52 protein-coding genes and 1 tRNA gene are annotated in these 56,986 nt (G+C 62.5%); 34 read left to right on the top strand and 19 right to left on the bottom strand.

The window, feature by feature from the left end:
- Positions 1-156: 156 nt before the first annotated feature.
- A tRNA-Ile gene (locus tag QTL95_RS22725) sits at positions 157-232 on the bottom strand.
- 152 nt (positions 233-384) lie between these two features.
- Here QTL95_RS22725 and QTL95_RS22720 point away from each other — a divergent pair.
- Together QTL95_RS22720 and QTL95_RS22715 are read left to right on the top strand one after the other, a co-directional pair.
- Positions 385-1,128 carry an SIMPL domain-containing protein gene (locus QTL95_RS22720; RefSeq protein WP_442981335.1) on the top strand — a complete coding sequence of 248 codons (744 nt, stop codon included), beginning with the start codon at positions 385-387 and terminating at the stop codon, positions 1,126-1,128.
- 249 nt (positions 1,129-1,377) lie between these two features.
- On the top strand, positions 1,378-1,761 hold the full coding sequence (locus QTL95_RS22715; protein WP_289722155.1) for a hypothetical protein: 384 nt from the start codon (positions 1,378-1,380) through the stop codon (positions 1,759-1,761).
- 69 nt (positions 1,762-1,830) lie between these two features.
- On the opposite strand, the gene QTL95_RS22710 is transcribed toward QTL95_RS22715, so the two are convergent.
- Positions 1,831-2,547, bottom strand: coding sequence for a GntR family transcriptional regulator (locus QTL95_RS22710; protein ID WP_289722154.1), 717 nt, complete (start codon positions 2,545-2,547; stop codon positions 1,831-1,833).
- A 271-nt stretch (positions 2,548-2,818) separates the two neighbouring features.
- On the opposite strand from QTL95_RS22710, the gene QTL95_RS22705 reads away from it, so the two are divergent.
- The 7 genes from QTL95_RS22705 (at position 2,819) to QTL95_RS22675 (ending at position 9,149) form a co-directional block, all read left to right on the top strand.
- Positions 2,819-3,901 carry an ABC transporter ATP-binding protein gene (locus QTL95_RS22705; protein ID WP_289722153.1) on the top strand — a complete coding sequence of 361 codons (1,083 nt, stop codon included), beginning with the start codon at positions 2,819-2,821 and terminating at the stop codon, positions 3,899-3,901.
- Positions 3,902-3,932: 31 nt separating this feature from the next.
- Positions 3,933-5,231, top strand: coding sequence for an ABC transporter substrate-binding protein (locus QTL95_RS22700; RefSeq protein WP_289722152.1), 1,299 nt, complete (start codon positions 3,933-3,935; stop codon positions 5,229-5,231).
- Positions 5,232-5,473: 242 nt separating this feature from the next.
- Positions 5,474-6,388 carry an ABC transporter permease gene (locus QTL95_RS22695; protein WP_289722151.1) on the top strand — a complete coding sequence of 305 codons (915 nt, stop codon included), beginning with the start codon at positions 5,474-5,476 and terminating at the stop codon, positions 6,386-6,388.
- A gap of 1 nt (position 6,389) precedes the next feature.
- Positions 6,390-7,211, top strand: a complete 822-nt coding sequence (locus QTL95_RS22690) for an ABC transporter permease (protein ID WP_289722150.1) — start codon at positions 6,390-6,392, stop codon at positions 7,209-7,211.
- A gap of 4 nt (positions 7,212-7,215) precedes the next feature.
- On the top strand, positions 7,216-7,956 hold the full coding sequence (locus tag QTL95_RS22685; RefSeq protein ID WP_289722445.1) for an aspartate/glutamate racemase family protein: 741 nt from the start codon (positions 7,216-7,218) through the stop codon (positions 7,954-7,956).
- 3 nt (positions 7,957-7,959) lie between these two features.
- A complete protein-coding gene (locus QTL95_RS22680; protein ID WP_289722149.1) occupies positions 7,960-8,571 on the top strand; it encodes a flavin reductase family protein in 612 nt (203 codons plus the stop codon).
- Between the two features lie 86 nt (positions 8,572-8,657).
- The gene (locus tag QTL95_RS22675; protein ID WP_289722148.1) at positions 8,658-9,149 is read left to right on the top strand and encodes a heme-degrading domain-containing protein; all 492 of its coding nucleotides are present in this window, start codon (positions 8,658-8,660) and stop codon (positions 9,147-9,149) included.
- 44 nt (positions 9,150-9,193) lie between these two features.
- Here the strand turns inward: QTL95_RS22675 and QTL95_RS22670 are convergent, their stop codons facing one another.
- Positions 9,194-9,463 carry an antibiotic biosynthesis monooxygenase gene (locus tag QTL95_RS22670; RefSeq protein ID WP_289722147.1) on the bottom strand — a complete coding sequence of 90 codons (270 nt, stop codon included), beginning with the start codon at positions 9,461-9,463 and terminating at the stop codon, positions 9,194-9,196.
- 174 nt (positions 9,464-9,637) lie between these two features.
- Here QTL95_RS22670 and QTL95_RS22665 point away from each other — a divergent pair, with 174 nt between their 5' ends.
- Positions 9,638-10,228, top strand: a complete 591-nt coding sequence (locus QTL95_RS22665; RefSeq protein ID WP_289722146.1) for a hypothetical protein — start codon at positions 9,638-9,640, stop codon at positions 10,226-10,228.
- Between the two features lie 108 nt (positions 10,229-10,336).
- The gene (locus QTL95_RS22660; protein ID WP_289722145.1) at positions 10,337-11,767 is read left to right on the top strand and encodes a diguanylate cyclase domain-containing protein; all 1,431 of its coding nucleotides are present in this window, start codon (positions 10,337-10,339) and stop codon (positions 11,765-11,767) included.
- A 45-nt stretch (positions 11,768-11,812) separates the two neighbouring features.
- Here the strand turns inward: QTL95_RS22660 and QTL95_RS22655 are convergent, their stop codons facing one another.
- Positions 11,813-13,072 (bottom strand): AGE family epimerase/isomerase, encoded by a 1,260-nt coding sequence (locus QTL95_RS22655; RefSeq protein WP_289722144.1) that lies wholly within the window; start codon positions 13,070-13,072, stop codon positions 11,813-11,815.
- 172 nt (positions 13,073-13,244) lie between these two features.
- On the opposite strand from QTL95_RS22655, the gene metH reads away from it, so the two are divergent.
- Positions 13,245-17,018 carry a methionine synthase gene (metH, locus tag QTL95_RS22650; protein WP_289722143.1) on the top strand — a complete coding sequence of 1,258 codons (3,774 nt, stop codon included), beginning with the start codon at positions 13,245-13,247 and terminating at the stop codon, positions 17,016-17,018.
- Between the two features lie 105 nt (positions 17,019-17,123).
- Here metH and QTL95_RS22645 read toward each other — a convergent pair whose 3' ends face one another.
- Genes QTL95_RS22645 through QTL95_RS22635 form a run of 3 tightly spaced genes read right to left on the bottom strand, consistent with a single transcriptional unit; the run spans position 17,124 to position 19,690 of the window.
- Positions 17,124-17,996, bottom strand: a complete 873-nt coding sequence (locus tag QTL95_RS22645; RefSeq protein WP_289722142.1) for a hypothetical protein — start codon at positions 17,994-17,996, stop codon at positions 17,124-17,126.
- Positions 17,997-18,044: 48 nt separating this feature from the next.
- A complete protein-coding gene (locus QTL95_RS22640; RefSeq protein ID WP_037178918.1) occupies positions 18,045-18,809 on the bottom strand; it encodes a GntR family transcriptional regulator in 765 nt (254 codons plus the stop codon).
- The gene (locus QTL95_RS22635; RefSeq protein WP_289722141.1) at positions 18,806-19,690 is read right to left on the bottom strand and encodes a BadF/BadG/BcrA/BcrD ATPase family protein; all 885 of its coding nucleotides are present in this window, start codon (positions 19,688-19,690) and stop codon (positions 18,806-18,808) included. Before QTL95_RS22635 ends, QTL95_RS22640 begins: the two co-directional genes overlap by 4 nt.
- A gap of 375 nt (positions 19,691-20,065) precedes the next feature.
- On the opposite strand from QTL95_RS22635, the gene QTL95_RS22630 reads away from it, so the two are divergent.
- The 5 genes from QTL95_RS22630 to QTL95_RS22610 all read left to right on the top strand — a co-directional run bounded on the left by QTL95_RS22630 (position 20,066) and on the right by QTL95_RS22610 (position 25,456).
- Positions 20,066-21,325, top strand: coding sequence for an ABC transporter substrate-binding protein (locus QTL95_RS22630; protein ID WP_289722140.1), 1,260 nt, complete (start codon positions 20,066-20,068; stop codon positions 21,323-21,325).
- Between the two features lie 237 nt (positions 21,326-21,562).
- Positions 21,563-22,510 carry a carbohydrate ABC transporter permease gene (locus QTL95_RS22625; RefSeq protein WP_289722139.1) on the top strand — a complete coding sequence of 316 codons (948 nt, stop codon included), beginning with the start codon at positions 21,563-21,565 and terminating at the stop codon, positions 22,508-22,510.
- Positions 22,511-22,520: 10 nt separating this feature from the next.
- Positions 22,521-23,363 (top strand): carbohydrate ABC transporter permease, encoded by an 843-nt coding sequence (locus QTL95_RS22620; RefSeq protein WP_289722138.1) that lies wholly within the window; start codon positions 22,521-22,523, stop codon positions 23,361-23,363.
- Positions 23,360-24,442, top strand: coding sequence for a Gfo/Idh/MocA family protein (locus QTL95_RS22615; protein WP_289722137.1), 1,083 nt, complete (start codon positions 23,360-23,362; stop codon positions 24,440-24,442). Before QTL95_RS22620 ends, QTL95_RS22615 begins: the two co-directional genes overlap by 4 nt.
- Before the next feature lie 12 nt (positions 24,443-24,454).
- Positions 24,455-25,456 carry an ABC transporter ATP-binding protein gene (locus tag QTL95_RS22610; protein WP_289722136.1) on the top strand — a complete coding sequence of 334 codons (1,002 nt, stop codon included), beginning with the start codon at positions 24,455-24,457 and terminating at the stop codon, positions 25,454-25,456.
- Between the two features lie 61 nt (positions 25,457-25,517).
- Here the strand turns inward: QTL95_RS22610 and QTL95_RS22605 are convergent, their stop codons facing one another.
- The 6 genes from QTL95_RS22605 to QTL95_RS22580 form a co-directional block, all read right to left on the bottom strand.
- Entirely contained in the window at positions 25,518-26,861 is a 1,344-nt protein-coding gene (locus QTL95_RS22605) for an MFS transporter (RefSeq protein WP_289722135.1), read from the bottom strand.
- Between the two features lie 181 nt (positions 26,862-27,042).
- Positions 27,043-28,104 carry an ABC transporter ATP-binding protein gene (locus tag QTL95_RS22600; RefSeq protein WP_289722134.1) on the bottom strand — a complete coding sequence of 354 codons (1,062 nt, stop codon included), beginning with the start codon at positions 28,102-28,104 and terminating at the stop codon, positions 27,043-27,045.
- Between the two features lie 11 nt (positions 28,105-28,115).
- Positions 28,116-28,904: an ABC transporter permease gene (locus QTL95_RS22595; protein WP_289722133.1), complete on the bottom strand. Its 789-nt coding sequence runs from the start codon at positions 28,902-28,904 to the stop codon at positions 28,116-28,118.
- A complete protein-coding gene (locus QTL95_RS22590) occupies positions 28,901-29,797 on the bottom strand; it encodes an ABC transporter permease (protein ID WP_289722132.1) in 897 nt (298 codons plus the stop codon). The genes QTL95_RS22595 and QTL95_RS22590 overlap by 4 nt, the downstream gene beginning before the upstream one ends.
- 78 nt (positions 29,798-29,875) lie before the next feature.
- Positions 29,876-30,979, bottom strand: a complete 1,104-nt coding sequence (locus QTL95_RS22585; RefSeq protein ID WP_289722131.1) for an ABC transporter substrate-binding protein — start codon at positions 30,977-30,979, stop codon at positions 29,876-29,878.
- Positions 30,980-31,155: 176 nt separating this feature from the next.
- Positions 31,156-32,028, bottom strand: a complete 873-nt coding sequence (locus QTL95_RS22580; protein ID WP_289722130.1) for a MurR/RpiR family transcriptional regulator — start codon at positions 32,026-32,028, stop codon at positions 31,156-31,158.
- 176 nt (positions 32,029-32,204) lie between these two features.
- Between QTL95_RS22580 and QTL95_RS22575 the strand changes: the two genes are divergently transcribed.
- The 8 genes from QTL95_RS22575 (at position 32,205) to QTL95_RS22540 (ending at position 40,570) form a co-directional block, all read left to right on the top strand.
- Positions 32,205-32,978, top strand: coding sequence for an N-formylglutamate amidohydrolase (locus QTL95_RS22575; protein ID WP_289722129.1), 774 nt, complete (start codon positions 32,205-32,207; stop codon positions 32,976-32,978).
- A gap of 128 nt (positions 32,979-33,106) precedes the next feature.
- Positions 33,107-34,654, top strand: coding sequence for an amino acid permease (locus QTL95_RS22570; protein ID WP_289722128.1), 1,548 nt, complete (start codon positions 33,107-33,109; stop codon positions 34,652-34,654).
- A gap of 151 nt (positions 34,655-34,805) precedes the next feature.
- The gene (locus QTL95_RS22565; RefSeq protein WP_289722127.1) at positions 34,806-36,173 is read left to right on the top strand and encodes a glutamine synthetase family protein; all 1,368 of its coding nucleotides are present in this window, start codon (positions 34,806-34,808) and stop codon (positions 36,171-36,173) included.
- Positions 36,174-36,252: 79 nt separating this feature from the next.
- A complete protein-coding gene (locus QTL95_RS22560; RefSeq protein ID WP_289722126.1) occupies positions 36,253-36,663 on the top strand; it encodes a helix-turn-helix domain-containing protein in 411 nt (136 codons plus the stop codon).
- A complete protein-coding gene (locus QTL95_RS22555) occupies positions 36,653-37,072 on the top strand; it encodes a type II toxin-antitoxin system VapC family toxin (protein WP_289722125.1) in 420 nt (139 codons plus the stop codon). The genes QTL95_RS22560 and QTL95_RS22555 overlap by 11 nt, the downstream gene beginning before the upstream one ends.
- Positions 37,073-37,088: 16 nt before the next feature.
- Entirely contained in the window at positions 37,089-38,474 is a 1,386-nt protein-coding gene (locus tag QTL95_RS22550) for an aldehyde dehydrogenase family protein (protein ID WP_289722124.1), read from the top strand.
- A complete protein-coding gene (locus tag QTL95_RS22545; RefSeq protein ID WP_289722123.1) occupies positions 38,471-39,622 on the top strand; it encodes an iron-containing alcohol dehydrogenase in 1,152 nt (383 codons plus the stop codon). Before QTL95_RS22550 ends, QTL95_RS22545 begins: the two co-directional genes overlap by 4 nt.
- A 234-nt stretch (positions 39,623-39,856) precedes the next feature.
- Positions 39,857-40,570, top strand: coding sequence for a ParA family protein (locus QTL95_RS22540; protein ID WP_289722122.1), 714 nt, complete (start codon positions 39,857-39,859; stop codon positions 40,568-40,570).
- A gap of 74 nt (positions 40,571-40,644) precedes the next feature.
- On the opposite strand, the gene QTL95_RS22535 is transcribed toward QTL95_RS22540, so the two are convergent.
- Complete coding sequence (locus QTL95_RS22535; RefSeq protein ID WP_289722121.1) at positions 40,645-40,869, bottom strand: DUF6719 family protein; 225 nt, start codon at positions 40,867-40,869, stop codon at positions 40,645-40,647.
- 233 nt (positions 40,870-41,102) lie between these two features.
- Between QTL95_RS22535 and QTL95_RS22530 the strand changes: the two genes are divergently transcribed.
- On the top strand, positions 41,103-42,206 hold the full coding sequence (locus QTL95_RS22530) for a helix-turn-helix transcriptional regulator (RefSeq protein WP_289722120.1): 1,104 nt from the start codon (positions 41,103-41,105) through the stop codon (positions 42,204-42,206).
- Between the two features lies 1 nt (position 42,207).
- On the opposite strand, the gene QTL95_RS22525 is transcribed toward QTL95_RS22530, so the two are convergent.
- Positions 42,208-43,581 carry a L,D-transpeptidase gene (locus QTL95_RS22525; protein WP_442981334.1) on the bottom strand — a complete coding sequence of 458 codons (1,374 nt, stop codon included), beginning with the start codon at positions 43,579-43,581 and terminating at the stop codon, positions 42,208-42,210.
- A 253-nt stretch (positions 43,582-43,834) separates the two neighbouring features.
- Between QTL95_RS22525 and QTL95_RS22520 the strand changes: the two genes are divergently transcribed.
- The 3 genes from QTL95_RS22520 (at position 43,835) to QTL95_RS22510 (ending at position 45,514) form a co-directional block, all read left to right on the top strand.
- Entirely contained in the window at positions 43,835-44,674 is an 840-nt protein-coding gene (locus tag QTL95_RS22520) for a DUF4432 family protein (protein WP_289722443.1), read from the top strand.
- 84 nt (positions 44,675-44,758) lie between these two features.
- A complete protein-coding gene (locus tag QTL95_RS22515; protein ID WP_289722119.1) occupies positions 44,759-45,097 on the top strand; it encodes a TIGR01244 family sulfur transferase in 339 nt (112 codons plus the stop codon).
- 75 nt (positions 45,098-45,172) lie between these two features.
- Positions 45,173-45,514, top strand: a complete 342-nt coding sequence (locus QTL95_RS22510; RefSeq protein ID WP_112427250.1) for a RidA family protein — start codon at positions 45,173-45,175, stop codon at positions 45,512-45,514.
- A gap of 45 nt (positions 45,515-45,559) precedes the next feature.
- On the opposite strand, the gene QTL95_RS22505 is transcribed toward QTL95_RS22510, so the two are convergent.
- From QTL95_RS22505 to QTL95_RS22490, 4 genes are read right to left on the bottom strand one after another with little or no spacing between them, the layout of a single operon-like run.
- A complete protein-coding gene (locus QTL95_RS22505) occupies positions 45,560-47,218 on the bottom strand; it encodes a thiamine pyrophosphate-binding protein (protein WP_289722118.1) in 1,659 nt (552 codons plus the stop codon).
- Complete coding sequence (locus tag QTL95_RS22500; RefSeq protein ID WP_289722117.1) at positions 47,215-48,411, bottom strand: CaiB/BaiF CoA transferase family protein; 1,197 nt, start codon at positions 48,409-48,411, stop codon at positions 47,215-47,217. Before QTL95_RS22500 ends, QTL95_RS22505 begins: the two co-directional genes overlap by 4 nt.
- A gap of 18 nt (positions 48,412-48,429) precedes the next feature.
- A complete protein-coding gene (locus QTL95_RS22495; protein ID WP_289722116.1) occupies positions 48,430-49,389 on the bottom strand; it encodes a DMT family transporter in 960 nt (319 codons plus the stop codon).
- A gap of 15 nt (positions 49,390-49,404) precedes the next feature.
- Entirely contained in the window at positions 49,405-50,334 is a 930-nt protein-coding gene (locus QTL95_RS22490) for an alpha/beta hydrolase (protein ID WP_289722115.1), read from the bottom strand.
- Between the two features lie 155 nt (positions 50,335-50,489).
- Between QTL95_RS22490 and QTL95_RS22485 the strand changes: the two genes are divergently transcribed.
- The 5 genes from QTL95_RS22485 to metF all read left to right on the top strand — a co-directional run bounded on the left by QTL95_RS22485 (position 50,490) and on the right by metF (position 56,967).
- Entirely contained in the window at positions 50,490-51,224 is a 735-nt protein-coding gene (locus QTL95_RS22485) for a ribonuclease T2 family protein (RefSeq protein WP_442981333.1), read from the top strand.
- A 72-nt stretch (positions 51,225-51,296) separates the two neighbouring features.
- The gene (locus QTL95_RS22480; protein WP_289722114.1) at positions 51,297-53,093 is read left to right on the top strand and encodes a hypothetical protein; all 1,797 of its coding nucleotides are present in this window, start codon (positions 51,297-51,299) and stop codon (positions 53,091-53,093) included.
- 134 nt (positions 53,094-53,227) lie between these two features.
- Positions 53,228-54,877 (top strand): energy-dependent translational throttle protein EttA, encoded by a 1,650-nt coding sequence (gene ettA / locus QTL95_RS22475; RefSeq protein WP_113198340.1) that lies wholly within the window; start codon positions 53,228-53,230, stop codon positions 54,875-54,877.
- A gap of 169 nt (positions 54,878-55,046) precedes the next feature.
- Positions 55,047-56,066: an ArsR/SmtB family transcription factor gene (locus QTL95_RS22470; protein WP_289722113.1), complete on the top strand. Its 1,020-nt coding sequence runs from the start codon at positions 55,047-55,049 to the stop codon at positions 56,064-56,066.
- A 1-nt stretch (position 56,067) separates the two neighbouring features.
- Positions 56,068-56,967: a methylenetetrahydrofolate reductase [NAD(P)H] gene (metF, locus tag QTL95_RS22465; protein ID WP_289722112.1), complete on the top strand. Its 900-nt coding sequence runs from the start codon at positions 56,068-56,070 to the stop codon at positions 56,965-56,967.
- Positions 56,968-56,986 lie beyond the last annotated feature (19 nt).

Here is a 56,986-nt window from a genome sequence, read left to right as displayed (position 1 = left end):
GCGATCGGCCAGCAATCGCGGGGTTACGGATAGCGCCAACGCAGATAGAAAACACCGCATCGCGACTTCACGAGATAGGCCGGATTAAACAAACCAATGTTCCCCTTGGATGTCTCACCAAGAAAAAATAACTAAATCATTGATTTTTAAGCAAAATGGTGGGCCCGGAGGGACTCGAACCCCCAACCAAGCGGTTATGAGCCGCCGGCTCTAACCATTGAGCTACAGGCCCTTTGGCGTCATCATCGCCAAGGTGTCCGGCGCAATGGTTCGCCGGGACGGTTTCGCTCTAACGTAAATCTTCAGCGGGAACAAGTGACTGCCGCAATAGCTTCACAATCGAGCGTCAAGACGGTGATATTGTTCGCAATCAGGGAGTGAAACATGCCTTCGAACACCAGAATGATCGCTTTGGGCCTGATCGCCGGCCTGCCGCTTGCCGGGCTTGGCGTCATGCCGGCTTCTGCCGCCGATGCGTCGCCGCGCGAAGCCGTCATTTCGGTGGCGGGCGAGGGGCGGGCGACGACGACGCCCGATATGGCGGTGCTCGGGCTTTCCGTCGTCAGGCAGGCGAAGACCGCGCGCGAGGCGCTCGACGAGAACAACAAGGCAATGGGCGACGTGCTTGCGGCCTTGAAGAAGGCCGGGATCGCCGAGCGCGACCTGCAGACCTCGGGCTTCTCGGTGCAGCCGCAGTTCAACTATCCGCAGGGCACGGACGGGCAGCCGAAGCCGCCCGAACTGATCGGCTACCAGGTGTCGAACTCGCTGAGCGTCCGGGTGCGCGATCTCTCCAAGCTCGGCGCCGTCATCGACGAGGCCGTGACGCTTGGGGTCAACCAGGGCGGAGACATCCAGTTCACCAACGACAAGCCGGACGCGGCCATGGAAGAGGCGCGCAAGAACGCGGTCGCCGACGCCATCAAGAAGGCGAAGACGCTGGCAGAGGCTGCCGGCGTCAAGGTCGGGCGCGTCATCGAGATCAGCGAGAGTTCGCCGCGGCCGCAGCCGGTGCCGGTCTACCGCGCCGCGATGATGAAGGAAAGCGCCGATTCCTCGGTGCCGATCCAAGGCGGCGAGACCAGCTACAACATCAGCATCAACGTCACATTCGCCATAGCGCAGTAGCATTCAGGCGCGCTGGAACGCTTTTAAAGCACTTGTGAGGCCGTTGGTATCTTGAACGATATCAACGGCTTATCTTTTGCTGGTATGGCGTGTTTACGACCATGGCGGATAAAAGGCTTTATCACGGCCGTATTACACTATAACATCTATCGTGTTAATTCGGTCCGGAACGGGAACCTGAGTTCTGTTTCCCGCGTTGTTGCCGACCGAAGAGGAGGAATGGACTTATCCCTACAAGAGGAGACAGACATGTCGAATGCCTTGCCGCCGCTTCATAACGGACACGCCCCGTTCACCCTGCAAGAACTCTTCCGCGAAGCGCTTTATGCGTTCGAAGAGTGGGATGCGGAACTCACCGTTCCGATCGTGACATTCGAAGGCCGCGTCGTTCCGATCAGTCAGGTCTTCGATGCCATGCGCCTTTGCGACGATATCGTGCCGATGAACATCGTCGGTGCCGTCACCGAACGGCTCACCAAACCCTGGGAGGGCGAGGGGCCGCTCGACCAGATGACCTTCTCCACCGCCGCCCGCGTCATGGGTGTGCTCGTTCGCAAGCGTCTGCTGGCGAATGGAGGAGCCGATATCGCCGCGGTTGCCGCTCAGGCCGACGAAAGCCGTTCGCGCCGCTGATTCCATGGATCGCGGCTTTCCGGTCGCGGTCCATTTCCCGCCGGCAGAATATCTTCGCCCGCGACGCTTCTAGAGGTTGAAGGCTTCCTTCAGCCCGACGCTCTTCTGCTCCCGCAAATCAAGATCCGCCTCGATATGGGCGATGTGATGCAGCATCAGCTGGCATGCTCTCTCGAGATCCCTGCGCTCGATGGCGTCGACGATGTCGCCGTGTTCGGAGTGGCCGCAGCTCGAAACGGTCGATTGGCCGTAGAGCGCGATCACCAGCGAGGAGCGGGCGACCAGCTCATCCATGAAGCGTTGCATGATCGTATTGCCTGACATCGTCGCGAGCGTCAGGTGAAAATCGCCCGAGGCCTTGATCTCGGCGCGTCGCGCGGTCTGGCCGCGCTCACCCATCAGGCGGCCTTCCTCGATCAGAAGCTGCCTCAGGTGCTGGATCTCGGATGGCGTGATCCTTGCCGCCGCCTCGCGCAGGATGCCGGGCTCGATCAGCCGGCGGGCGGCGAAAATCTGGCGGGCTTCGTCGGGCGAGGGGTACGCCACGAAGGCGCCGCGGTTCTTCTCGACGCTGACGAGGCCCTCATAGGCGAGCGCCTGCAGGGCCGAGCGCGCCAGCGTGCGGCTGACATTGAAGAGATTGCCGACATCGCTTTCCGACAACTTGGTGCCGGGCGAGAGCCGCCGTTCGACGATGGCGTCGCGGATGGCGTCGCGGATCTGCTGGCTGCCGGTCTCGGCTGTGTCGTCCGTCGTCGTCTCGACGGCTTTGGCGGCTGATTTCATGGAGATGGAATACCTTGTCGTTGCCGGGATGATATCCGGCTTCGTCTCAAAAGTTAAATGGATTTTGCACGCAAATATGCGGCTAAATTGTATACGATTTTTTGCTCGAATTGCAGACGATAGCCTATTTCCTGTGCAGCCGAATTTCTGTCCAAAATTACGCCTTTCGCTCGGCGACGTCAAATAATCGATATGCTGCAATGGCTTGATGCAGCGCAGCAGAAATTGGCACGGCAGATGCATCGTCTTTCTCGAACAGGGGAAGACACTGATGTCGAAAGCGGCAGAGATCGATATTGCATCCGTTTCCAAGGTGTATGGCGCAACCACCGCCGTGCACGCGATCAGCCTGAAGATACCGGCCGGGTCCTATTGCTGCTTCCTGGGGCCGTCGGGCTGCGGCAAGACCTCGACGCTCAGGATGATCGCCGGGCACGAGAGCATTTCGTCTGGCGATATTCGTCTCGGCAATATCGTCGTCACCGATTTTCCGCCGGCCAAGCGCGGTACGGCGATGATGTTCCAGTCCTACGCGCTCTTCCCGCATCTCGACCTGATCGACAACGTCGCCTTCAGCCTGAAGATGAAGGGCGTGGAGAAGGAGGAGCGGCGGGCCAAGGCGCTGGAGATGCTGAAGCTGATGCAGATGGAGGCCTATGCCAACCGGCGTCCGGCGCAGCTTTCCGGCGGCCAGCAGCAGCGCGTGGCGCTTGCCCGGGCGCTGATCACCGACCCCGAGGCGCTGCTCCTCGACGAGCCGCTGTCGGCACTCGATCCGTTCCTGAAGATCCGCATGCGCGCCGAGCTGAAGAAGCTGCAGAAGACGCTCGGCATCACCTTCGTGCATGTGACGCACAGCCAGGAAGAGGCGATGGCGCTCGCCGATATCATCGTCATCATGAACGACGGCAAGATCGAGCAGGCGGCGACCCCGCGCAAGGTGTTCGAGGAACCGGCCACCGCCTTCGTGGCGCGCTTCATGGGCGATCACAATGTTCTCTCCGGTCGCGTCGCATCGGTCGGCGATGGCGTTCTGACGCTCGAGGCGCCGGGCGGCCAGATGTTCTCGGTGCGGGGCGAGGGCAGGCTTGCCGGCGAGCCCGTCGATATCGGCGTCCGCACGGACCGGGTGCGGCTCGATACGGCCTCCGACAAGACGCTGGGTTTCAACGGCGTCGTCTCCAACATCGAATATCGCGGCGCCTCGGTGAAGATCACCGTGGCGGGCGCGGGCAGTGACGACTTCACCGTCATCGCAAGTGACGGCGATTTCTTCAATAAACCCGTATCGGTCGGCGATGCGGTGTCTCTGAGTTGGGCCCTGGAGGACGCGGTCCTCCTCGGCCGTGCATGAACCTCACCAGCCAAAAAGAAGGGGAACTGACATGACAACTGAAAAGAAGACGACCAAGATGGCAGCGGGGATTTCCCGCCGCAGCCTGCTGAAGACGGGTGCCGCCGCTGCCGGCGCGATCGCCGGCTCGGGCCTTATCACCGGCTTCCCGACCATCTGGGCGCAGTCCAACATCACGCTTCGCCAGTTCGGCACCGGCGTTTCCAACATCAATGCCATTGCCGAGCAGTGCAAGAAGGACCTCGGGATCACGCTGGAGATGACGGCGACCGACAGCGACGCCGCCGCCCAGCGCGCCGTGACGCAGCCTGATAGTTACGATATCGCCGACATCGAATACTGGATCCTGAAGAAGGTCTACCCGACCGGCGTCATCCAGCCGATGGACGTGAAGAAGCTGAAATACTACGACAAGGTCGTTCCGCTCTTCAAGAACGGCAAGCTGAAGCCGGACAGCGTGATTGCGCAGGGTACCGCGCCGCACACCGTCGGCTATGTCGAGAGCGCCGACGCCAAGACCTTCGCCAAGGGCGAGACCGAACTCTTCACCATGATGCCGACGATCTACAATGCCGACACGCTCGGCATCCGTCCCGATCTCGTCGGCCGCGATATCACCACCTGGGCCGATATCATGGATCCGAAGTTCAAGGGCAAGACCTCGATCCTCAACATCCCCTCCATTGGCATCATGGATGCCGCGATGATCATGGAAGCACTCGGCAACATCAAATATGCCGACAAGGGCAACATGACCAAGGAAGAGATCGACAAGACGATCGAGTTCCTGATCAAGGCAAAGCAGGACGGCCAGTTCCGCGCCTTCTGGAAGTCGTTCGACGAGTCGGTCAACCTGATGGCCTCCGGCGAAGTCGTCATCCAGTCCATGTGGTCGCCGGCCGTCGCCGCCGTCCGCTCCAAGGGCATCGCCTGCAAGTATCAGCCGCTCAAGGAAGGCTACCGTTCGTGGGGCGGCGGTCTCGGCCTCGCCTCGCACCTCAAGGGCGCCGAGCTCGACGCGGCCTATGAGTACATCAACTGGTACACATCCGGCTGGGTCGGCGGCTACCTCAACCGCCAGGGCTACTACTCGGCCTGCATGGACACCGCCAAGGGCTTCATGACCGAGGACGAATGGGGCTACTGGATCGAAGGCAAGGCCGCCAAGGGCGATATCCTCTCGCCCGAGGGCAAGGTCATGGAGAAGGCCGGTGCGGTTCGCGACGGCGGCTCGTTCGAAGAGCGCATGGGGCATGTCGCGTGCTGGAACTCCGTCATGGACGAGGACCGCTACATGGTTCGTCGCTGGAACGAGTTCATTGCGGCTTAAGGGCTGTAACCGCTGACGAAGCGAGTGCCGCTTTCCCCTCCCCAAACCCTCCCCACAAGGGGGAGGGAGCGTGGGCGCTGCGGCGAGGAAGCTCTCTCCGTTGGGGAGGTGCGACAGAACAGCTCCTCCGTCTGGTGGGGAGGGCACAACAGAAAAACTCCCTCCCCCTTGTGGGGAGGGTTGGGGAGGGGTCTTCGATCCCTCTCTCATTCCGTTTCAAGGCAAATCCGAGAGGATGGCAGATGGCGACGATCGCTTCAGCAGAGACAAACGAGACGACTGAGCGGGCGCGCAGCCCGGGCTTTCGGCTGGCGCCATGGGCGGCCTCCTATCTGCAGGCAACGCCGCTCATCCTGATCCTCGGCTTCTTCTTCATCCTGCCGATCGCGATGATCGCTGTCGTCAGCTTCTGGGATTACGACTTCGCCGGTCTCTACCCCGATTTCCTGACCATGAACTACACCGAGACGCTCGGCTCGTGGGTGACGTGGAAGACCTATCTGAACACGCTGAAATTCACCGTCATCGTCTGGGCGCTGACCGTCTTCATCGGCTTCTGGGTCGCCTATTTCCTTGCCTTCCATATCCGCCGCACGTCGACGCAGATGATCCTGTTCCTGGTCTGCACCGTGCCGTTCATGACCTCGAACATCATCCGCATGATCTCCTGGATCCCGGTGCTCGGCCGCAACGGTCTCGTCAACTCGGCGCTGATCCAGATGGGGATCATCCCGCAGCCGATCGAATGGCTGCTCTATTCCGATTTCGCCGTGGTGCTCGCCATGGTGCACCTCTACACGCTGTTCATGGTGACGCCGATCTTCAACACGCTGATGCGCATCGACCGCTCGCTGTTCGAGGCGGCGCGCGATGCCGGGGCCAGCGGCTGGCAGATCCTGTGGAACGTCGTCATCCCGCTTGCCAAGCCCGGCATCGCGATCGGCTCGATCTTCGTGGTGACGCTCGTGATGGCCGACTTCTCGACGGTGCAGGTCATGTCCGGCGGGCAGAGCGCCTCGGTGGCGCTGATGATGAAGAACCAGATGTCGCTGCTGCAATATCCGGCCGCCGCCGCCAACGCCGTGGTGCTCTTGATCGTCGTGCTGATGATGGTCGCGGCCATCCTGCGCGTCGTCGATATCCGCAAGGAGCTTTGAGATGAGCCACGAAAAGCGCACGCTCGAATTCTACGTGCTCGCCGCCTTCTTCATCGTCTTCGTGCTGTTCCTCTACGGCCCGCTGTCGGCGATCCTCATCCTGTCCTTCCAGGGACCGGATGGCGGCCTGACATTCCCGCTCAACGGTGTTTCCGTCCACTGGTTCTTCAACCTGTTCGAAAAGCAGGCGGTGGGTGATTTCGGGGCTTCGTTCCGCCGCTCGTTCTCGCTCGGGCTGATGGTGATGGTCGTCACCGTCGTCGTGTCGCTCTTGGCGGGCCTTGCCTTCCGCCGCCGCTTCAAAGGCGCGACGTTGCTCTTCTACGCGACGGTCGCCAGCCTCGTGGTGCCGTCGATCATCATCTCGCTCGGCATCGGCGTGGTGTTCCAGCAGGGAGGGCTGAAGCCGGCCTGGTATTCGTCGGCCTTCGGCGCGCACCTGACATGGACGCTGCCCTTCGGCGTGCTGATCATGTTCGCCGTCTTCAACCGCTTCTCGCCGGCCTATGAGGAGGCAGCGCGCGATCTCGGGGCGACGTCGTGGCAGACCTTCGTGCATGTCGTTCTGCCGATGATCGCGCCCAGCTTGATCGGCGTCGGCCTGTTCGGCTTCACGCTCTCCTATGACGAGTTCGCCCGCACGCTGATGACATCGGGCAGCTACAACACGCTGCCGCTCGAAATCTACGGGATGACGACGAACGTGACGACGCCGGTGCTCTATGCGCTGGGAACGGTGACGACGCTGTTTTCCTTCACCATCATTCTCGTCGCGCTTGGGATCATGATGATGCTGCGTGGACGCCAGGCAAAGACAAGCTGATCTCATGCGCATCCTGATCGTCAATCCGAACACGACCGCCAGCATGACCGAGAAGGCGGCCAATGCCGCCCGCGCGGTTGCCGCCGGCGGGACAGAGATCATCGCCGCCACCTCCAAGATGGGGCCCGTGTCGATCGAGGGGCATTATGACGGGGCGCTCGCCATTCCCGGTCTGCTGACGGAACTGAAGGAGCGGGCAGGGACCTATGACGCCGCCGTGATCGCGTGCTTCGACGATACCGGGCTAGAGGCGGCGCGCAGTTTCGCCGACGTGCCGGTGCTCGGGCTTTGCGAATCCGCCGTCGCGACCGCCGGCTTTTTGGCGCAGCGCTTCACCGTGGTGACGACGCTGGAGCGCTCGCGGGTGCTGATCGACAATCTGGTGCGGCGCTACGGCATGGGCGCGCGCGCCAGAGTCCGGGCATCGGACATACCGGTGCTGGAGCTCGAGGATGAAGCGTCGGGCGCGATCGGCAAGCTCCGGGCGGAGATCGAGCGGGCGCTGTCGGAAGATGGTGCAGAGGCGATCGTGCTCGGCTGCGCCGGGATGACCGATCTGGCGCGCGAACTGCAGGAGATCTACGGCGTGCCTGTGGTCGACGGCGTGGCGGCCGCCGTCAAGCAGGCCGAGGCGCTGGTGTCGCTCGGCTTGTCGACCAGCAAGCGCGGCTCCTATGCGGCACCGCTGGCGAAGCCTTTCCTCGGTGAGATGAGCCGGTTTTCCCCGATGCAGGCGGCAGGCTGATCCATGTCCATTTCCTTCGATTTCGAGGCGCTGTCGGAACGCGAGCGTTACAAGCTGATGATCGGCACCGTTGTTCCCAGGCCGATCGCGCTGGTAACGACCGTGGACGAGAACGGCCGCGTCAATGCGGCGCCGTTTTCCTTCTTCAACTGCCTGTCGGCCGATCCACCGATCCTGGCGCTCGGGGTCGAGAACAATCCCGACATGTCCTTCAAGGATACCGGCCACAACATCCGCATGACGGAGGTGTTCACCGTCAATATCGTCTCCTTCGCGATCGCCGAGGCCATGCATGTCTGCGGCTCGAAATATCCGCGCGGCGTCGACGAACTGAAGCATGCCGGGCTGACGGCGATGCCGGGGACCAAGGTGGCCTCGCCCTACATTGCCGAAGCACCGGCGGCGTTCGAATGCCGCAGGCATGTGACGCTGGAACTCGGCAAGTCCAGGCAGATCATCATGGGCGAGATCGTCTATGCGCATTACCGCGACGGCGTCGTCGATCCCGAGCGGCTGCGCGTCGATCCTGAGCAGCTCGATGCCATCGCGCGGCTCGGCGGCGACACCTGCAGCACCATTCGCGACCGCTTCGAGATGCTGACGCCCAAGCTCTGAGTGCTGCCGTATCACCACGATTTCGCTTTACTTTTTCGCCCTGCTGGCGATGCTCACGAAAAAGCATTCGAGGAGAGGAAACGGACATGACCATGCCTGACGACGATCTTGCACGCATCGCCGAGCAGGAGAGGGTGCTCAGCTTCGACAGCTTCGATCTGACGACGGCGTGGCAGCTTGGCAAGCTGCTGCAGGAGCTTGGCACGGAGCGCGGGCTCGGCATCGCCATCGACGTCACGCTGCATTCCATGCCGGTCTTCTACGTGGCTCTTCCCGGCGTCACGCCCGACAATGTCCAGTGGGTGCGCCGCAAGCGCAATCTGGTGCTGCGCTATTTCCGCAGCAGCTATGCCATCGGCCTCGATCTGAAGGCCAAGGGCAAGACTGTGGCGGACAATGGTCTTGATGATGCCGATTATGCACCGCACGGCGGCAGCTTCCCCATCAACGTCAAGGGTACGGGCTGCATCGGCTCGGTGACGGTCTCCGGCCTGCCGCAGCGCGACGATCACAATCTCGTCGTCGAGGCGCTGGCGCTGATGCTGGCCAAGGATCTGGACGCTCTGCGTCTGGCGTAGGCGCTGCATGAAAGAGTGCCGGCCCATGCCGATTGGGGAGAGCTCTAAGTCCTCTCGACGACCCATACGGTTGGGGCGCCGACAATGCCGCCGGTGCGCATCGCCGAGCGCAGTTCCTCGAGCTGCATGAAGGTCTTCGCGGCTTCCGGTGTCGCGAATTCATGGGTAACGGTGATATCGTTGGGATTGTCGGCGGATTGAAAGACCGCCTCGGCGATCACGCCGTTTGCCGCCTGAACCGACCGGAAGGCATCATATACCTTGCGCCAAGCCGCATAGTCCGAAACCTCATGCCGTACGAACACTGTCGTCATGTTCCGCTCCTGCGTTGCATTCACACGTTTCGTTGGGAAGCCCAGGCGGCACGGTAGCACCGATGAGGGTTTCGCGCGCGGGGAAATGCATCGTGCCGGCCGAGCGGCCTTGCGCGTCGCGCGCCGTTGAAATTCCATGTATGATGGCGTTCTCTCGATCAGGGAATGGGATCGATGACGCGTCGTTGCAGAAAGGTGGGGCGCATTCTTGCGGCGTTGCTTTCCGTGGCGCTGATCAGCGCCGGGCGGGCTGATGACGGGCGTTGGTACGCGGGAGGCTATTCCTTCTCCGACGAGTTGGGTGGTTTCCGCATCCTGTCGATCTCCGGTTCCGGCACGCGGGATGATCCGATCGAAATCCGCGAGGCGTTCGACAGCCTGGCGCCGGTGACGCTGGTGATCCGCTTTGCCAGGCCGTCGGAACTGCAGGTCGGGGTGCCGGGCTCGTTCCACCTTCGCGTCGTGGCCATGAACGAGAGCGGGCTGGCATGGATCGGCTTCGGCTTCGAGCTGCAGGAAATCCGCGGCAGGCCCAGCGATTTCGAGGACGGCCTTTCCTTCGGGCAGGCGGATCCCAATCCGTCGCTGATTTCGTCCAGCCGTTTCACGCATTTCGAAAGCCGCTTCGAGAGCTTCGACCGGTTGAATTTCGACGAAGGCCATGTCGATCCCAAGGAGCAATCGAATTTCGGCTTCTTCGTTTCCGATGTCACGCCGGTAATCGAGTTCTATCTGGTTGAGGAGCCGCGCATTCCGTCGTCGTAATCCGGCACGGCGCGCCATACGCGCCAGGCGATAACCTGATCGTAAGCTCTCCCGGTTACAAGGCTTCCTTTATCCGTCCTGACAGTTTGCGATACTGGGTGTGTGGGCATGCGTTTCGTTCATTTCAGACTTGTCGGTCCCGCCGTCGCTTGCATTGTCTTGTTGATTATCGGCATGGCGACATTTCCCTATTACGGGGTGGCGCAGATCGACGACGAAGCACGACAGCGCCAGGAAGAGCTGGTCGAACGAAACATCGCGCTCTGGATCGCCGACGTGGAATTTTCACTGACTGCCTGGACCGTATGGGACGAGGCGATCGCGAAGCTCGACAACAGCTTCGATTTCGAATGGACGGATCGCAACATCGGGGCTTCGCTGATCGGTACATCGCGAACCCGATTCACCGCCGTTCTCGATTCCGGCGACGCGGTTCTGTATTCGCGTACGGATGACAGCGTGAAAGACAGGCCGTTCTTCGCCAGGGGAGCGGCGGTAATCACCGCGGATGCATCACAACTCGTGGCCGAGGTCCGTGCGAAGGAGCAGGCACCTGTCAAGAACGGCATTCCCGATGCCATCGTCAGCAGTCGGATCGAGGTGCGTGGCGAGGAGGCCGTGCTCCTGTCCGCGAGCCTGTTCCAGGCCGATTTCGGAACGGCGAAGCCACGGGGAAGCCGGGCACCCATCCTCATCACCGCAATGCCTATCAGTGGCACTCTTCAGGATTTCTTCGGAAGCCGTTTCCTTCTTGACGATGCGCGCATTTCTCCGCTGTCCATGGTGGCGCCCGGTCGCGCCCGCGCCGAAGTCGCCGTCGGACCGGCTGGCGAGATCGAGGTTCTGTCCTGGCGGCCGCCGACGCCGGCGGCGGATGTTCTCTATCAGGTCATGCCGCTGATCCTGACGGTCATCGTGCTCCTTGTCGTCGGCGGCGTGTTTATGGTGCGCATCTCCCAGGCGACGGCACAGATGCTGGTCAGCCGCGAAAAGCAGATGCGTCACGCGGCAACGCATGATTTCCTTACGGGCCTCGCCAACCGTGCTCTGCTCGATGCCGAATTCACCGAACAGGCCGCCGCGGGTGAGCTGGTGGTGGTCTGTCTCGACCTCGATGGCTTCAAGGCGATCAACGATACACACGGACATGCGATCGGCGACGAACTGCTGAAGGTCGTGGCCTCACGACTGGTTTCGTCGAAACGCGACGCGGACCGCCTGTTCCGGCTCGGCGGCGACGAGTTTGCGATCCTGATGCCTGATATCTCCGCGATGGAAGCGGACGCGGCCTGCCGTCGGATTTCGGCGCTGCTCTCCAAGCCGATGTCGATCGCCGGCTGCACCGTAGCGATCGGCGCGTCGTTCGGACTGACCCGGGTCGCAAATCCGGAGACTGGCTGCGACGCCGTGTTGAAGGCCGCCGACAGGGCGCTCTATGAGGCGAAGTCGCTCGGTCGCGGCAGTATCGTCGACGCCGCGACCATGTCAGCTCGCCTTGCGGAACAGAATGTAAAGCCGAAGTTCGCGGCCAGAGGCTGATCGGTCGGCCTGGCGGCGGAAGCGATCCGCCGCCTATCACTTCCCTCAGAGCTTGCCGCCGGCTTCCGGGATGACCTTGGTCAGGCTGCCCGTTGCCGGGAAGAGCGGGATCAGGCAGGCCTGCAGGGCGTGGTAGATGTCGCCCTTGCCGGGGAAGATGGTGTGGGCGGGGACCATCTCTTCCGTCAGTTCCTCGTGCCAGCCGCCGTTCCTGTGGTCGATAAAGCTGCGCTCGATGACGTTCCAGATCTTGCGGTAGCTTTCTTCGTGGTAGTCGCTCGGCAGGTGTTCGTTGAGGTAGTGGGCGGCGGCTGCACCTTCGCAGGCGGGCCACCACATCTTCTGGCGCTTGTCCGGGCGGTCTTCCCAGTCGAGCGTGTAGAAGAAGCTGCCATGATCGTCGTCCCAGCCGAGCGCCATCGCCTGCGAAAACAGGCCCTTTGCCGCATCCGGCATCCAGTCCCTGGTCTTGCCGCCCAGCACCCAGAGTTGCAGCATCAGGCGGGCCCACTCGAGCGAGTGGCCAGGCGTGGTGCCGGCCGGGCGGAACATCTCGTTGGGGTGGTAGTAGTTCTTGTCGAGCGCCCATTCCGTGTCGAAGTGCTCGGCGACACGCCAGCCCACGGAGCCGGCTGCGCGGCGGATGACCAGATCGGCGATGCTTTCGGCCTTGGTCAGATAGTCGCGGTCACCGGTCGCCTCGAAGGCGGCCATCAAGGCTTCAGTCAGGTGCATGTTGGAGTTCTGGCCGCGATAGGTGCCGCCATCGAGCGGCTGCCAGTCGGCGGTGAATTCCTCGGCGATGGCGCCGTGCTTCGCTTCCCAGAAGCGGGTGTTCAGCACCTCGGTGATATCGGCGAGCATGCCGTCGGCAAGCGGGTGGCCGATGGTCTTGGCGGAGGAGGCGGCCAAGAGCACGAAGGCGTGGCCGTAGCCCTGCTTGTTGGTGTCGACGGGGCCGTCATTGTTCAGCGACCAGAAATAGCCGCCGTTCTTCTGATCCCGGTGGTGGTTCCAGATGTACTGCATGCCGTGATCGACGACATCGGATGCGCCGGGGCGGCCGAGCAGGGTGCCGATCGAGAAGCAATGGACGGCGCGGGCGGCGATATGAATGCCGCGCACCTGGCCCTCGGCGTCGAGCGGCTTGCCGGTGTCGTCGAGATCGTAGAAGCCACCCTTGGGATTGATGGAATCATGCTGGAAGAAATCGAACAGGCCGTTGGCCTGGGCGACCAGCCAGTCGCGGTGATAGGTGCGCGTCGTCCAGTTGCCGAGCGCGGCGTCGCCGGTTGCAGGTGCCATGATACTCCTCCGATTTCTACACAATGCTTTGAAATTGCCTATATAGGGGGCGTTCGAGTCTGTCATCCGCCGTGCGTCGGCAATGGCGAAAATGTCGCTGATATATTGACATAAAGATATCTTTATGTGATTTGGGCGGCTTGTCTTTATAATGACGTCAAGGAGTCCGCCCGTGTTCAACAATCTGTTTGGCCCCGAAGGGGAAAAGCGCGACGGCAGTGAAGTGTTTGCAGCGCTCAGGAAAGCCGCCAGCGAACGCATTCTCGTCCTTGACGGCGCCATGGGCACGCAGATCCAGGGGCTGGGTTTCGACGAGGATCATTTCCGCGGCGACCGCTTCATCGGCTGCGCCTGCCACCAGAAGGGCAACAACGACCTTCTCATCCTCTCGCAGCCGGATGCGATCGAGGAGATCCATTACAAATACGCCAAGGCCGGCGCCGATATTCTCGAGACCAACACCTTCTCGTCCACCCGCATCGCGCAGGCCGATTACGCCATGGAAGGCGAGGTCTATGCGCTGAACAAGGAAGGTGCCGAAGTCGTGCGCCGCGCCTGCATCCGCGCAGAGCGCGAGGACGGCAAGCGCCGCTTCGTCGCCGGCGCCATCGGCCCGACCAACCGCACCGCCTCGATCTCGCCCGACGTCAACAATCCCGGCTTCCGCGCCGTCACCTTCGACGATTTGCGCTCCGCCTATGCCGAGCAGATCGACGGCCTGATCGATGGCGGCGCCGATATCATCCTGATCGAGACGATCTTCGACACGCTGAACGCGAAGGCTGCCATCTTCGCCTGCGAGGAGCGCTTCGAAGCCAAGGGCGTTCGCCTGCCTGTCATGATCTCTGGTACGATCACCGACCTTTCCGGCCGCACGCTGTCGGGCCAGACGCCGTCGGCCTTCTGGAACTCGGTGCGCCACGCCAACCCGTTCACGATCGGCCTGAACTGCGCGCTCGGCGCCAACGCCATGCGTCCGCATCTGCAGGAGCTGTCGGGCGTTGCCGACACGTTCATCTGCGCCTATCCGAATGCGGGCCTGCCCAACGAGTTCGGTCAGTATGACGAGACGCCCGAGCTGATGGCAGCACAGATCGACGAGTTCGCCCGCGAGGGTCTCGTCAACATCGTCGGCGGCTGCTGCGGCTCGACGCCTGAACATATCAAGGCGATTGCCGAGGTTGTCGCCAAGTACAAGCCGCGTCCGATCCCCGAGCATCGTCCGTTCATGTCGCTGTCGGGCCTCGAGCCCTTCGAGCTCACCAAGGACATCCCCTTCGTCAACGTCGGCGAGCGCACCAACGTCACGGGCTCGGCTCGCTTCCGCAAGCTGATCACCAATGCCGATTACACGGCAGCGCTCGATGTCGCGCGCGATCAGGTCGAAAACGGCGCGCAGATCATCGACATCAACATGGACGAAGGCCTGATCGATTCCGAAAAGGCGATGGTCGAGTTCCTGAACCTGATCGCCGCCGAGCCGGATATCGCCCGCGTGCCCGTGATGATCGACTCGTCGAAGTTCTCGATCATCGAGTCCGGCCTGAAGCGGGTGCAGGGCAAGCCGATCGTCAACTCGATCTCGCTCAAGGAAGGCGAAGAGAATTTTCTCGCGCAGGCGAGGCTGCTGCACGCCTATGGCGCGGCCGTCGTCGTCATGGCCTTCGACGAGACGGGGCAGGCGGATACCTATGACCGCAAGGTCGAGATCTGTACCCGCGCCTACAAGCTCTTGACCGAAAAGGCCGGTTTCCCGCCCGAGGACATCATCTTCGACCCGAACGTCTTTGCGGTCGCCACCGGTATCGAAGAGCACAACAATTACGGCGTCGACTTCATCGAGGCGACGCGCACGATCCGCAAGACGATGCCGCTGGTGCATATTTCGGGCGGCGTTTCGAACCTCTCCTTCTCCTTCCGCGGCAACGAGCCGGTGCGCGAGGCGATGCATGCCGTGTTCCTCTACCACGCCATCCAGGCGGGCATGGACATGGGTATCGTCAATGCCGGCCAGCTGGCCGTCTACGACCAGATCGACGCGGAACTGCGCGAGGCGTGCGAGGACGTGGTGCTGAACCGCCGCGCCGACGCCACCGAGCGGCTGCTCGAAGTGGCCGAAAAGTTCCGGGGCGGCGCGGCGCGCGAGGGCCGTGTGCAGGATCTCTCCTGGCGCGAATGGTCGGTCGAGAAGCGGCTCGAACATGCGCTGGTCAACGGCATCACCGAATATATCGATGCCGATACGGAAGAGGCGCGCCAGAACGCAGCCCGTCCGCTGCACGTTATCGAAGGCCCGCTGATGGCCGGCATGAACGTCGTCGGCGATCTGTTCGGTTCGGGCAAGATGTTCTTGCCGCAGGTCGTCAAGTCGGCGCGTGTGATGAAGCAGGCCGTGGCCGTTCTCCTTCCCTACATGGAGGAAGAGAAGCGGCTGAACGGCGGCGACGACCGCAAGTCGGCCGGCAAGATCCTGATGGCGACCGTCAAAGGTGACGTCCACGATATCGGCAAGAACATCGTCGGCGTCGTGCTCGCCTGCAACAATTACGAGATCATCGACCTCGGCGTCATGGTGCCGGCGACGAAGATCCTGGAGACGGCCGTTGCCGAGAAGGTCGATGTCATCGGCCTGTCGGGCCTGATCACGCCGTCGCTGGACGAGATGGTGCATGTCGCGGCCGAAATGGAGCGCCAGGGCCTAGACCTGCCGCTTCTGATCGGCGGCGCCACGACCAGCCGTGTCCATACGGCCGTGAAGATCCATCCTGGTTACAACAAGGGCCAGACCGTCTACGTCACCGACGCCAGCCGCGCGGTCGGCGTGGTTTCGTCGCTGCTCTCGCCTGACAATCGCGACGACTACATCACCGACATCCGCGCCGAATATGCCAAGGTCGCGGCGGCCCATGCCCGCAGCGAGGCCGAGAAGGTGCGCCTGCCGCTGACCCGTGCCCGCGAGAACGCGCAGAAGATCGATTGGTCAGCTTACGCGCCCGCCAAGCCGAGCTTCCTCGGAACCAAGGTGTTCGAGGATTACGATCTGGCGACGCTGGCCGAATACATCGACTGGACGCCGTTCTTCCAGACCTGGGAACTGCGCGGTCGCTATCCCGCCATCCTCGAGGACGAGAAGCAGGGCGAGGCGGCACGGGCGCTTTGGGCCGATGCGCAGACGATGCTGAAGAAGATCATCGACGAGAAGTGGTTCCGTCCGCGCGCCGTCATCGGCTTCTGGCCGGCGGGTGCTGTCGGCGACGATATCCGCCTGTTCAAGGATGACGGCCGGAAGGAAGAGCTCGCGACATTCTACACGCTGCGCCAGCAGCTTTCGAAGCGCGACGGGCGGCCGAATGTGGCTTTGTCGGACTTCGTGGCGCCTGTCGACAGCGGCGTGCAGGACTATGTCGGCGGCTTCGTCGTCACCGCCGGTATCGAGGAAGTGGCGATCGCCGAGCGTTTCGAACGCGCCAACGACGATTACTCGTCGATTCTCGTCAAGGCGCTGGCCGACCGTTTCGCGGAGGCGTTCGCCGAGCGGATGCACGAAGAGGTTCGCCGCGAGTATTGGGGCTATGCCAAGGACGAGGCGCTCAGCAAGGAGCAGCTGATCACCGAGGAGTATTCCGGTATCCGTCCGGCGCCCGGCTATCCGGCGCAGCCCGATCATACCGAGAAGAAGACTCTGTTCGCGCTGCTCGATGCGGAAAACGCCGCCGGCGTGAAGCTCACCGAGAGCTACGCCATGTGGCCGGGTTCGTCCGTGTCGGGCATCTATATCGGCCACCCCGACGCCTATTACTTCGGCGTTGCCAAAGTGGAGCGCGATCAGGTCGAGGACTATGCCGGCCGCAAGGGCATGGAGATCTCCGAGGTCGAGCGCTGGCTCGGTCCGGTGCTCAACTACGTGCCACGCAAGCGCGATGAAGATATCGAGGACGCGGCCTGATCGGGCGCGTCTTCAGGAGCTGATTCAACTGTCCGAGAAAATGATTCAGGATCATCGGCCAAGGGCCTGATCCTGGATCGGAAATCGCCATTCCCTCAGTGGCGATCACGCCGTGAGCTCGACCAGGATCGCGGTCGTGTCGTCGCACTGCTTGAAGCGGGGATAGCGCAGGCCTTCCGGATCCGTCTCGCGCTCGAAGCGACGCAGTTGCTCGACGAGTGGGCCTAGACCTCTGTCGAGCGCCGCGCGCACCAGCCCTGCCGCATCATAGGCTTCATAGAGCACGACGAGATCGGACAGGCCGTCGCTGCAGACGATGGCGTGAGCCTTGCCGGTGATGGCGAGTTTTTCCGAAACGAGATGATCGGCCGCTTCCGGCACGAGGCCGAGCGTCCAGATGCCGCCCGGCGTGTTCTGGCTTTCGCGGTGTTTGCGAAGGGCGGTCAGCGTTTCGGCATCACCAAGCGCGCCGCCGCCTTTGGTGATGCCGCCGGTGCGGGCGATGTGGCTCTGGGCGTGGGCCTGCTCGCGCGTATAGGCGCCGGGGATGGCCATATGCAGGCTCGCCGTTCCGTCTTCCCGCAGCAGGAAGAGGCACGAATCGCCGAGGCCGTAGAAGGAGAGGCTGTCCTCCGCCGCGTGCACCATGGCGAAGGCGGAGAGAGGCCAGGCGTAGCGCGGAACCTCCGGGTGGTTTGCGGTGAAGGTGGCGCGGGCCTTCAGCGATGCGGCGCGGGCAATGTCGGAGATCGCGGTGTCGCGGGTGATCCCGCTTCGGAAGCTGTCGGCGAACTGCGCGGCGATCCAGGCTGCGTCGCTGCCTGTTTCGTCGATATACTGCCGGTCGCCAAGGCCGGTGGCGCCGTCGATCACGAAGGCGCAGGCTTCGTTGTGGCCGAGGCGATCCTCGTTCGGCTTGGCCGGATTGCCCGGATCGGTGATGGTCGCGAGAACGGAGATCGTCGGTTTTCTGGTCATGTCACCAGCAATAGCGGCAAGGGCGCCCGGCTTCAACGCGTGCCGTGATCACGATGTGCCGATCGTCAGTTCCGCCACGAAATCATAGGCATCGCCGCGATAGAGCGAGCGGGTGAACTCCACCGCCCGGCCGGAGCCGAGGTAGGAGATGCGCTCGATGGACAATCCGGCCGCGCCGACGGAGACCCCCAAGAGCCGGGCGTCCTCCTCCTTCATGTTGGTTGCCGAAATGCGCTGCACGGCGCGCACGGGGCGCACCTCGCGCCGCTCGAGTTCGGCATAGAGCGACGTCGTCACGACGAAGGGGTCGGGCAGGAATTCTCCGGAGACGCTGGCGTTTTCGATCGCCAGCGGCTGGTCGTCGGCAATGCGGAGGCGGCTGAGGCGCGAAACCTTGATGTCGGTTGCCAGGCCGAGAATCATCATTTCGTCGGGCGAGGGCGTGTGGATGCCCTTGTGCAGCCATTCCGAGCGCGAGGTCATGCCGCGCCGGGCCATGTCCTCGGTGAACGAGGTTAGCTGCGACAGGCGCTGCTCGACCTTCGAGACGGGCTTGGTCACGAAGGTGCCGGAGCCGTGGCGGCGAACGAGCAGGCCATCGGCCACCAGCTCGTCGATCGCCTTGCGCACGGTCACGCGGCTGACGGTTGCCAGTTCCGCGATATCGCGTTCCGGCGGCAGGGCGTCACCATGGCCGAGCGAGCCGGTGCGGATAGCCTCCTCGAGCGTGCGGCGCAGCTTGACATAGAGCGGGCCGGTGCCGCCGGCCTGCAGGCGATCGGGCGACAGGATGCTGGCGATATCCTCGGTCACGCGGCATCCTTTCCCTGCTCGCGCAGGAACTGAACCGCAAGCTCGATCGCACCCTGCAGCACATCGCCCTTCGGCTCCTTCAGCAGCGATTGGTGGCGCTCGGCGAGCAGGGGCCGGTAGGCATTGGCAAGACCGCCGAGAAGGCAGATCGCCGGGCAGGCGGGCCAGAGCAGCGCATCGAGGCTCTCGCCGATCGAGCGGACGGCGGTCTCGACGATGGCGGTGCCGATCGGATCGCCCTTGGCGGCAAAGTCGAAGACCAGAGGCGCGTAGCGGGCAAAGTCCCTGGGCTGGGATGCGTGGGCGAATTCCACGACGCACTCGGGATCGTCGCCATATTCGGCCATCACTTCGCGGCTCAGCGCAGAGGGCTTTCGGATGCCGTCATGGGCGAGGAGGGCGGCTTCGAGCAGATCGCGGCCGAGCCGGGCGCCGCTCGCCTGGTCGCCGATCACGAAGCCCCAGCCCCCGATGCCGCAGAGCTTGCCGTCGCGTCGGGCATTGTAGACCGAGCCGGTGCCGAAGGCGCCGATGACACCATCGGAATCGCCGAGCGCTCCCTGCAGCGCGGTTGAGGCGTCGGTGACGACGCGGCGTTTGGCAAAGGGGAGCGCACGTTCGACGCGCTCGGCATAATCGCCGACATTGGCGCCGGCGACGCCGACGACCGCTACCGCGGAAGACAACGTCTCATTCGGCAAGCCGGCATCGGCCACGGCGTTGCGGGCGGAAGCGACGATGTTCAGCAGGGAATTGTCGAGGTCGGAGAGAATGTTGGAGGGACCGGCGGTGCCGCGCCCGAGAACCCGTCCCGTTCCATCCATGATGGCCGCCCGGCAGCTCGATCCGCCGCCGTCAATGCCGATTGCAAGTTCTGTCATCGAACCCTCAGATACGCCGTTCCGCCTTGTTTTTCTGTACAATACCAAAAAAATACCATTTACCAAGCGTCTTTTGAGCGAAACTTCGAAGTTTTTATCATGCTGATTTTAAACACTAAAAATCGCAATCCTCATTTTCCTGATGGCGAAAGTTAAAATTGGCTGGACAATTGGTATTTTTTTGGACTTTAATTCGCGCAGGGAACAGCGCATCGATCAGGCACAAGTCGGCACCGAAAACTAGCCGAACCACTCGATGGAAGACGAAGTTGGAGAATGCGTGGTTCGCGGAGGACTCCGCAGCCAAGCTCCGTCATCAGCCGTTCGCTTCAGACCAAGAACAGCGCCCCGGAGCGCTTCGAACAGGAGAGGGAAATGAAGAACACCGCACTGAAAGGCTTCCTGCTGGCATCCAGCCTGCTGACGTCGGTTGGCTTCGCGCATGCCGCGGATGTCACGTTGACGGTCGAAAGCTGGCGCAACGACGACCTGCAGATCTGGCAGGAAAAGATCATCCCGGCTTTCGAAGCCAAGAATCCGGGCATCAAAATCGTCTTCTCGCCGACCGCGCCGACTGAATACAACGCGTCGCTGAACGCCAAGCTCGATGCCGGCTCCGCAGGCGATATCATCACCTGCCGTCCGTTCGACGCATCGCTCGAGCTCTTCAACAAGAAGCAGCTTGCCGATCTGACGAGCCTGTCGGGCATGGAGAGCTTCACGCCGGTCGCCAAGGCGGCCTGGTCGACCGACGACGGCAAGTCCACCTTCTGCGTACCGATGGCATCCGTCATCCACGGCTTCATCTACAACAAGGATGCCTTCGACCAGCTGAAGATCGAGGTGCCGAAGACAGAAGACGAGTTCTTCGCGGCGCTCGAGAAGATCAAGGCCGACGGTACCTTCATTCCGCTCGCGATGGGCACGAAGGATCTCTGGGAAGCAGCCACCATGGGCTACCAGAACATCGGTCCGAACTACTGGAAGGGTGAAGAAGGCCGCGCTGCACTGATCTCCGGCAAGCAGAAGCTGACGGATGCCGACTGGGTCAAGCCCTACGAAGAGCTTGCCAAGTGGAAGCCTTATCTCGGTGACGGCTTCGAAGCCCAGACCTACTCGGACAGCCAGAACCTCTTCACGCTCGGCCGCGCCGCCATCTATCCGGCCGGTTCCTGGGAAATCGCGCTGTTCAACAGCCAGGCCCAGTTCAAGATGGGCGCATTCCCGCCGCCGGTCCCGAAGGCCGGTGATACGGGCTACATCTCCGACCATCCGGATATCGGTGTCGGCCTCAACGCCAAGAGCGCGCATGCCGAGGAAGCCAAGAAGTTCCTGTCGTGGGTCGCTTCCAGCGAATTCGCCGACATCTACGCCAACTCGCTGCCGGGCTTCTTCAGCCTGAACTCCAACCCGGTGAAGATGAGCGATCCGCTGGCTCAGGAATTCGTTTCCTGGCGCGGCCCGTACAAGTCGACCGTCCGCTCGACCTACCAGATCCTGTCGCGCGGCACGCCGAACCTGGAAAACGAGACCTGGGTTGAATCGGCCAACGTGATCAACGGCACGGACACGCCGCAGGTCGCCGCCGAGAAGCTGCAGAAGGGCCTCGACGGCTGGTACAAGCCGGGCAAGTAAGCAGTGCCCGTCTCGAAGGGTGGGGCTTAGCGCCAAGTCAAAGGCCCCTCCCAACCCTCCCCACAAGGGGGAGGGCTTAACCTAGCCGGCCCCTCCGAGCCTCGATTGAGGCAGGTGGGCGCCGCGAGTCTTCTCTCCCCTTGTGGGGGAGATGGCCGGCAGGCCAGAGAGGGTTTTCCCCTCCAAAGACAATCAGGGCGGCGCGATCGCCGTAAACCAAAGACAAGACGAGAGACAATGAGCGAAGCCGACAGCCATTTCGAAGCGGCCCCGATCAAGCGCCCCATACGCTGGCATATCGGCGTTTTCCTCCTGCCCGCGGTGGTCGTCTATTCGGCGATCATGATCCTGCCGCTGATCGAGACGCTCCGGCTTTCGCTCTACAACACCGTCGACGGCGCGCAGACATTCGTCGGTTTCGCCAATTACAAGGTGCTGTTCGGCGATGCCCGCTGGGCCCACGACTTCTGGAACGCGCTGCGCAACAACCTGGTCTTCTTCATCATCCACATGTGCGTGCAGAACCCGATCGGCATCGCGCTGGCCGCGCTTCTGTCGACGCCACGGCTGCGGTTCGTGGCTTTCTACCGCACCGCCATGTTCCTGCCGACGCTGCTGTCCTTCGTGATCGTCGGTTTCATCTGGAAGCTGATCCTCTCGCCGATCTGGGGCGTCGCCCCGTGGCTGATGAGCCTCGTCGGCATGAAGGGTCTGTTCGCGCCCTGGCTCGGGCAGTCCGGTCCGGCACTGATCGCGGTGTCGCTGATCTCGAACTGGCAGTATATCGGCATCCCGATGATGCTGATCTATGCAGCGCTTCTGAGCATCCCCGAGGAGGTAATCGAGGCCGCCGAATGCGACGGCATCACCGGCTGGGCGCAGTTCTGGAAGATCAAGCTGCCGCTGATCCTGCCGGCGATCGGCATCATCTCGATCCTCACCTTCGTCGGCAATTTCAACGCTTTCGACCTGGTCTACACGGTGCAGGGGGCGCTTGCGGGACCCGACATGTCGACCGACATCCTGGGCACGCTGCTCTACCGCACCTTCTTCGGTTTCCAGCTGCAACTCGGCGACCGCTCGATGGGCGCGACGATCGCGACCGTGATGTTCCTGATCATCCTCGCCGGCGTGTCGTTCTATCTTTTCGCCATCCAGCGGCGCATGCGTCGCTACCAGTTCTGAGGAGGGTGTCATGTCCAACAGAGCGCGCACATCCCCAATCCGCACCGGTCTCGTTCATCTGGCGCTGATCGGCTACACGCTGGTCGCCATCTTTCCAGTGTTCCTCACGATCATCAACTCGTTCAAGGACCGCAACGCGATCTTTCGCTCGCCGATGCAGGTGCCGACGCCGTCGACCTTCAGCCTCGTCGGCTACAAGACGGTTCTGGGGCAGGGAGATTTCGCCCTCTACTTCCAGAACAGCTTCATCGTGACGATCGTTTCGATCTTTCTGGTGCTGCTGTTCGGTGCCATGGCCGCTTTCGCGCTGTCGGAATACCGCTTCAAGGGTAACACGCTTGTCGGTCTCTACATGGCGATCGGCATCATGATCCCGATCCGACTTGGGACCGTGGCGATCCTGCAGGGCATGGTGGCGGCGGGGCTGGTCAACACGCTGACGGCGCTCATCCTCGTCTACACCGCGCAGGGGATACCGCTCGCGATCTTCATCCTCTCGGAGTTCATGCGCAGCGTTTCCGACGACCTGAAGAACGCCGGGCGCATCGACGGTCTCTCGGAATACGCGATCTTCTTCCGCCTGGTCTTGCCGCTGGTGCGCCCGGCGATGGCTACGGTCGCCGTGTTCACGATGATCCCGATCTGGAACGATCTCTGGTTCCCGCTTATCCTGGCGCCGGCCGAAGCGACGAAGACGGTGACGCTCGGTTCGCAGATATTCATCGGTCAGTTCGTCACGAACTGGAACGCGGTTCTGGCGGCCCTGTCGCTGGCGATCCTGCCGATCCTGGTTCTCTACGTCATCTTCTCGCGGCAACTGATCCGCGGCATCACCTCGGGAGCGGTCAAGTGAGCGCGTCAGACAAACCGATCCGCGTCCTCGTCGCCGGTCTCGGCAACATGGGCCGCAGCCATGCGCTGGCCTATCATAACAATCCCGGCTTCGAGATCGTCGGGCTGGTCAATCGCTCGACGCCCGATCTGCCACCGGAGTTGCAGGGCTACGAGGTGCACAGGGATTTCCAGGCGGCGCTCGCCGAGCTGAAACCCGATCTCTGCGCCGTCTGCACCTATTCGGATACGCATGCCGACTACGCGGTCGCCGCCTTCGAAGCCGGTTGCGACGTCTTCGTCGAGAAGCCGCTTGCGACCACGGTCGCCGACGCCGAGCGCGTCGTGGCGGCGGCGCAGAAGGCCGGGCGCAAGCTCGTGATCGGCTACATCCTTCGCCATCATCCCTCCTGGATGCGGCTGATCGAGGAGGCGCGCAAGCTCGGCGGACCCTATGTGTTCCGCATGAATCTCAACCAGCAGTCCAGTGGCCCGACCTGGGAAACGCACAAGTCGCTGATGCGCACGACATCGCCGATCGTCGATTGCGGCGTGCACTATGTCGACGTCATGTGCCAGATCACCGATGCGCGGCCGGTGGAGGTGCGCGGCATGGGGCTCCGGCTCTCCGACGAGATCGCGCCCGACATGTATAATTACGGCCAGCTGCAGGTGCTGTTCGAGGACGGCTCGGTTGGATGGTACGAGGCAGGCTGGGGGCCGATGATCTCGGAGACGGCCTTCTTCGTGAAAGACATCATGTCGCCGAGGGGGTCGGTGTCGATCGTCATGGACCCGAACGCCAAGTCCGACGATATCGATGCGCATACGAAGACATCGGTCATTCGCCTGCACAGCGCCGAGACCGGCGCCGACGGCAGGTTCATCCGGCCGGACGAGGACATGACGATGGCGGGCGAGCCCGGCCATCAGGAACTCTGCGACCGCGAGCAGGCCTTCATGCTGAAGGCCATCCGCGAGGATATCGACCTTAACCGCCACATGGCAGACGCCGTCGCATCGCTGCGCATCTGCCTCGCCGCCGACGAAAGCGTGCGTACCGGCCAGGCCGTGAAGCTGCACGCGCCGGGCAAACTGTAAGGAATACGAGCATTGGGATCGCTTCAACTCAAATCCATCCGCAAGACCTACGGCACGCATGACGTCCTGAAGGGGATCGACCTCGACGTGAAGGACGGCGAGTTCGTCATCTTCGTCGGTCCATCCGGCTGCGGCAAGTCGACCCTTTTGCGCTCGATCGCGGGCCTCGAGGACGTGACCTCGGGCTCGGTGATCATCAACGGACGCGACGAGACACTGACACCGCCGGCCAAGCGCGGCATCGCCATGGTGTTCCAGTCTTACGCGCTCTATCCGCACCTGACGGTCAAGGACAATATGGGGCTCGGCCTGAAGCAGGCGGGCATGCCGAAGGAGGAGATCGAGACGCGGGTGACGGGTGCCTCGTCCATGCTTTCGTTGGCGCCCTATCTGGCGCGCCGCCCGGCCGAGCTTTCCGGCGGCCAGCGCCAGCGCGTCGCCATCGGCCGCGCCATCGTGCGCGAGCCGGAACTCTTCCTCTTCGACGAGCCGCTCTCCAACCTCGACGCGGCGCTGCGCGTGCAGACGCGCCTGGAGATCGCCAAGCTGCACCGTCAACTGAAGGCGACAATGATCTACGTCACCCACGACCAGGTCGAGGCGATGACGCTTGCCGACAAGATCGTGGTGCTGAACGCCGGCTCGATCGAGCAGATCGGGTCTCCGATGGAGCTCTACAACAAACCGGCCAACGTCTTCGTCGCCGGCTTCATCGGTTCGCCGATGATGAATTTCATCGCCGCCGACAAGCTAGGGGACAAGGAGGCGAAGACGATCGGCATCCGGCCGGAGCACCTGACGTTGTCGCGCGACAGCGGCACCTGGAAGGCGAAGATCGTCCATGTCGAACATCTCGGCGCCGATACCATCGTCTATCTTGAATCCGACCAATGCGGGCTGCTGACGGCGCGGCTGTTCGGCGAGCACCAGTACGAGCCCGACGAAGTGGTGTTTGCGACGCCGGATCAGGCGCGTATGCACCGGTTCGACGGGAACGACCAGGCGATCCGCTAGGGCGGCGATGCCTCGGCGCTCGTGAATACAAGAAGGGCGGCCAGTGGCCGCCCTTTGCATGTCAGGCCTTCTGAGCCAATCGGTCCGTCAGTTCCTCGATACCGACTTCCGCCTCGACGCTGTCGCCCTTGGCGATCAGGTAGAGGCCGAGGCCGAAGGCGAGGGCCGCGATGAACAGCAGGTAGTAGGCGTGGGCCATCGGGTTCAGCGGCAGCAACGAGGCGACCGCCAGCGGTGTCAGGCCGCCGAAGATGGCGTAGGAAATGTTGTAGGAGAAGGAGAGGCCGGTGAAGCGGACGCGGGCCGGGAACGCCCGGACCATCACGTAGGGCACGGCGCCGACCATGCCGACCGCCAGGCCCATCACCGCGTAGAGCGCGAAGAGAACCGTCAGCGAGACGGCTGCGTAGCTGTAGAAGGCGAAGGTGGCGACGCCGAAGAAGATGCTCGACACCACGAAGAACCGGCCGGAGCCGACCCGGTCGACGATCGCGCCGGCGGCCGCCGTGCCGAAGATCAGGAACAGCGTGCCGAAGCTGGTGGCCGCCAGCGACTGCTGCGCGGTGTAGCCATAGAGCTTCTGCAGGAAGGTCGCGGTCATCAGCGTGGTGACGACGATGCCGGCAGACAGGATCCAGGTGAGGATGATCGAGACGATGACGCCGCGCGGATAGTCGCGCAGCACGGCCTTCAGCGGCAGTTCGCGCACCAGCGAGCGGCTCTGCTTCATCTCCGAGAAGATCGGCGTTTCCTGCAGCCAGCGGCGGAGATAGACGGCGACGAGGCCGAAGATGCCGCCGAGGAAAAAGGGAATGCGCCAGGCGTAGCTTGCCACATCCTCCGGCGTGAAGACCGAGTTGATGATGGTGGCGATGAAGGAGCCGAGCAGGATGCCGAGCGTCAGGCCTGAGCAGAGGAAGCCGCAGGCGAAACCGACGCGGCGGAAGGGAACATGCTCGGCGACGAACGTCCAGGCGCCGGGCACTTCGCCGCCGATGGCCGCACCCTGCAGCACGCGCATGAGGATCAGAAGGATTGGTGCCGCGACGCCGATGGTGGCGTATGTCGGCATGGCCGCCATACCGAGCGTGGAGAGCGCCATCAGGAGGATCGAGAAGGCGAAGACCCGCTTGCGGCCGAACATGTCGCCGAAATGGGCAAGCACGATGCCGCCGATCGGGCGCACGAGGTAACCGGCAGCGAAGATGCCGAAAGTCTGGATGGTCACCAGCCAGTCGGGCATATTAGGCGGAAAGAACAGGTGGCCGATGACGCTGGCGAAGAAGACAAAGATAATGAAATCGTAGAACTCGAGTGCGCCGCCGAGAGCGGAGAGGCCGAGCGTCTTGAAATCCTGAGCGGTGAGGCTGCGCGGGGCGGCCGCAGGGGTCGTGGTGGGAGACATGCTGAACTGACTTTGCCGAAATGAATGATCCGTCCCGTCGTCGCGCAACCCGCCGGGCATTACAAGCGATTTCTCCCGCTTTCGCTGCATGTGGCGCGATGGAGGCTGCCAGTGTGGCAAAGCCGCAAATGGAAAAGGCGCCGCCATGGAACGACGCCTTTCAGATCCGGCAGTTGGACGGTCAGTCGCGGATGACCAGCAGGTCGGCGGCCATGAAGCGCAGCGTCACGGTCTCGCCCGTGGCCGGCGGTTTGACGCCGGGGCTGTTGAACATGTCGAAGGAGATGACGTTGCCGCCGACGTTCATGCGGGTACGGATGACCGAGCCGAGGAAGTGGGCGGAGACGACCTGGCCAGTCAGCTTCGTGTCGCTGGGGGTGCTTTCGGCCAGCGAGCCCGCTTCCGGGCGCAGTGCCAACGAGACGGTGTCGCCGGCATTGAAGGCGGCGACGGACTGCCGGAGCGTCACGCCCTGGTCGCCGATCTGGATGCGGTTGGCGGCGGGGTCGACGACCTTGGCCTCGATCAGGTTCAGCGTGCCGACGAAGGAGGCGACGAAGCGGGTGGCGGGGGTGTTGTAGATCTCGAAGGGCGTGCCGATCTGGTCGGCGCGGCCGCCGTTCATGACGACGATGCGGTCGGAGATCGACAGGGCTTCTTCCTGGTCGTGGGTGACGAAGATGGTGGTGATCCCCAGCGATTGCTGGATCTGGCGGATTTCCTCGCGCAGCGAGACGCGGATCTTGGCGTCGAGCGCCGACAGCGGCTCATCGAGCAGCAGGACCTGCGGCTTGGCGGCAAGGGCGCGGGCGAGCGCCACGCGCTGCTGCTGGCCGCCCGACATCTGGTAGGGATAGCGGTCGGCGAGGTGGCCGAGATGGATCAGCGCGAGCATCTCCTTGACGCGTGCGTCGATCTCGTCCTTCGGCTTGCCGGCGATCTTCAGGCCGAAGGCGACGTTGTCATGCACCGTCATGTTCGGGAAGAGCGCGTAGGCCTGGAAGACCATGCCGATGTTGCGCTGGTTAGGCTTCAGCGGCGCGATGTCCTTGCCGGCGATACTGAGATTGCCGCCGGTGGGGTTTTCGAAGCCGGCGATCATGCGCAGCACGGTGGTCTTGCCGCAGCCGGACGGCCCGAGGAAGGAGACGAACTCGCCCTTCTCGATATTCATGTTGAAGTCCTTGACGACCTGAACCTGGCCGAAGGATTTCTGAATGTTGGTCAACGAGAGAAAAGACATATCGAAATACCTTAAGCCTTGGCCGGACGGGATCTGCCGATGCGCGAGACGAGATTGAGCAGGCCCATGCTGAGCCAGGTGATGGAGAATGCGATCACGGCGAGCGCCGAGGGCTCATAGGCGCGGTTGGCGCCGACCAGCTGCAGGTAGGGACCGAAGGCCGGGCGGCTGAGAAGCGCTGCGAAGGTGAATTCGCCCATGACGATCGCCAGCGTGATGAAGGCGCCGGAGAGAATGCCGCTCATCACGTTCGGGAAGATGCACTTGAACATGATCGTCCACCAGCTGGCGCCGAGGCTCTGGGCGGCCTCGGTCAGCGTCCTCACGTCGATCGCGCGCATGGCGGTATCGACGGAACGGTACATGTAGGGCAGGGACAGGGTGATGTAGGAGAAGACGAGCAGGATGTTGGTTCCCGTCGTCGAGCCGGTCATCGGCAGGTAGGACGAGGAATTGTACATCCTCAGATAACCGAAGACGATGACGATGGCCGGGATGACCAGCGGCAGCAGCGTGATGAACTCCACCACCTGGCGCATCTGCGGCATGCGCAGCCGCACCCAGTAGGCCGTCGGCACGATCAGCAGCATGCCGAAGACGATGGTCAACAGCGCCATCATCATCGAATAGCCGAAGGTCGCGCGGAAGCGCTCGTCGGAGAAGACCGATGCATAGGCGTCGAAGCTGTAGGCGTCGCGGCGCATGCGCAGCGAGAACTCGATGGTTCCGAGCAGAGGCACGATAAAATAGGTCGCGCCGATGGCGATGGCGATCCAGGCGCCGAGTTTCTGAGCCTTCATTTCTGCCACCGTTCAGCGCGCATGCGCAGCATGAGATAGAGGATGTTGGACACGCCGGTGATCACGATCATGCCGAGCGCGATCGCATAGCCGAGGTTGGCATTGTGCAGGACGTCACCGCGGATCTGCGCATAGAGCAGGATGGGGACGATGTTGAGCGAGGAACCCGTCAGCGCATAGGCCGTCGCGATGGCGCCGAAGGCGTTGGCGAAGAGCAGCAACGTCGTGCCGAGAAGGCTCGGCCAGAGGATCGGCAGGGCAACCCGGGTCCAATATTGAAGATTGCTGGCGCCGAGGATTTCGGCTGCCTCGCGCCATTCCTTCTTCATGCCGTCGAGCGCCGGCGTGAGGATCAGCACCATCAGCGGAATCTGGAAGTACATGTAGGTGATGGTCAGGCCGAAGAAGGACAGCAGGTTGAAGCCGGTGCCGTAGAGGTTGAAGCCGAACCAGTCTCTCAGGAACACCGTGACGAGGCCGGTGCGGCCAAGGGTTGCCAGGAACGAGAAGGCCAGCGGGATGCCCGCGAAATTCGAAGCGACGCCGGAGAAGGTCAAGAGCGTCGAGCGAACCGAGGTCGGCAGGCCGCCGAGCACGACCGCCCAGGCAAGAAAGAAGCCGATCAGCGCGCCGCCGAGGGCGGAGGCGACCGAGACGCGGATGCTGATCCAATAGGCGCTGAGGATCGAGGGCGTGAAGAGATCGCCGATGTTCTTCAGCGTGAAGTTACCCTCCGGCGACAGAAAGGCGCCGACGACGAGATAGAGCGTTGGAATAATGAGAAAAAGCAGCGCGAAAATAATGAAGGGCGCGATACCCAGCCAGTCGATCACGCGGTCCTTGGTGATCAGCGGGGCCGTGCTCACCGCGGGCGTCGTCGAAACAGTGCTCATTGAAAAAGCTCTTCTTGCGGCGTCGGAGGGGCAAAAAGCCTCCCCGCCTGAACGGCGGAGAGGCGGGATCATGCGATCTTACTGAACGTTGGCGCCGACGACGCTGTCCCACTTGCCGGTGATGGCGGTCTTGCCGGCGGCCTGCTCTTCGAGCGTCGGGAAGACTGCCTTTTCATAGGCAGCGGCCGGCGGCAGCTTGTCGAGCATTTCCTGCGGGATCTTCTTGTTCTTGGCCAGATCGTTGAAGCGGATCGGGTGGCAATAGCCCTTCAGCCAGCCGAGCTGACCTTCGTCCGAATAGAGGTATTCCATCCAGAGCTTGGCAGCGTTCGGGTGCGGAGCGAAGGCGGAGATCGCCTGGACGTAAACGCCTGCGTTGACGCCCGATGCCGGAACGACGACTTCGACCGGCGGGTTGCCCTTGAGCGTATCGCGCCAGGACAGGCCGTTGTAGTCCCAGGCGATGACGATCGGGGTCGAGCCCTGTGCCAGCGAAGCGGACTTGCCGATGACGGGAACGAGGTTGCCTGCCTTGTTGAGTTCGCCGAAGAAGGCGAGACCGGCTTCACCAGCCTTGGTCGCGTCCTTTTCACCGGCAGCGATGCCGGCGGCGTAGACAGCCTGGACGGCCTGGTTGGAGGCGCGCGGGTCACCGGCAAGAGCGACGCTGTTGGCGTAGTCCGACTTCTTCAGGTCGGCCCAGTCCTTCGGAACTTCCTTGACGATGTCGGTGTTCACGACGAAGGAGAGAACGCCGTAGTAGTCGCCGTACCAGTAACCGTCGGCATCCTTGGCGGAGTCAGGAATGGAGTCCCAGGTCGAGACCTTGTAGGGCTGGATCAGGCCGTCGGCCTTGGCGGACGGGCCGAAGGAGAGACCGACGTCGATGACATCGGGAGCCTGCGGGCCGGTGTTGCCCTTGTTGGCCTTGATCGCTTCGATTTCGTCGCCCGAACCAGCATCCGGGTTCAGTTCGTTCACCTCGAGGCCGTACTTGGCCTTGAAGCCGGCAATGACGTCGCCGTAGCCGCACCAGTCGTGCGGGAGCGCGATCGTGGTCAGCGTGCCTTCCTTCTTGGCGGCAGCGATGAGTTCGGCGCTCGGCTCGGCAGCGGCAATTGCAGTCGAAGCCACGACGATCGCGGTCGAGAGCGAGAGCAGTCGAGAAAGATTAGAGATCACTGTTGTTCTCCTTCGGGTTTCAGTGTCCGTCGATGCTGTTAATGAGGTTACGTGAAGCTTGTGTGACAGTTCAATGACGTTAATTTTTCTTGGTATAGCAGGCGTTTGACAGCGATGTTTCATTTACGACACCAGTCCGCATTTGCCTACGTCATTGGTGGTATGTTGTCTCCCTCCTAACCGAGTTTGCGGAAAAGCCGGGTCTGCTCGAACAGGCCCTCCAGGGTTTTCATGCGTTCCTTCGTTTCGTCCCATGTCGAGCTCTGAACAGCTTCGATGAGGGCCTCGACAATGAAGAGCGTGACGACGGAGCTGTCCCATGCGGAAGGGGCTTCGATATGCACACGGAACGTATGGCGCGCCAGCTTGGCGGCGGGGGATCCCCACTGGTCGGTGAAGACGATGATCTCGGCACCGCACTTCCGGGCGGCGGTCGCGAGGCTCACCATCTCCTGCTCGTAGCGGCGGATGTCGAAGATCACCAGCAGGTCGCCGGGGCTCATGTTCAGCACATATTGCGGCCAGCTGCTGGAGTTGGAGGACAGCAGTTCCGTATGCGGGCGGATGACCTGCATGTGGGTGAAAAAGTATTCGGCCAGCGCGCCGGTGATGCGTCCGCCGACGAAGTAGAGGCCGCGCTTGCGATCCGACAGCAGCGCCGCAACGCTGTCGAAGGTGGCGGTGTCCAGCCCCGTCAGCGTCTGGCGCAGATTGCCCATGATGGCATCGGCGAAACGATTGAGGATATGGGTGCCCGGCGCATTCGAGGCCCAGCGGTCGTGTTTGGTGATCGGGTTCGAGATCGTCGCCTCGACTTCCTGGTGAAGATGTGCCTGGAAATCGGGATAGCCCTTGAAGCCCAGCTTCTGAACCATGCGCACGACCGTCGGCGTCGATACGCCGGCGTTCTCGGCGATCGTCGTGATGCTCCCCAGTCCGGAGACGGGGTAGTTGTCCAGCAGACTTTCAGCCAACTGCTTCTCGGCGCGCGTCAGCATGCCGAAATGCGAGTGGATTACGTCCGAAACTGTTTTCGACGCAACGGTCACGCGATCTTGCTCCCCGGGATTGGTCTTGTGCCACTTTCCCACTGAAAGTTAACAACGCTGTCACAATCCATGTCAACTGTTGTCATGAAAAGAAATTTTCAGAGTGCGCTTGACACAATCTCAAACCTGAAGAATTCTTTTCTTATACATATTTTATTAATGATCGGGGTGCGTTCGTGGTGCCTGCTGAATTCGAGGTCCTGAGCAAATCGGACGGCGAAAGCGTTGTGGTCGAGAGACCGCAGGGCAAGAGCGCGGTGCTTGTGGTCTGCGAGCACGCGTCGCGGATGCTGCCTAAGCGCTACGGAACGCTCGGTCTGCCGGTAGAGGCGTTGAACAGCCATATCGCGTGGGATCCGGGCGCGCTCGCGGTCGCGCGCGGCATTTCGGACGCGCTCGACGCGACGCTGGTGCACCAGCGGGTTTCCCGGTTGATCTATGACTGCAACCGCCCGCCGGAAGCTGCGGGCGCGATGCCCGAGAAGAGCGAGATTTACGACATCCCGGGCAATGCCGGTCTCAGCGTTGAAGAACGCCACGCGCGCACCAAAGCCGTGTATATTCCTTTCCACGACGCCATCCGGGCGCTGATTCGCGACCGCAAGGCGAGGGGGCAGGAGACCGTGATCGTGACAGTCCATAGCTTCACTCCCATTTATCACGGCAAGACGCGTGCCGTTGAGATCGGCATCCTGCATGATGACGACAGCCGCCTTGCCGACCGCATGCTCGCTGCTGCGGCATCGGGTGAGGCTTCCTACAAGATCGAGCGCAACGAGCCCTATGGCCCCGAGGACGGCGTGACGCACACGCTCGTTCTGCACGGGCTTTCCAGCGGGCTGCGCAACGTAATGATCGAGGTCCGTAACGACCTCATCGCAGACCAGGCTGGCCAAGGGGTCATGGCCAGCTATCTGACGAGGCTGCTCCAGCAGAGCCTGGACGCCTGACGACAAAAGATAAGACCCCAGGGAGCAGTTTAACTGCGATCCGTCCGCAGGCGAACACGTCGCGGGCACTTTTTGGCACTGGACAATCAGCGGCAATTCCGCGGCTGATGGCTAAACAGGGGGACGTCATGTCCGATTATTCGGAACTCGACAAGAAGCAGGATGTGCACATCCTGCATTCCATGGGCTATGCCCAGGAACTCGAACGGCGGATGAGCTCTTTTTCTAATTTTGCCGTTTCATTCTCGATTATTTGCATTCTCTCCGGCGGTATCAATTCGCTGGCGCAGGCAACGGCCGGCGCCGGCGGTGCGGCGATCGGCATCGGCTGGCCGCTCGGTTGCTTCGTTTCGCTGGTCTTCGCCGTCGCGATGGCACAGATCAGCTCGGCCTATCCGACGGCCGGCGGCCTCTACCACTGGGGCTCTATTCTCGGCAACCGCTTCACCGGCTGGCTGACCGCCTGGTTCAACCTGCTCGGTCTGGTCACGGTTCTCGGCGCCATCAACGTCGGCACCTACTACTTCTTCATGGGCGCGTTCGGCACCAGCTATTTCGGCCTTGAGGACAGCACCACGGTGCGCATCCTGTTCCTCGTCATCATCACCGGCGCGCAGGCCTTGGTGAACCATATGGGCATCGGTCTGACGGCCAAGCTCACGGACTTTTCGGGATATCTGATCTTCGCGTCGGCGATCGCGCTGTCGGCCGTGTGCCTGTTCTTCGCGCCGTCCTACGAGATCGGCCGCCTCTTCACCTTCGCCAATTATTCCGGCGAAGCGGGTGGCAATGTCTGGCCGGCGACGTCTGGCACCTGGGTGTTCCTGCTCGGCCTGCTGCTGCCGATCTACACGATCACCGGCTACGACGCCTCGGCGCATACGTCGGAAGAAACGGTCAAGGCGGCCCATTCCGTACCGCGCGGCATGGTGTCGTCGGTGCTGTGGTCGGCGCTGTTCGGCTACATCATGCTTTGCTCGTTCGTGCTGATGCTGCCGAACATGGACGACGCGGCCAAGCAGGGCTGGAACGTGTTTTTCTGGGCGATGGACACGCAGGTGCCCGCGACCATCAAGGATCTGCTCTATCTGGCGATCTTCGTGTGCCAGTGGCTGTGCGGCCTTGCGACCGTCACTTCGGTGTCGCGCATGATCTTCGCCTTCTCGCGCGATGGCGGCCTGCCGGCATCGAAGGCACTTGCCAAGGTCAGCCCGAAATACCGTACTCCGGTCTCGGCGATCTGGACGGGGTCGATCCTGTCGGTCCTGTTCGTCTGGGGCTCGTCGCTCGTTTCGATCGGCGACACGCCGGTTTACACGATCGTCGTATCCTGCACGGTCATCTTCCTGTTCTTCTCCTTCGCGATCCCGATCACGCTCGGCCTGTTCGCCTGGGGGACGTCGAAGTGGGACAAGATGGGGCCGTGGAACATCGGCGAGGGCATGTACAAGCTGTTCTCGGTGCTGACGATCCTGGCGATGATCCTGATCTTCGTTCTCGGCGTGCAGCCGCCTAACGGCCCGGCGCTCTACGTCACCGTCGGCTTCCTGGTGCTGACGGCGATCGTCTGGTTCGGCTTCGAAAGCCGCCGCTTCAAGGGACCGCCGATCGGCGAGGAAGTTGCTCGCCGTCAGGCTGAAATCGCAGCCGCCGAAAAGGCTGTCGGCGAAAGCTGAGGTCAGTTGCCTCAACCGCGGGGCCGCGTTCAGCGGCCCCGTTCTCCGGTCCAACGAAAATGCATCAGGCGCAATCTCGCGCAGCCGCATCGTGCGGAGGCATGCCGTTTCGTTGCTCCGATCTCAGTCTTAAATTTATGGGGAAGTCCACATGAGTATCTATACGCTCGACGATCTGAAGCAGGATGTCGCCGACGGTCGCATCGACACCGTGCTGGCATGCCAGGTCGACATGCAGGGGCGGCTTATGGGCAAGCGTTTCCAGGCCGAGTATTTCCTGGAGAGCGCCTGGAAGGAAACGCACAGCTGCAACTACCTCGTCGCTACCGACATGGAGATGGAGACGGTCTCCGGCTACAAGGCGACGAGCTGGGAGAAGGGCTACGGCGACTATACGATGAAGCCGGATCTCTCGACGCTCCGGCGCATTCCATGGCTGGAGGGGACGGCGCTGGTGCTCTGCGACCTGCTCGACCACCACACCCACGAGGAAGTGCCGCATTCACCACGCGCGATCCTGAAAAAGCAGGTCAAGCGGCTGGAAGACATGGGCATGAAGGCCTTCATGGCCTCCGAACTCGAGTTCTTCCTGTTCGACCAGACCTACGAGTCCGCGCAGGCATCCGGCTATCGCAACCTCAAGCTCGCCAGCGCCTATAACGAGGACTACCACATCTTCCAGACCACCAAGGAGGAAGAGGTGATGCGGGCGATCCGCACCGGGCTGCAGGGGGCGGGCATTCCCGTCGAGAACTCCAAGGGCGAGGCGTCGGCGGGACAGGAAGAGATCAACGTCCGTTATGCCGACGCGCTTGCCATGGCCGACCGGCACTCGATCATCAAGAATGGCTGCAAGGAGATCGCCTGGGCAAAGGGCAAGGCAATCACCTTCCTCGCCAAGTGGCACTACAACGCCGCCGGTAGTTCCTCGCATATCCACCAGTCGCTGTGGAGCGCCGACGGCAAGACGCCGTTGTTCGCCGACGACAAGGGCCGCTACGGCATGTCGGAACTGATGGAAAGCTACGTCGCCGGGCTGCTTTCGCATGCCAGCGAGATCACCTATTTCCTGGCGCCCTACATCAACTCCTACAAGCGCTTCATGGCCGGCACCTTCGCGCCGACAAAGGCGATCTGGAGCAAGGACAACCGCACGGCCGGCTATCGCCTCTGCGGCGACGGCACGAAGGCGATCCGCATCGAATGCCGCGTCGGCGGTTCTGACCTAAACCCGTACCTCGCCTTCGCAGCATTGCTGGCGGCGGGCATCGACGGGATCGAGAACAAGATGAAGCTTGAGGAGCCGTTCGTCGGCGACGCCTATGGTGCCCGCAAGGTTCGCGAGATCCCGCGCACACTACGGGCTGCAACCACGGCCATGACCAAGTCCAAGATGCTGCGTAGCGCGTTTGGTGACGACGTTATTGATCACTACACCCGTGCGGCGGAGTGGGAGCAGGAGGAGTACGACCGTCGGATCACGGACTGGGAGGTGGCGCGCGGATTCGAGCGGGCGTGAGATAATCGCAACACTCGTTGCAGTTGTTGTGTTTGTCGCATCGTGCTAATGTGCCCGGGCGTTTTCCGAGGAGATCGACATGGGTGTGATCGACAGCGCATGGTTCTATGAAAAGCTTGCTGAGAAGGGTGCCTCGCTGCGTGATATGGCGCGTCACATGGGGCTCGATCCGAGCGCGGTGTCGCGCATGCTGAGCGGCGAGCGGAAGATGAGCGCCGACGAGCAGGACCAGATCGCCGACTATCTCGCTGTTCGATTGGAGGAGGTGGCGGCGCATCGCCGTGGAGAAAGCCCGCGTGGGTGGGAGGAAGGCAAACAGAGCCGTTATGTTCATGATGAAAAGGAAGCAGCCTCGCCAACGAAGCCGGAATGGAAACCGGGAGACATGCATCCGATCTTTGGGTGCATGAAAGGAACGATGACCATACCGGATGACCTCGATTTGACCGCACCAGCTGATCCCGAATGGGGCAAAGTCTATGAGGACTGAGCGGTACCTACTGGATACATGTGCGATCATTTGGTTGACCAACAAGATGACCATATCCGATGAAGTAAGTGATCTGCTACGGACCATCCCGCCGGGGAGCGGTCGATTGAGCGTGTCGGCTATCTCGGCGTGGGAGATAGGTTTGCTGGTAACAAGAGGCAGGCTGCCAACGACGAAGCACGCGCTATCGTGGTTTGACGACTTCCTCGAGGCCGTCGATGTCATGGTACGCGAGACATCGACTAAGATACTCGTTGCGTCATCCTATTTGCCGCAGCCGATACATAACGATCCCGCCGACCGTATTCTCATCGCGACCGCACGCGAATATGACCTGACGATCATCACGCGCGACCGCGCAATTCTTTCCTACGGCGCCGCGGGGCATGTCCGCACGCTTGAATGTTAATGACTGGAGTTTGGAAATGACTGTCATCCAATGCATATCGCCGATCGACGGATCGGTTTACGCCGAGCGTCCGGCACTTCCGCTGGAGGCGGCCAAGGAGGTCGTGGCGCGGGCGCGCAAGGCGCAGAAGGCCTGGGCGCGGCGACCGCTGGAAGATCGCGTCCAGCTGGTGCTCAAGGGCGTGGCGCGGCTCAACGAGATGTCCGATGTCGTGGTGCCGGAGCTTGCCTGGCAGATGGGCCGGCCGATCCGGTACGGCGGCGAGTACAAGGGCTTCAACGAGCGCTCCAACTACGTTGCTTCGATCGCCGCCGATGCGCTGGCGCCGCTTATCGTCGAAGAGAGCGCCAGTTTCGAGCGGCGCATCGAGCGCGAGGCGCATGGCGTCGTCTTCGTCGTAGCGCCGTGGAACTATCCCTACATGACGGCGATCAACACGATCGCGCCGGCGCTGATGGCGGGCAATACCGTCGTGCTCAAGCATGCCTCGCAGACGCTGCTCGTGGGAGAGCGGCTGGTGCAGGCCTTCGTCGAGGCCGGTGTACCCGAGGACGTGTTCCAGAACGTCTTCCTCGACCATGAGACGACTTCGGCGCTGATCGCTGCCGGTAGCTTCAACTTCGTAAACTTCACCGGGTCGGTCGAAGGCGGACGCTCGATGGAACGGGCGGCAGCCGGCACGTTTACCGGTCTTGGCCTCGAGCTTGGCGGCAAGGATCCGGGGTACGTCATGGAAGACGCCGATCTCGATGCGGCGGTCGATACGCTGATGGATGGCGCGACCTACAATTCCGGACAGTGCTGCTGCGGTATCGAGCGCATCTATGTGCATGAATCCCTTTACGACAGCTTCGTCGAGAAGTCGGTCGCGTGGGTGTCGAACTACAAGCTCGGTAATCCCCTTGATCCTGAAACGTCGCTTGGCCCGATGGCCAACAAGCGTTTCGCCAAGGTCGTGCGCGAGCAGATCGCCGATGCGGTTTCCAAGGGTGCGAAGGCACTGGTCGATCCGAAGCTCTTCCCGCAGGATGATGGCGGTGCCTATCTGGCACCGCAGGTCCTCGTCGATGTCGATCATTCCATGGCCTTCATGCGCGAGGAGACCTTCGGTCCCGCCGTCGGCATCATGAAGGTGAAGAGCGATGACGAGGCGCTGGCGTTGATGAACGACAGCCAGTACGGCCTGACGGCCTCGCTCTGGACCAAGGATGCCGAGCGGGCAGGGCGGCTTGGCCGCGAGATCGAAACCGGCACCGTGTTCATGAACCGCGCAGACTACCTCGATCCGGCACTGTGCTGGACCGGCGTCAAGGAAACCGGTCGCGGCGGCTCGCTGTCGATCATCGGCTTCCAGAACCTGACGCGTCCGAAATCCTACCATCTGAAGAAAGTCACAGCATGAGCACCAACATCACAGCCAACTGGAGCTATCCGACCGCTTTCAAGCTCGGCCGGGGCCGCATCAAGGAACTGGCGGACGCGGCCAAGAGCCTTGGCATGAAGAAGCCGCTCCTGATCACCGATCGCGGCCTGGCGTCGATGGCAATTACCCAGACGGCGCTCGACGTTCTCGAAGAAGCCGGTCTTGGACGGGCGATTTTTGCCGATGTCGATCCGAACCCGAACGAGAAGAACCTTGCGGCTGGCGTCAAGGCGTTCAAGGATGGTGGTCATGACGGCGTCGTCGCCTTCGGCGGTGGCTCGGGCCTCGACCTCGGCAAGTGCGTGGCCTTCATGGCCGGCCAGACGCGTCCGGTGTGGGACTTCGAGGATATCGGCGACTGGTGGACGCGTGCCAGCGTCGAGGGCATCGCGCCGATCGTGGCCGTCCCGACGACGGCGGGCACCGGCTCGGAAGTCGGTCGCGCCAGCGTGATCACCAATTCAGAAACGCATGTTAAGAAGATCATCTTCCATCCGAAGTTCCTGCCCGGCGTCGTCATCGCCGACCCGGAACTGACGGTCGGCATGCCGAAGATCATCACGGCCGGTACCGGCATGGATGCCTTCGCGCACTGCCTGGAAGCCTATTCCTCGCCCTTCTATCACCCGATGTCGGCGGGTATCGCGCTCGAGGGCATGCGTCTCGTCAAGGAATTCCTGCCGCGCGCCTACAGGGAGGGTACGGACCTCGAAGCCCGCGCCAACATGATGTCGGCGGCTGCCATGGGTGCTGTCGCCTTCCAGAAGGGGCTCGGCGCGATCCACGCGCTGTCGCATCCGATCGGCGCCGTCTACAACACGCATCACGGTATGACCAACGCCGTCGTCATGCCGGCCGTGCTTCGCTTCAACCGGGCGGTGATCGAAGACAAGATCGCGCGTGCGGCTGCCTATCTCGGCATCTCCGGGGGCTTCGACGGCTTCTACGACTACGTGCTGAAGCTGCGCTCCGAACTCGGCGTGCCCGAGAGCCTTTCGGCGATGGGCATCAAGCCGGATCGAATCGACGAGCTCTCCGCCATGGCAATCGAGGATCCGAGCGCGGGTGGCAATCCGGTCGCGATGACACTCGAAAACACCAAGGCGCTCTTCAAGGATTGCTTCTGAGACACAAAAGGCGGACCTGAACCTGAGCCCGGAAAGTTCACGCTTTCCGGGCTTTTTCGCGCGTGACTGGCGGCCGGCAGGGGTGAGTACAACAAATGCGGGCCGTGAATTGAGTGCCGATCTTCATAAGTTGTTAACCATGATTAGAAAGGATGAGTTAACCGCACAGATGCTTCCGACCGTGCGTGGAAGAGCCATACGGAGCTCGCGACTTTTCCCTTCGAGGATACCGATATGCCAGTCATCACATTTGCAAACACCAAGGGCGGCGCCGGCAAGACCACGGCAGTGCTGCTGCTTGCAACCGAGCTCGCCCACAAGGGCTATCGGGTCACGGTCCTCGACGCGGACCCGCAGCACTGGATTTCGCGCTGGCACGAAGTCTCCGGTCATGTGCCCAACATCTCTGTCATCGATTTCGTGACCTCGGCATCGCTGCCGCAGCATATCTCCGAGAACAAGGCCAATACCGATTACTTCATCATCGACCTGCCGGGCGCGCGCAATCCGCTGCTGGCAACGGCGATCGGCCTCTCCGACCATGTGCTGATCCCGATCCAGGGATGCGCCATGGATGCACGCGGCGGCGCGCAGGTGCTGGAACTGCTGCAATACCTCGACGAGAAGGCGGGGATCCGCATCGGCCATTCGGTCGTTCTCACCCGCGTCAATTCCATGGTGACGACGCGGGCACTCGCCATCGTCAAGTCGCTGCTCAGCGAACGCCAGGTGCCGGTACTCGATACCGCGATCATCGAGCGCTCGGCCTTCCGCGATCTCTTCGATTGCGGCGGCACGCTGCATTCGCTCGATCCGGCGCGCGTCAGCAACATCGACCGGGCACGCGAAAACGCCCTCTGTTTCGCCGAGGAGATCATGCGCAAGCTGCCGGTCCGGCTTCCCGCCGCGGCGCGCTTGACAGGGCCGCTGATCCGCTCGGCAGCTTGAGAACAGCGTAGATAAAAAAGATGCGCCTCGGTCCGCTGAGGCGCATCTTTCGTTTCGGCGATTGCCCGCCGGTTCTATGGTCTTGCGATGCATTCGCGTTTGCGCGGAATGTTCGCGGCGTTGTTACCGCCGGTGACCTGCTTGATCTGGCCGGCCGGGCAGGTGCCGTCGTCCACAAGTACCTTGACGCCGGAGCCGAGTTGGCCCGCGCCGGGTTCGGCCTTCATCGTCGGCGAGCAGCCCGCGGCAAGGCTCGCGCCCAGCATGAGCGCGGAAATGATCATCGTTCTGCTATTCATCGCATCCCCCTCAGTCGTTTGGTTCAAACAAGAGCGGGGAGGGCGCGGCCGCACATGTGGTCCCCTAACCATGCGCGACCGCTTTTGCCCGTCCGCCCCGACGCGCCTATCAATGGCAATTTCGCAAGCCGGCGCATCACCCGAAAGGGGGAATTCACCTGCGCTACCGAAACTATTTAGACTGGTGATCCTGTCTGCGGTTGTCGGTCCCGCCGGCAGTCATCGGGGGATTGATGGCAGTTACGGAACAGACTTATGACGGGCTCGTGGATGCGATCTACGGGCTGATCTTCGGCGAGGCGACGTGGGAGGTTTTTCTCGACCGGCTGAATGCCATCATCCCGGGGGGCAAGACGACGCTGTTTTATCATGATGCCGCACGGTCCGAAGGCGCCTCGCATATCGACCGGGGCTTCGACGAGAAATGGGTGGAGGCCTATGCCAGTCATTTCGCCAGCATCAACCCCTGGGGTGAGGCGATGGCGGACATGCCGCTGTGGAAGGGGTTCGTGGCCGAGGACATGCTGCCGCGCGCCGATTTCCGGAAGACCGAGTTCTACAACGATTTCTGGAGAGAGTGCGGCGAGACCGGGATCGGCATGACGCTGCTCAAGAACGAGGGCCGCGTCTTCAATATCTCAAGCTCGATCGCCATCGGGGAGCCCGAGGACAACAGGGTCTTTGCCAATCTCCTGACACGGCTCGCGCCGCATCTTCACCGTGCCGTCGTCTATTTCGACAGCGCCATGGGACCGAAGCCGATCTCGGAGATGGACGGTCGGCTGTTCGATGCGATCGGTGTCGGCGTGCTCATGGTGGGGCGAGGCGGAAAGCTGGTCTCCGCCACGGATCTCGGCACGCAGGCGCTGGAGAGCGGGCGCTGCCTGCGGCTCGGCTTCCAGGGCAATGTCGAAATCTCCGACCCGGATGCACGCTCGCGGCTCAACCGGATGCTGGCCGATCGCGAGGAAGACGAACGGCAGCAGGTCGTGACCGTCGATGGCACGAAGCTGACCCTCATCAAGCTTAGGAAGGCGCGCGCGTCCTATTTCTTCGATGCGCCGGAGGTGGCCATCATCATAGAAACGCCGACGCCTACTGTTCAGGTGGGCGACTTCGTCCTGCGGGAGAGGTTCGGGTTGACGAAAGCGGAGATCCGGATCCTGCACGGGCTGATCCAGGGGACTTCGATCAACGAACTCGCGATCAACGCCAATCGCTCGCGCGAAACGATCAGGTCGCAGGTGAAGTCGATCTACGCGAAAACGGGCGCGAAGTCGCAGGTCGAGCTGTTCCGGTTGGTGTATTTCCGGGAACAGCCCAGAAGTTTCCTTTAGATCAGTCGACGAATTCCACCGTCACGCCCGGCTTGACCATCTTCGCGAGCTCGGTCGCATCCCAGTTGGTCAGGCGGATACAGCCGTGGCTCTGGGTGCGGCCGATCTTGGACGGTTCAGGCGTTCCGTGGATGCCATAGGTGGGCTTGGACAGCGCCATCCAGACCGTGCCGACGGGGCCGTTGGGCCCAGGCGGGATATTCAGGATTTTGTCGTTGGCGCCCTGTTGGAAATTGATCTTCGGATTGTAGGTGTAGCCGGGATTGAAGGCTACGCGCTCGACGGTCACCGTGCCCGAGGGGGAAGGGGTGTCCGTAGAGCCGATCGAAGCGGGGTAGGCAGCGATGAGCGCACCGGAATTGTCGTAAGCGAAAACCTGCTTCTTGCCCTTGTCGGCGACGATGCGAGCCACGCTGCCGCTCTTCACCTCGCCGGGATTGACGACCTTGATGATCGTGCCGGGAAGAGTGAAGTCGACGCCGGGGTTGAGTTCCTTCAGGAAGGCTTCGTCCATGTGGAAGCGCTCGGCGAGTGCTTCGGTCGTGGAGGTGAAGGCGAGAGAGGTGAGCTGCGCCTTGTGGGCGTAGTCCTCGGGGATCTCTGCGACATAAGGGCCGGCGGCGTCGGACTGGGTGATCGTGTAATTGACGACGGGCAGGCCACCGGACATCCGAAGCTGTTCCAGGATCGCGTCGGTGTTGTTGGGGTCGAGCTTTTCGCCCGTCATCTGTTCATAGGCGTAGATCGCCTTGGTGACGTTGGCGCCCATGTGGCCGTCGATGGCGCCGGGGGAAACGCCTGATCGGTCGAGAAAGACCTGGAGCGCCACGATCTCGGACTTCGACTTGTTCTTCAGCGTGATGACAGGCTCTGGCGGCCGCGTCGGCTGTGTCACCTCTGGCTGTGCCTCCTGATAGGGATCAATCGAGGCATAGTCACCGCCGTCGTTCTGCGGGTACGGCTGGTCGAGCGGCTGGCGGTCGATAGACGCTTCGCGCGGGATCGCGCCGGTGACGGCGCCGCGCTCCTGATAGCGCGTGCTGCCGTACTGCTGCTCGTCGGCATAATAGGGATCATTGTTGTAGGCGTCGTCGCGGCGATAGACATCGCGTCCCGGTGGTGGTGGATAATAGCCGCGGGCGCGCGCTTCCGTCGCGACGATATTGCCGTAGCCGTCGATCAGAACGCGATTGCCGCTGCGATCGCGGGCGTAACCGGTGCCTGATGGTACGTAGTCGAGAATCTCGCCGTTCGGCGTGATGAATACGGTGCTGCCCTGGCGGCGGTATTGCTGCGCAGCGACGTCGGTGGCCGCGCCCGCGAGGGTCAGCGCGATGATCGTTCCCGACAATGCCGATTTCAGAATGCGATTCACGTCTACGTATCCTTCAGTGACTTGGCCGACACACACCTGCGAATTTTGACGCTAGTGTGGAATTTATGAAATCGTGCTGAACAAAGAATAAAAATTATCGTGATTTCTCCTTTACTCATAAACATTTGCGAGGGCCAGTCGGTTCCATCACGACTGACGCCATGAGCGGATGTGGTCAACGCGGTGGTGCTCATTGACGAAACCCGGCGGCGGAACTAACCCTTGCGCGAACGCGAAATCGCGGGGAGGAGACATCATGGAATTCGCAGCCGCTCGTGGTCCGCGCCTTGTGCTGGACGAAAGCTCGGTGATGGATATCGGCGGATGCACCGTCGAGGGCGTGGATATCGCGCCTAAGAAAGCGGTGCCCGACGACGGCGATGTGCGCATTTCGCATTCGGTCGAAGGCTTTCTCTTCACCTGCGGTCCGGATCATATTCGCCACCGTGAGCCGATCCCTGGCCGAACGGATGGCAAGGTCTATCCGCTGCACGGTTCGGCGGCCGGGCATGTCGCGAAGGTGCTGTGGACGAAGTTCGAGAACGGCAATGCCGAATGCCGCGCCGATATCGACGTCGTCACGGTCGAGGGCCATCCGGCGCGGATCGAGCGGCACTGGTTCATCGACGGCGCGACCGGGGAGGTCCATCTGCGCGATCGGGTGATCAACACCAGCAACGAGACTGTTCCGACATTCCTGATGTACCACATGAATGTCGGCGGCAAGTGGTTCGACGCGGGAACGCGGCTCGAGGGAGAGATGCTCGAGGGCGGCGGCTTTCCCTGGAATTTCGGACAGGAACCCGGCGGCATTTTCTGCGTCGAGGCGCCCGCAACGGTCGATGGCTTCGCCGAAGTCCGGCTTGGGCCGATCGCCGCGATATTGGGCAGGACGCTGCGGGTGCGTGTGTTGGCGCAAACACTGCCGCATCTGCAGGTCTGGCGCAACCAGAACACACCTATCGACGTGCTGGGGATCGAGCCCGTCTCGCACCGCTGGGTCGGGCGCTCCGAGCTGGAAGCGAGCGGTGAATTCGTCATGCTGAAGCCGGGCGAGAGCCGGGACTATGGGCTGAGCTTCGCGTTCGTCTGACAGGTCGATTCACGGGTGTCGTGTGGTTGACGACATGCATCGGGCGGCGTAGTCATTCAGCCCACGATTTCAGGAGTATTTGCGATGGACATCCGCCAGATCGACGACGAATATTCGGTTTCCGGCCAGATCACGGTCGACGACCTCGATGAGATCAAGGCCATGGGCTTCAAGTCCATCGTCTGCCATCGTCCGGACCAGGAAAGCATGGACCAGACCCCGTTCGCCGATATTGCGGCGCGCGCCAAGGAGCTCGGCCTCGAGATCGCCCATGTTCCCGTCGGCCCGATGGGCGTGACGGAAGAGGCGGTTGCCGGTATGGTCGACGCGCTCGACGAATTCTCGCGCCCGATGCTCGGCTACTGCCGCTCCGGCGCCCGCTCGACGGCGATCTATCAGAAGACCCATCACATCCGCACCTGATCCAAGGCGCGGGATTTCAGTCCGGCGCTGCCCTTTCGTGCGGCGCCTCTTTCATATCATGACAAGGAGAACACCATGAGCATCAAGCGTATCGACGCCGGCGCCCGCATGAGCGGCGCGGTCATCCACGGCAACACCGTTTACCTCGCCGGCCAGGTTGGCGAAGGCGCAACCGTGACCGATCAGTGCAAGGATGCGCTCGGTGAAGTCGATCGTCTGCTCGCCGCTGCCGGCTCCGACAAGTCGAAGATCCTGCAGACGCTGATCTACCTCTCCGACATCTCGGACTTCGCCGAAATGAACGCTGCCTGGGAAGCCTGGGTCGATCCGGCCAACACGCCGGCCCGCGCCACCAGCGAAGCCAAGCTGGCTGCTCCGAAGTACAAGGTCGAGTTCATCGTCACGGCTGCGATCTAAGATCGTCGCTATCGCGATTTGAAGGCCGGTGAGCAGTTCGTCTGTTCACCGGCTTTTTGTTTGTGCGATTTCCGACAGGGTCCGCGTCGGAGTAATCGCCTCCGGGTCGAGCTTGATCTCGATGATAGCGGGCAGGCCGCTTTCGCGGGCGCGCTCGAATGCGAGGGCGAAGTCCTCGGTCGTCTCCACCGTTTCGCCGTGGCCGCCATAGGCGCGGGCGAGCGCGGCGAAATCGGGGTTGGTGAGGCCGGTGCCGCTGACGCGGCCGGGATATTCGCGTTCCTGATGCATGCGGATCGTGCCGTACATGCCGTTGTTGATGACGAGCACGATGATCGGCAGCTTGTAGCGGATGGCGGTAGCGAATTCCTGGCCGTGCATCAGGAAGCAGCCGTCGCCGGCGAAGCAGATCACCTCGCGATCGGGAAACAGCTGCTTGGCTGCGACGGCAGCCGGCAGGCCGTAGCCCATCGAGCCTGAGGTCGGGGCCGCCTGGGTATTGAACTGCCGGAAGCGGTGATATCGGTGCTGCCATGTCGCGTAGTTGCCGGCGCCGTTGGTGAAGACCGTGTCCGGGCGCGTGTTCTCCTCCAGCCACGCCATGATCGGGCCCATATGCACGTCGCCCGGTCCTGACTGCGGCGGTGTCGACCACGCGAGATAGGATTGATGCATGCGCTCGGTGCGATCCGCCCAGCGCGGTTCGTCCGGCGCCTCAAGATCGGCAAGCGCCGCTACGAAATCCTGCGGGCTGGCCGATATGGCGAGATCCGGGCGGTAGACACGGCCGAGTTCGGACGGGTCGGGATGGATGTGGACGAGTTGCTGCTGCGGGTAGGGGATATCGATCAGCGTATAGCCCGACGATGGCATCTCCGACATGCGGCAGCCGAGCAGGATCAGGAGATCGCTTTCCTTGATCTCCCGCGCCAGCTCGGGATTGATGCCGATGCCGACATCGCCGGCATAGTTGGGGTGCAGGTTGTCGAAAAGCATCTGGCGTCGGAAGGAGCAGCCGACCGGCAGCCCGAAGCGTTCGGCGAAAGTCTTGAAGTCGGCGACTGCATCGGCATCCCAGCGCGAGCCGCCGAGGATCACCATGGGTCGCTCGGCCTTCAGCAGACGGAGATAGAAGTCGTCGACCTGACTTCTGCCGGGATGGGCTTCGACGCGGCAATAGCGCCTGGCGCGAGGCGCCTCGACCGTGTCGCGCAACATGTCCTCGGGCAGTGACAGGACGACGGGCCCGGGGCGGCCGGAGGTTGCGAGCGCGAAGGCGCGGGTGACGAATTCAGGGATGCGGGCTGCGTCGTCGATCTCGCCCACCCACTTGGCGTATTCGGTCAGCGCGCGGCGGAACTCCACTTCCTGGAAGGCTTCGCGCTCGCGGGCCTCGCGCTGGACCTGCCCGATGAAGAGAATCATCGGGATCGAATCCTGCCTAGCGATATGCAGGCCGGCCGTCGCGTTGGTGGCGCCGGGGCCGCGGGTAACCATGCAGATGCCGGGCTCGCCGGTCAGCCGGCCCCAGGTGTCGGCCATCATCGCGGCGCCGCCCTCCTGGCGGCAGACAATCACCTCGATGTCGCTGTCATGGAGCGCGTCAAGGACGGCGAGGAAACTCTCGCCGGGGACGCAGGAGAGGCGTTTCACCCCGTTTGCCTTCAATGCCTCGACGATCAGTTCTCCGCCTGTCCGTTTCATGTCTTCCTCTCCCATTCGGCAAGTTCCGCGAGCACGTCCTCTTGGTGCTCTCCCAGTCGCGGACTGGGCCTTTCGTAACGCAGCGGCGTGCTGGACAGCACAACCGGCGTCCTGACACCGGGAATGAGTGTGCCGGCGCTGTCCTCGAGGTCGATGCGCAGGCCGCGCGCGACGATCTGCGGATCGTTGAACATGTCCTCGATGGTGTTGATCGCGCCTGATGGTACCGCGTTCGCTTCACAAGCCTTGAGCAGATCGGCCTTCGTCCACTTCAGCGTCTCGGTCGAAACCAGCCGCCGGACCTCGTGGCGGTTGGCGACGCGGGCCTTGTTGGTGGCGAAGCGCTCGTCGTCGGCGATGCCGGCGAGATCAAGGATGGCGCACAGACGGCGGAACTGGCCGTCATTGCCGATGGCGAGGATGAGGTAGCCGTCGGCGGTGGGGACCACCTCGTAGGGCGAGATGTTGGGATGGGCGTTGCCGAGGCGGGTCGGCGCACGGCCCGATACCAGGTAGTTCATGTTCTGGTTGGCGAGCACCGCCGACTGGACGTCGAGCAGCGCCATGTCGACCAGCTGGCCTTGGCCCGTCTTCAACGCGTGGATGAGGGCGGCCTCGATCGCCGAGACCGCGTAGATGCCGGTGAAGATATCGGCGATGGCGACGCCTGCTTTCATCGGCTGTCCGTCCGGTTCTCCCGTAATTGACATGAAGCCCGACATGCCCTGGACGATGTAGTCGTAGCCGGCGAGGCTTGCATAGGGGCCGGTCTGGCCGAAGCCCGTGATCGAGCAGTAGACGATCTTTGGATTGATCCTATGCAGGCTCTCGTAGTCGAGCCCATATTTGATGAGCCCGCCAACTTTGAAGTTCTCGATGACGACATCAGCCGTGGCGACCAGCCGGCGGACCAATGCCTGGCCTTCTTCGCTGCGGAGGTCGGCGACGATGGAGCGCTTGCCGCGATTGGCGGCGTGATAATAGGCGGCGGAAAGATTTTCGCCATCCGCGCCTTCGACGAAGGGTGGTCCCCAGTGGCGGGTATCATCGCCGCCTTCGGGGTTTTCGACCTTGATCACGTCGGCGCCGAGATCGGCCAGCATCTGGCCCGCCCAGGGGCCGGCCAACACGCGCGCAAGTTCGATGACACGAATGCCCGCCAGCGGCGCTTTGTTAGGCTGGGTCTGCGTCATGTTCCTCCCACGATCAGATCAGGGTGCCCGCGTCTGCTCAGATGTATCGGATACGGGCTTCGATGCAAAGCGCCGCTCGCGCCAGATGATGTAGAAGCCGGAGCCCATGATAATGAAGATGCCGAGCCACTTCAGCGCATCCGGGAAATCGCCGAAGACCAGCCAGGCGAACGCCGTTGCCGAGACGATCTCGAAATATTGCAGCGGGGCCAACGTCGAGGCGGGCGCCGAGCGGTAGGCGTAGACGCCGAAGATGCCGGCGATGGCGGCGGTGACGCCGACGCCGAGCAGATAGAGCCAGGCGCGGGTATCCGGCATCACGGGATCGAAGACGTCGGAGCCGCTGCCGTGGCCGAGATAGAGCAGGATGGCGCAGATCAGCAGGCCCCAGAGGCCCATGTGGAACTGCATGACCCAGGGGTCCTCGCGCTGCGCCAGCGCCCGGTTCATCATCGCTGATATGGCGATGCACACCGCGCTGACGACGGGCAGCAATGCGACGTAGCCGACTTCCTGGAAACTCGGCTGGATGATGAGGATGGCACCGAAGAAGCCGACGCCGCAGGCGGTGTAGCGGCGCCAGCCGATCGCCTCCCCAAGGAAGATGCTGCTCAGGATCGTCAGGATGATCGGCTCGACGAAGAAGATGGCGATCGCATCGGCGACTGCCATGTATTTCAGCGTGGTGACGAAGGAGATCATCGAGACGGTGATGATGGCTCCGCGGATGGCGTGGAAGAAACTCTGCCTCCAGGTGATGTCCGCAAGGTTGCGGCGCCACAGGACGATCGGCAGCATGCATAGCGCCTGGACGCCGAAGCGCGCGGCGGTGATTTCCGCCGACGGGATCGTGGTGATCGCGAGCTTCGAGAAGATATCGATGACAGGCGAGATCAGCACCGAAATGAACATCAGGACGAGGCCCAGCATCACTTCCGAAGAGGTGTTGACGGGCAGGGAGGATTTACGGTTGTTCATGTCGGTCCTTCTTGATCAGGACTGGACGACGGCCTGGTCGCACCAATCGGCGAATGCCGAGATGGCCGTGTCCGCGCCGATCTCGTTCAAAGTCTCGTGGCGCATGTCCTGATATATCTGCGTGCTGATACGGCAGAATCCCGCCGTCTTCAAATGGTTTGAGAGCCAGACGATCGCGTGTCCGTTGTCCGTCGCCGGGTCCTTTCCGCCACCGACCAGATTGATCGGCATATCCTTGGCAAGACGGTCGAGAAACGACCTCTGGGTCGCCCGGAACGTCAGTTCGAAAACGTCGAGCCACAGCGACACGGAGGCATCGAAACCGCAAAGCGGGTCGGCGATGTATTTGTCAACCTCGACGGGATCGCGGGAAAGCCAGTCGAAAAGGGTGCGATGATCCGGCACGCTCTTGCCCCAGGTCTCGAAGGTGAGCTTGGGGAGCAGGGCGCTCGGGACGTCGGAGCCTTTCAATGCTCGCTCGGTACGCAGGATCACCTGGGCGGCACGGCCGGCCAGGCCTGGGTTGAAGGTGGAATTCCAGATAGCGAGCGCATCGAATTTTTCAGGATGGCTGACGGCGGCATTGAGCGCGATCAGTCCCCCCATGGAATGGCCGAACAGGATCACCGGCAGGCCCGGATAGTGGCGGGCGGCATGGTCGCGCATGGCGGCGACGTCATCTATGACCGCCCTTACGCCATCGCGTCGGGCGAAACGGCCGATCGGCGCGTCGTCGGCAGTGGTCTCGCCATGGCCGCGGTGGTCGTGCGCATAGACGTGATAGCCCCGCGCCACCATGGCATTGGCAAAGCCGGCGTAGCGGCGGGAATGCTCGGCAAGGCCGTGGCAGATCAAGAGAATGCCGTTCGCATCGCCCTTTGCCTGCCGGTGATGATAGGCCAGCGATGCTGTCGGCGTTTCCAGCCGCTCAGTCTGTGCGAACATTCCGTTCCTCCTCGCTCCCGAGATGACCAGATCGGTCAGCAAATGCAACACGCACGTCTGCTTATAGGGCGGGAAATTTTACCCCAGTGATTGAGGGTTGCCGCAGTAGATGCGGCATGCTTATCTGTTCATGGATTGTTCCTTGGAGGGTGGCGATGAAAAATCTTGTACTTCGCGTGGCGCTGGTCGCCGCGATGATATCGGTCGGGGGCGGTGTCGGCGCGCAGGAGACCGGCGGGCGGACGCGGTTCATTCTGGCGGCAAGCTGGCAGCCTGCTTTCTGCGAAACCAACCAGCGCAAGCCGGAATGCGCCAGCCAGACGGATGAGCGCTTCGACGCCAGCAATTTTTCGCTGCACGGGCTCTGGCCGATGCGCAAGGATTATTGCGGCGTTTCCGACGTTCAGCGAACCGCCGACAAGGATGGCGACTGGAAGGGGCTGCCGGAGGTGAAGCTTTCGGCGGGGACGAAGACCTCGCTCGACAAGGTCATGCCGGGGACGCAATCTGCGCTCGAGCGGCATGAGTGGATCAAGCACGGGACTTGCACCGGCATGAGCGCCGACGCCTACTTCGCGGATGCCGTCAGGCTGATCGGCGACCTCAACGGTTCCGCCGTTCAGGAGCTGTTCGCCACCAATATCGGCAAGTCACTGACCGGTGACGCGATCAAGGCGGCGTTCGACAAGAGCTTCGGTCCCGGCGCCGGTGATCGCGTGAAGATGAGTTGCCGCCGCGCCAACGGCAACCGCATCATCAGCGAGCTGACGATCGGGCTATCGGCCGATGCGACGGACGGCAAGGGCAGGAATCTGGGCGACCTCATTCAGGGAGCCGGTCGCACCTCGTTCGGCTGCGACGAAGGCATGGTCGATGCGGCGGGCTCTTGAGGTCGTAGGATAATTTCAATTTTTGACATCTATCGTCCCGGCTGGCGGTGACCAACAGCGCGAGTGACGATGGTGTCGACTATATCCCTGTCCGATAGCGGTTCCGCCGTTCGCGAAACGCCCCTGTGGCGGATGTTTCTCTTCATCTACGGCACGGCGCTCGCGATGGTGTTGCTGGATGTGGCCGATGGTGTGCCTTTCGTCGGCGATGTCGACGACCGGTTGCGGGAGTTGCAGATCCGCAGCCTGATGTCGGCGCAGGGTCATTGGTTCGACCTGTCGCTGCCGTTCGTCTCCATGCCCGAGGCCTACGTCTCGCCGTGGTCGCGGCTGGTCGATCTCCCCTATGTTGTCATCGCGTGGCTTTCGCAGCCGTGGCTGCCGACCGAGCAGGCGCTGTCGTTGGCGTTTCACATCTGGCCGCCGATCATGCTGGCTATTTTCAGCCTGCTCGCCGCGGCCGCCGTTCGCCGGCTGATGAGCGGGCTTGCGATGTCGGGAACCGCATTTTCGTTGTCCCTGGCACTGATGACGATGCTGATGAGCATCGGCGTGCTGGAGTTTTCACCCGGCCGCATCGATCACCACAATGTCCAGATCATCGCCTTGATGATGATTTTCGGCGGGCTCGTGCGGTGGGATCGTCTCGGCGGGCTGATGGTCGGCGCCGGCGCTGCGATCTCCACCGTCATCGGTCTCGAATGCCTGCCCTTCGTCACCATCGTCTATGCCGGGCTCGTGGCCTGCCATATCGCCGGCGTCGGCGATGTCCGAAGGGTGATCGTACCGGCATCGGTGTCGATGATTGTTGTCAGCATCGTATCGGCGGTGGCTTTCCTCGGCCCTATCGGTGCATTCTCGACCCAGTGCGACGCGTTTTCGGCTCCCTATATCGTGTTGCTCTGCGGGTTCTCGCTGATGCTCGGCACCTGTGCGGCGCTGCAGGGGCGGGGCGCGCATCCCGTCGTCAAGCTGCTGTCGCTGGCTGTGCCCGGCGCTCTCCTGCTTGGGGCTGCGGCCTTGATCTTTCCATCTTGTCTCGCCGGCCCTTACGGCATCATCGATCCGCTGTCGCGGGCGCTGTGGTTCGATCGGATCTGGCAGGAGAAGAGCATCCTCTATTTCTATGAGGGGGGACGGTACAATCTGCTCGTGCTTCTCGGCCTGACGACAAGCTTTGCGATTCTGGCGCTGCCGTTTCCGATCGCCTGCCTGCGCAAGGGGCAATACGGGCCGGCGATCGCTTATCTGATGGCGGCGGGCGCGCTGGTGCTGACGCTGCTCGTGACCCGCAACATCCGTTTTCCCATGGTGTTCCTGCCGATCTTCCTGCCTGCGGTGGTCGCGATGTATACCGGATCGCGGGCGGTTTACGGTCGCATCTGTGGTCTTGCCGCGCTAGGGCTGATCGCGCTCTTCGTCCTCGGACGGTTCTGGTTTCCGCCCGTGCACAAGCCGTTCGATGCTATCGACTACATGGCGGGCCTGGACTGCAAAGGACAGGATTTCTCGGCGCTCGCGAGCGTTCCGGCCGGCCGCATCGCCTTGCCGCAGGGGCTTGCGCTGCAGGTCGCCTTCGCCGCGCCACCGGGCTTCTCCGTGGGCGCCATACCGTTCCACCGGGCGTCTCCCGGCATGAGGCGGATGTATGAGACGTTCCTGACCTCCGATGCAGTGCTTCGCCGTCAGGCGCTCGCGCCTTTCGACTACCTTGCCGTCTGTGCCTTTCCCTACGAGATCGATGGCGCGCAGGCGCCGCTTTATGCGGCGCTGATGCACGGCGGCGGGTGGCCGGGGCTTGAGCCGGTGGCATCGGCTGCGCCCAGCGATTTCAAGCTTTTCCGGATCGATCATGCGGCATTGCAGTAGAGCAAGGCGATTTTCAGCCTCAAAGGCCGGGTGATCGGCGACAAAGCGGGTGGATTTTGCCGCTGGCGCGTTGCCCCCGGGCGCCAATTCGCCTACATAGCGGCAAACCAATTTCCCCCGGAGCAGAATTACCGATGGCACGTCAGTTCATCTACCACATGTCGGGACTGAACAAGTCCTACGGCGCCAAGAAGATCCTCGAAAACGTCAACCTGTCGTTCTACCCGGATGCCAAGATCGGTATCCTCGGCCCGAACGGCGCCGGTAAGTCGACCGTGCTGCGCATCATCGCCGGCCAGGACAAGGAATTCACCGGCGAAGCCTGGCTCGCAGAGGGCGCCACCGTCGGCTATCTCGAGCAGGAACCGCATCTCGATCCGGCCAAGAATGCCTTCGAGAACGTCATGGAAGGCGTGGCCGACAAGCAGGCCGTGCTCGACCGCTACAACGAACTGATGATGAACTATTCCGACGAGACCGCCGACGAAGGCGCGAAGCTCCAGGACATCATCGACAGCCAGAACCTCTGGGACCTCGAACAGCAGGTCGAGATGGCAATGGAAGCGTTGCGCTGCCCGCCGAAGGATGCCGACGTTACGCTTCTCTCGGGTGGTGAGCGTCGCCGTATCGCGCTCTGCCGTCTGCTTCTGTCGCAGCCGGACCTGCTTTTGCTCGACGAGCCGACCAACCACCTCGACGCCGAGACGATCGCCTGGCTTGAAAAGCACCTGCGCGATTATCCTGGTGCCGTGATGATGATCACCCACGATCGTTACTTCCTCGACAACGTCACCGGCTGGATTCTCGAGCTCGACCGCGGCCGTGGCATTCCTTACGAAGGCAACTACTCCGCCTACCTGCAGGCGAAGGCCAAGCGCATGCAGCAGGAAAGCCGCGAAGAAGCCGGCCGCCAGAAGGCGCTGTCGCGTGAACAGGAATGGATCGCCTCCAGCCCGAAGGCCCGCCAGGCAAAGTCCAAGGCCCGTATCAAGGCCTACGAACAGCTGGTCGATGCGGCCGAGAACATCCGGCCTGGCGACGCGCAGATCATCATCCCTGTCTCCGAGCGTCTCGGCCAGGTGGTCATCGAGCTCGAGGGCATCAACAAGGGCTTCGAAGGCCGCACGCTGATCAACGACCTGACGATCAAGCTGCCGCCGGGCGGCATCGTCGGCATCATCGGCCCGAACGGCGCCGGCAAGTCGACGCTGTTCAAGATGATCACCGGCCAGGAAAAGCCGGATGCGGGTTCGATCCGCATCGGCGAAACCGTCCATCTCGGCTATGTCGACCAGAGCCGCGATGCGCTCGACGGCAACAAGACCGTCTGGGAAGAAATCTCGGGCGGCGCCGAAGTCATCAAGCTCGGCAAGTTCGACATGAACTCCAGAGCCTATTGCGGCGCCTTCAACTTTAAGGGCGGCGATCAGCAGCAGAAGGTCGGCAACCTGTCAGGTGGTCAGCGCAACCGCGTTCACCTCGCCAAGATGCTGAAGGCCGGCGGCAACGTCCTGCTGCTCGACGAACCGACCAACGACCTCGATACGGAAACGCTCGGTGCGCTGGAAAGCGCGCTCGAAGCCTTCGCTGGCTGCGCCATCATTATCAGCCACGATCGCATGTTCCTCGACCGCCTGGCGACACACATCCTCGCCTTCGAAGGCGATGGCCATGTCGAATGGTTCGAAGGCAACTTCGAGGACTACGAGGAAGACAAGGTTCGCCGTCTGGGTCCGGATGCGCTCAACCCCGGCAGCCAGGCCTACAAGCGCCTGACGCGCTGATCGGCTTTCCGCCAACTGAAATGGGAGCCTCGGGCATGTCCGGGGCTCTTTTTTTGTGGGCTAGGCGTGTCGCTATTCAGCCAAGGAATTTCGCGAAGCGATTGAATTGCCGCTTGTAACCGCCAATCAAATCACATAAACATATCTTTATATCTTGATTGGGTGGTTTATGGTGGAGCCTGTCAGACTTGGACTGGATGCGTTGGTGGACGTGCTGCGGGCGGCCGGTGAGCCGACGCGCCTGCGTCTTCTGGCGCTGCTGTCGGCCGGCGACCTGACGGTGACCGATCTTACCGAAATTCTAGGCCAATCCCAACCGCGCATCTCGCGGCATCTCAAGCTGCTAGGCGAGGCGGATCTGATCGATCGCTATCAGGAGGGCGCCTGGGCCTATTTCCGGCTGCGGCAGGACGGCAAGGCGGTCGCCTTCGTCCGCAACCTCTTGCGGCATGCCTCCGAGAACGATCCCGTCATCCTGCGTGACGGCGAGCGTCTTGCGGCGGTCAAGCGCCAGCGCTCCGAGCGGGCGCAGGACTATTTCAGCCGCAACGCCGCCGAGTGGGACGAGCTTCGTCGCCTGCATGCGGCCGACGAGGAAGTCGATGCGGCTGTGATCCGCCTGCTCGGTAGCCAGCCCATCGATTCCCTGCTCGATCTCGGAACCGGCACGGGGCGCATCCTGCAGCTTCTTTCGGGCCTCTATCGCCGCGCGATCGGTGTCGATGCCAGCCGCGACATGCTGAGCGTGGCGCGCGCCAATCTCGACAAGTCGGGGATCACCAAGGCCTCCGTGCGCCATGCCGATATCCTGAACCTGCCGTTCGAGGCGCAGGATTTCGATGTCGTCACCATCCACCAGGTGCTGCACTTCTTCGACCAGCCCGAGATCGCGATCGGCGAAGCGGCGCGGATGCTGCGGCCTGGCGGGCGGCTCGTGGTCATCGATCTGGCGCCGCACGCGCTTGAGTATCTTCGCGACGAGCATGCCCATGTCCGTCTCGGCTTCTCGCACCAGTCGATGTCCGACTGGCTGCGCAAGGCGGGGCTGGACGTCGAGCAGGTCGTCGACCTTCATCCGGGGCATCAGGGCGGGCAGGGGCTTACGGTCACCGTCTGGCTCGCGCGTGACCCCAAGACACTTGTGGCCTCCGCCGAGAGCGCCCTACCTACCTATGCCGGGAGTGAATGACATGACGCTGGACAGTGACGCGCGCCGCAAGATCGGCATATCCTTCGAGTTCTTTCCGCCGAAGTCGCCGGATATGGAAGGCCAGCTCTGGAACACGGTCAGCGAGCTGCAGGACTGGAACCCCGATTTCGTCTCGGTCACCTATGGCGCCGGCGGTACCACCAAGGCACCGACACTCGCCACCGTCTCGCGCTTCCTGTCCGACACGCCGCTTGCCACCGCCTCGCACCTGACTTGCGTCGGCGCGACGAAGGAAGAGACGCATGGGGTCATCGAGAGTTTCCGCAACGCCGGCGTGAAGCACTTCGTGGCGCTGCGCGGCGATACGCCTGCCGGTGTCGGTGCGCCCTACACGCCGCATCCGGGTGGATATGCCAACGCTGCCGAACTGGTCGCCGGCCTGCGCGAGATCGGCGGCTTCGAGATCTCGGTTTCCGCCTATCCCGAGAAGCATCCGGAGAGCCGCGACACGGCTGCCGATATCGAGATGTTGAAGCGCAAGGCCGACAACGGCGCCCATCGGGCGCTGACGCAGTTCTTCTTCGACAACGACAATTTCGAGCGCTACCTGGAGAAGGTGCGTGCGGCGGGCGTGCGCATTCCCGTCGTGCCCGGCATCATGCCGATCCTGAACCTGACCCAGCTGAAGCGCTTCGCCGGCGCCTGCGGCACCGTGATACCGACCTTCCTCGACGAGCGCTTCGCCGGTTACGAGGACAAGCCGGAAGAGCGGGCGAAGGTAGCGGCCGATGTCGCTGCCGAGCAGATCGAGGATCTCGCGCGCCGCGGCATCAGCGATTTCCATCTCTACACGATGAACCGCGCGCCGCTCGTTTCGGCGGTGCTCAGCAATCTCGGTTTCAAGCGCGAGGGCGCGAAGGGCAGGGGTGCGGCAGCCTGATCATTTGCTGAAAGTTTTT

The organism is Rhizobium sp. S152, assembly GCF_030380735.1.
Lineage (GTDB): Bacteria > Pseudomonadota > Alphaproteobacteria > Rhizobiales > Rhizobiaceae > Rhizobium.
This window is presented reverse-complemented; position numbering and strand designations above follow the sequence as displayed.

What these genes read in the sequence shown, in the direction of transcription:
- QTL95_RS22720 (WP_442981335.1), top strand. Translation starts at nt 385, where the DNA reads ATGCCTTCGAACACCAGAATGATCGCTTTGGGCCTGATCGCCGGCCTG.
- QTL95_RS22715 (WP_289722155.1), top strand. Translation starts at nt 1,378, where the DNA reads ATGTCGAATGCCTTGCCGCCGCTTCATAACGGACACGCCCCGTTCACC.
- QTL95_RS22710 (WP_289722154.1), bottom strand. Translation starts at nt 2,547, where the DNA reads ATGAAATCAGCCGCCAAAGCCGTCGAGACGACGACGGACGACACAGCC.
- QTL95_RS22705 (WP_289722153.1), top strand. Translation starts at nt 2,819, where the DNA reads ATGTCGAAAGCGGCAGAGATCGATATTGCATCCGTTTCCAAGGTGTAT.
- QTL95_RS22700 (WP_289722152.1), top strand. Translation starts at nt 3,933, where the DNA reads ATGACAACTGAAAAGAAGACGACCAAGATGGCAGCGGGGATTTCCCGC.
- QTL95_RS22695 (WP_289722151.1), top strand. Translation starts at nt 5,474, where the DNA reads ATGGCGACGATCGCTTCAGCAGAGACAAACGAGACGACTGAGCGGGCG.
- QTL95_RS22690 (WP_289722150.1), top strand. Translation starts at nt 6,390, where the DNA reads ATGAGCCACGAAAAGCGCACGCTCGAATTCTACGTGCTCGCCGCCTTC.
- QTL95_RS22685 (WP_289722445.1), top strand. Translation starts at nt 7,216, where the DNA reads ATGCGCATCCTGATCGTCAATCCGAACACGACCGCCAGCATGACCGAG.
- QTL95_RS22680 (WP_289722149.1), top strand. Translation starts at nt 7,960, where the DNA reads ATGTCCATTTCCTTCGATTTCGAGGCGCTGTCGGAACGCGAGCGTTAC.
- QTL95_RS22675 (WP_289722148.1), top strand. Translation starts at nt 8,658, where the DNA reads ATGACCATGCCTGACGACGATCTTGCACGCATCGCCGAGCAGGAGAGG.
- QTL95_RS22670 (WP_289722147.1), bottom strand. Translation starts at nt 9,463, where the DNA reads ATGACGACAGTGTTCGTACGGCATGAGGTTTCGGACTATGCGGCTTGG.
- QTL95_RS22665 (WP_289722146.1), top strand. Translation starts at nt 9,638, where the DNA reads ATGACGCGTCGTTGCAGAAAGGTGGGGCGCATTCTTGCGGCGTTGCTT.
- QTL95_RS22660 (WP_289722145.1), top strand. Translation starts at nt 10,337, where the DNA reads ATGCGTTTCGTTCATTTCAGACTTGTCGGTCCCGCCGTCGCTTGCATT.
- QTL95_RS22655 (WP_289722144.1), bottom strand. Translation starts at nt 13,072, where the DNA reads ATGGCACCTGCAACCGGCGACGCCGCGCTCGGCAACTGGACGACGCGC.
- QTL95_RS22645 (WP_289722142.1), bottom strand. Translation starts at nt 17,996, where the DNA reads ATGACCAGAAAACCGACGATCTCCGTTCTCGCGACCATCACCGATCCG.
- QTL95_RS22635 (WP_289722141.1), bottom strand. Translation starts at nt 19,690, where the DNA reads ATGACAGAACTTGCAATCGGCATTGACGGCGGCGGATCGAGCTGCCGG.
- QTL95_RS22630 (WP_289722140.1), top strand. Translation starts at nt 20,066, where the DNA reads ATGAAGAACACCGCACTGAAAGGCTTCCTGCTGGCATCCAGCCTGCTG.
- QTL95_RS22625 (WP_289722139.1), top strand. Translation starts at nt 21,563, where the DNA reads ATGAGCGAAGCCGACAGCCATTTCGAAGCGGCCCCGATCAAGCGCCCC.
- QTL95_RS22620 (WP_289722138.1), top strand. Translation starts at nt 22,521, where the DNA reads ATGTCCAACAGAGCGCGCACATCCCCAATCCGCACCGGTCTCGTTCAT.
- QTL95_RS22605 (WP_289722135.1), bottom strand. Translation starts at nt 26,861, where the DNA reads ATGTCTCCCACCACGACCCCTGCGGCCGCCCCGCGCAGCCTCACCGCT.
- QTL95_RS22600 (WP_289722134.1), bottom strand. Translation starts at nt 28,104, where the DNA reads ATGTCTTTTCTCTCGTTGACCAACATTCAGAAATCCTTCGGCCAGGTT.
- QTL95_RS22595 (WP_289722133.1), bottom strand. Translation starts at nt 28,904, where the DNA reads ATGAAGGCTCAGAAACTCGGCGCCTGGATCGCCATCGCCATCGGCGCG.
- QTL95_RS22590 (WP_289722132.1), bottom strand. Translation starts at nt 29,797, where the DNA reads ATGAGCACTGTTTCGACGACGCCCGCGGTGAGCACGGCCCCGCTGATC.
- QTL95_RS22570 (WP_289722128.1), top strand. Translation starts at nt 33,107, where the DNA reads ATGTCCGATTATTCGGAACTCGACAAGAAGCAGGATGTGCACATCCTG.
- QTL95_RS22565 (WP_289722127.1), top strand. Translation starts at nt 34,806, where the DNA reads ATGAGTATCTATACGCTCGACGATCTGAAGCAGGATGTCGCCGACGGT.
- QTL95_RS22560 (WP_289722126.1), top strand. Translation starts at nt 36,253, where the DNA reads ATGGGTGTGATCGACAGCGCATGGTTCTATGAAAAGCTTGCTGAGAAG.
- QTL95_RS22555 (WP_289722125.1), top strand. Translation starts at nt 36,653, where the DNA reads ATGAGGACTGAGCGGTACCTACTGGATACATGTGCGATCATTTGGTTG.
- QTL95_RS22550 (WP_289722124.1), top strand. Translation starts at nt 37,089, where the DNA reads ATGACTGTCATCCAATGCATATCGCCGATCGACGGATCGGTTTACGCC.
- QTL95_RS22545 (WP_289722123.1), top strand. Translation starts at nt 38,471, where the DNA reads ATGAGCACCAACATCACAGCCAACTGGAGCTATCCGACCGCTTTCAAG.
- QTL95_RS22540 (WP_289722122.1), top strand. Translation starts at nt 39,857, where the DNA reads ATGCCAGTCATCACATTTGCAAACACCAAGGGCGGCGCCGGCAAGACC.
- QTL95_RS22535 (WP_289722121.1), bottom strand. Translation starts at nt 40,869, where the DNA reads ATGAATAGCAGAACGATGATCATTTCCGCGCTCATGCTGGGCGCGAGC.
- QTL95_RS22530 (WP_289722120.1), top strand. Translation starts at nt 41,103, where the DNA reads ATGGCAGTTACGGAACAGACTTATGACGGGCTCGTGGATGCGATCTAC.
- QTL95_RS22515 (WP_289722119.1), top strand. Translation starts at nt 44,759, where the DNA reads ATGGACATCCGCCAGATCGACGACGAATATTCGGTTTCCGGCCAGATC.
- QTL95_RS22510 (WP_112427250.1), top strand. Translation starts at nt 45,173, where the DNA reads ATGAGCATCAAGCGTATCGACGCCGGCGCCCGCATGAGCGGCGCGGTC.
- QTL95_RS22505 (WP_289722118.1), bottom strand. Translation starts at nt 47,218, where the DNA reads ATGAAACGGACAGGCGGAGAACTGATCGTCGAGGCATTGAAGGCAAAC.
- QTL95_RS22500 (WP_289722117.1), bottom strand. Translation starts at nt 48,411, where the DNA reads ATGACGCAGACCCAGCCTAACAAAGCGCCGCTGGCGGGCATTCGTGTC.
- QTL95_RS22495 (WP_289722116.1), bottom strand. Translation starts at nt 49,389, where the DNA reads ATGAACAACCGTAAATCCTCCCTGCCCGTCAACACCTCTTCGGAAGTG.
- QTL95_RS22490 (WP_289722115.1), bottom strand. Translation starts at nt 50,334, where the DNA reads ATGTTCGCACAGACTGAGCGGCTGGAAACGCCGACAGCATCGCTGGCC.
- QTL95_RS22485 (WP_442981333.1), top strand. Translation starts at nt 50,490, where the DNA reads ATGAAAAATCTTGTACTTCGCGTGGCGCTGGTCGCCGCGATGATATCG.
- ettA (WP_113198340.1), top strand. Translation starts at nt 53,228, where the DNA reads ATGGCACGTCAGTTCATCTACCACATGTCGGGACTGAACAAGTCCTAC.
- QTL95_RS22470 (WP_289722113.1), top strand. Translation starts at nt 55,047, where the DNA reads ATGGTGGAGCCTGTCAGACTTGGACTGGATGCGTTGGTGGACGTGCTG.
- metF (WP_289722112.1), top strand. Translation starts at nt 56,068, where the DNA reads ATGACGCTGGACAGTGACGCGCGCCGCAAGATCGGCATATCCTTCGAG.